The sequence below is a fragment of the Bradyrhizobium sp. cir1 genome (assembly GCF_014198245.1).
In the GTDB taxonomy this organism is placed as follows: domain Bacteria; phylum Pseudomonadota; class Alphaproteobacteria; order Rhizobiales; family Xanthobacteraceae; genus Bradyrhizobium.
On record NZ_JACIHE010000024.1, the window covers coordinates 1 to 57,090 of the forward strand.

A 57,090-nucleotide genomic window follows, 5' to 3' on the forward strand; every position below is an offset into this window, starting at 1 on the left:
GGCTCCGCGCGCCGCCCTCCTACCTCGCGATCTCGCCCCAGACCAACAGAAGGGCCTTGACTCACAAATACCCATATGAGGGTGGGCAAAGGCGCGTCAGCGCCGTGCCCACGTTCTTAGAATTGGTGGGCACGCTTCGCTTTGCCCACGGCAGCGGAGAATGCCGCGCTAGAACGACCCCAGCGCCACCGGGCGGAACGCCTGGAGCAGCTGCTGGTCGAGCTTGCCGCCCATGCCTTCCATCATCGTGAACGCACGCGAATGCGTGAAGGGCATGCGATAGGCGCGCTTCTCCACCAAGGCAGCGTAGATGTCGACGATGGTCGTCAGGCGCACGATGTCGCTGATCTGGTTCGACGACAGGCCGTTGGGATAGCCCGAGCCGTCGAGGAATTCGTGGTGATGCAGCACGACATCGAGCATCTCCGGCGGGAAGCCGCCTTGGGCTGCGAGCGCGTCATAACCGCGGCGTGGATGCTGGCGAACCTCGGCCATCTCCTCGTCGGTGAGCTTGCCGGGCTTGTCGAGCAGCGCGGAGGGCACGAAGGCCTTGCCGACGTCGTGCAGCAGCGCGGCGCGGGTCAGGCGGCGCTGGTCGTCCTCGCGCATGCCGAGATGCTGCGCGAAGGAGACCGCAAAGCCGGTGACGAACAGGCAGTGCCGGTAGCTGCCGACATGATGGCAGCCCACCGTGGTGAGCCATTCGCGCAGCGAGGAGTGCTTGATCGCCTTCAGGATCTTGCTCTCGGCGGCGATGACGTCGTCGAAGGTCAGGGGCACGCCGAGCGGCAGCTTCTCGAACATCTTCTTCAGCACCGCATGCGCCGCCTCGACGCCGCGGTTGAGCGTCTTGCCGCGATCGGTCGCGTCATAGGTGGCGGTGTCGGGGAAGGCGGCGCGGATGCGCTGCAGGATGGCATCGGGCTGCAGCGGCCGCGAGATCGTGTCGGTGGCGCCGAGCGCCCAGGCCTGCATGGTGCCGTGATGCAAGGCATCGGCGAGCACGAACAGCCGCGGCATCGAGCGATAAGCATCACCGCGCAGCTTGTTGCGCACCCGCTGCACGCTCTCGGGCGAGCGCAGGTTGATGTCGACCACGAGTCCGGAGAGATCGCGCGAGGGCTGCTCGGGGATGTCCTGGGTGGTCACCGTCGAGACCTCGCCGACCGCCTTCAGGATGCTGGCGAGCTCGGTGCTCTCGTCGCTCCGGTCGGAGGCGAGCAGAAGCCGGCGTTTGGCGGCGGTTTTGGCTGGCGCGTTCATGGCTTCCCCAAAGGCACGGGTCGGGATTTGGCATCAGCCTAAGCCGGATCAGGTTCTCCGGGCCTTAAGAGGCGTGCTCAATGGAACCCTTCGCTATTGGAAGCAATTTTAGGGAATTCGGGTTCCGGGACCGGAACAACACAAGTGGCGAAAACAACCCCATGCACAGTAGGACGGCCATTGTAAATGCTGGGCTTTTCGCGCGGGGCGGCCCATCGAGGCACATCCTGCTCATGCGCAAGGGCGTCTCTCGCTATCGAAATGATCCCGGCTAGAATGAACGGGAAACAAGAAGGGGCGGAAAGCCATGCGTGGGATCAATCGGGACGGCGTCGGGATCTACTATGAGGTTCACGGCGATGGACCGCCGTTGCTGCTCACCCACGGCTACTCCTCGACCTCGGCGATGTGGCACGGCCAGGTCGATGCGCTCGCGAAGGACCACAGGCTGATCCTGTGGGACATGCGCGGCCACGGCCAGTCCGATTATCCCGATGATCCCAAGGCCTACAGCGAAACACTCACCGTCGGCGACATGGCGGCGATCCTCGATGCCGTCGGCGCGCCGCGCGCCATCATCGGCGGTCTGTCGCTCGGCGGCTACATGTCGCTCGCCTTCTATCGCGCTTATCCGCAACGCGCTCGCGCGCTCTTGATCATCGACACCGGTCCCGGCTTCAAGAAGGATGACGCGCGCGAGGCCTGGAATGCGCGTGCGCTCGCGACCGCCGATAGGCTCGACCGCGAAGGCCTCGACGTGCTGAAGCAGGCGACGCGCGAGCGCGCCACCGCCACCCATCGCAATGCCAGGGGGCTCGCGCTGGCCGCGCGCGGCATGCTGACCCAGCGCGATGCGCGCGTGATTGAGCTGTTGCCCGACATCAAGGTGCCCAGCCTGATCGTGGTCGGCGCCGACGACACGCCGTTCCTCGCCGCGTCCGACTACATGGCCGCGAAAATCCCCGGCGCACAAAAGGTCGTGATCCCCGCCGCCGGACACGCCGTCAACATCGATCAGCCCGAGGCTTTTGTTGACGCGGTCGTGCCTTTCCTGAAGAACTTGCCGGGACAGGCCGAACAGGGACGTAGGCAATGAAGCGAGCAATGTTGGCTGCGGGCGCAGTGTTGCTGTCGATGTCTGCGCAGGCCGAGCCGTTCGGCACCGTGCCGCGCCAGCCTTTCGTCACCACCTTGTCGAATAACACGCCGCTCGCCTTCGGCATGGATGCCGAACAGACCGCGCGCGCTCTCGGACAGCCGCTGCAATATGTGCGCGGGCGTCCCGGCAACGAGATCTATCTCGCGCTTCGCAACATCGGCGGCAGCGGGCTGATCCCCTACCGCCATCGCCTGTTCCTGCAATTCCGCCACGGACGGCTGGCGGGATGGAAAGAGGACTACGGCGAGAACTGGATGTGGGAGTAGGTGCTGACCCTCATCCTGAGGAGCTTGCCACCCGGTCCGCGCGGAAGCGCGGCCGGATGATAAACTCCGCAAGCGTCTCGAAGGATGAAGGCCCCGCTGCTGCATCTCGGCCTTGCATTCTTCGAGACGCGTTGCGGCTCGCGGCTCAGGGTGACGGGGAGAGATCGGCGTTCGCAATGACGGAGCCGTCAATTCCGTCATCCTGAGGTGCGAGACTTGGGACGCAACGCGTCCCATGAAGAGCCTCGAAGGATGAGCGGCCCTGACGCAGCCGGGCCGTCGCCCTTCGAGGCTTGCTCCACGGCGCAATGCGCCGCGGCGCGCGCACCTCAGGGTGACGGAAAGATTGAATTCGCGACAACCAAGAAGGACAATCCGCGTGGGACAAGACATCAAACTGACGGCCTCCGATAATTTCCAGCTGGGCGCCTATCGCGCCGATCCCGCCGGCACGCCGAAAGGCGCCATCGTGGTGATCCAGGAGATCTTTGGCGTCAACCATCACATCCGCTCGGTCTGCGACCGCCTCGCCAAAGAGGGCTATGTCGCGATCGCGCCGTCGATCTTCGACCGGACCACGCCGAATTTCCAGTCCGGCTATACGCCTGACGAGATCGCGGAAGCACGCAAATTCGTCGCCAATCCCGACTGGGCTGCGATGCTGCGTGACACCCAGGCCGCGATCGACGCGGTGAAGACGATCGGCCCGGTCGGCGTCATCGGCTTCTGTCTCGGCGGCAGCGTCGCCTTCGTCGCGGCGACGCGGCTATCGGGGCTGAAGGCCGCGGTCGGCTATTACGGCGGCGCGGTCGTGCGCTTCGCCGACGAGACCCCGAAGGTTCCGACGCAGCTGCATTTCGGCGAGAAGGATGCCGGCATTCCGCTGACCGATGTCGAGACGATCAAGACCAGGCGGCCGGACGTCGAGGTCTTCATCTATCCCGGGGCGCAGCACGGTTTCCATTGCGACGAGCGGCCGAGCTACGACAAGGCCAGCTCCGACATCGCTTGGCCGCGCAGCATGGAATTTTTCGCGAAGCATTTGAAGAAATAGGGCATGTACTCATCCTCCGCCCGCCGCGCCGCCGGAGAATTCCCGTTCTTGATCTTCAGTTATCGCCGCGACCGGCCGCTTTCGTAGCCGAGGTCTGCGCACTTGGCGACGATGCCCTCACAGGCCGGATTGGCAGACAGTTTGAAGGTGGAGCCGGAAAAGAAACGGGGTCGGTCAAGACCAACCCCCGCCTTTTGTTCAAAAAAGATAGTTGAAGAACCTACTTAACCGCGAAAATGTCGTACTTAACGAAGCTGCCTTCTCCTCTTTTTTGCTCGACCATCTTGCCAACCGCCTGGATCGCGTTGAGCCAACCATACTTCTCCGATTTGGTCTGGAATGTCGGCGCAGTAACGAAGTAGCACTCGTCAGCTTTCAGCACTTCTCCCTTGACGAATCTCTCCTGGACCTCTTTCGGGCATTGGCGAGCGCCGTTGTAGGAAATGAATATCATCTCTCCGTCGTCGGTTTGGATTGTGCCCCGCACGTCAACCCTAAACACACCGCCCGGCATTATTCGTCCCCAGTCTGCGGATGGCGGCAATATCTTGCCCTTGATCCGAGGTCCCTCTACCCATCCGGCGGGGACATTGAAGATCAACAAATTTGCGTCAGCGACCTCGGGTGGGTCCAGAGAGGCGTACAGGGTCATGAGAAATTCCGTCTGGAGCGATGCCGTCGGGCCTCCGGCGGTAGCAGATAGCTCGGCCATCAGAAGGAACGTAAAGGCACCAAGGCTCACTCGAAGGCACTCTCTGAATTTCATGCGCATCTGGTCCTCCCTCTCAAAATAAATCGGTTAGATAATGGATATCCTCTCGCGCCGGATGAATTGAATGCTACTGCCCGGTGCAGAGGCTGTGGAGCAGCAAATTTCCGTGCCAACACATGAACCTTTTCTGCTCAGCTAAGACTCAGGCAATCGCATGCCTTCGCGCCCGTTTGCTGAGGTGCTCTAAGATTGCTTTTGAAGCTTTGCACCGGGTCCTACCGAAAACGCGAAACCGCGCGGGGACGCGCGACGGCCCGCCTTGAGAATATCTGGCGGTCTCATTTCCCCGCTTTGATTTCATTTAGACGGCTACCGGTGCGTTTACCGGTCGTAGGCTACCGGGGCGAGCCCCATGCATAAATCGCGGTAAACCGGGTTTGCGGGGCGGGTAAACGGCTAGCCGGTCGAAGAAACCCGCGCCGAAATCGGACGTATGTGAGGTCCGATATGCCCCTGATAGCGTCGCAATAGCGGACCTAACGGGAGGTCCGAGTTGGGCCAAATAGCGGTCATCGCGTCGAACCATCAGGTGTGGGCCGCGTCGCGTAGATCACGTTTTGGAATGCTTACCTCGGTTGACTTCGTAGGCTTCGAGATTGCATCGAGCCGCAGTAAGAAGTGGCGCACTAATGCCCATCTTGGCCGCGCGTTCCGCTAGATCGCCAATCGTATGCTCGCCTTCCGTGGGCCGACCGTCTTCCATATCGATCAGCATCGATGGCCCGTAGGTCGATCCCTGTTGAGAAAACATGCCGCGCATAATACCAGCCGCATCAGGAGCAGGAGGGGGAGCTGGCGGATAACCAGCCGCCGTTACCACTCGCGTGCATTCGTCGATTACATCGGAAACAAACGATGGTCCGGAAGCTGACTGGGCGATTGCCCCCGCTCGTGACCTCGTTAGGCTTGCTATCGTTGCGCTAATAACAAAGCCGAAGAACTTCGCCCACATCATTGCAACGATGGTGTCGCTGATCTGGACGGGAACGCCGCCTGCTTCTAGGTCAGCCTTGATGGCCGCACAGCGGTTGGAAGTGCTACCGTCAAGCTCTCCAATTGCATTGAGATTGATGCGCAACTGGCTCTGCTGGATCGTGCCGTCCGGCATCAGAGCAGCATTGATAGTCGTCAGGCCGCCGAGCACGCGCGCCTGACCGAACCTCCCCGTCAGAACGTCGATATGACGCACGCCATTCAGTACGGGCACGATCACACTCTGCTCAGTCATGGCCGGAGCAAGTGCGTCCATGGCCCCATCAAGATCGTAGGCCTTGCAGGACAGCAGAACAACATCGTAGGTCCCATTTAGCTGACCTTGCTGGACAGTCTTAGTCTTCGTACGGAGTTCACTGCCATCCTGTAGCTTTACGATCAGGCCGTCCCGCTGAAGTTGGGCAGCGCGCTCGGGCCGGACGAGAAACGTCACGTCAGCGCCGCCCTTGATTAGCATTCCGCCAAAATATCCTCCGAGCGCGCCCGCACCTAAAATTAGGTACCGCATTTGCTTCCCCCATGTCTGCCTCTGCCTCTGCCTCTGCCTCTTTGCAGATGCATCAAAGCATGCTGAGCCCCCTTTGGGCTAGAGGCGAAGTCCGTTGTGGGTCAATCGCGACGGTTCGGCTTGGTCGACGCCGCGTCCGGTCTCCCCCTCATTGCCGACAACAAGGCGCCGGTTCGAGTTTGTCGCGATGGGCCAATAAGAGACTCATGCACCGCAGCAAATTACAATTCTATTCGATCACCTCATCGGCGCGGGTGAGCAGGAGCGGCGGTATGGTGAGCCCTAGCGCTTTTGCCGTCTTAAGGTTGATCACGAGTTCGAACTTCGTTGGCTGCTCAATCGGGAGTTCGGCGGCACGTGCTCCTCGAAGGATCTTGTCCACGTAAATAGCGCTACGCCGCCACAGATCGGGCAGGCTCGGACCATAGGAAAGCAAGCCACCAGCCTCTGCTCCTTCCCGGTACAGAAACATGACGGGTAGTCGATTGTTCATGCTGAGTTGCGCGATCTTGTCTCGACTTCCAAATAGCGTCGATCCCCCGAAGACGAGGACAGCGTCGGCGCGTACTGCCCGCAGCTCAGCGAACGCCTTCTCCATTTGGTCTGGCTTACGGACTTCGACCCCATGAAGATCCAAGCCGAGTTGTAGTGCCCCTCGCTGCGCGGCCTCCCAACCGACAGTTGATGGAAACGCGGGATCGATGATGCCGCCGATATGTTGAGGCGCCGAGAGTAACTCACGGAGAATCTCCACGTTCTTCGCAGTGAACTCCGGGTCGGCGTCCCAAGCGAGACCCGTGACATTGCCACCCGGTCGAGCCAGGCTGCTTGCGAAACCTTGACCCACGGGATTTACGCCAACGACCATCACGATTGGTATCGTCGTCGTGGCCCGCCGCGCCGCGATTATCTCTGGCTGGATCAATGCCACGATCACATCGACACCTTGTTGCACGAGGTCCGCGGCTAGCTGATCGAACTGCTCAGCCTTCCCTGGTTCGGCGAAGCGCGGCTCCAGCACGACGTTCCGGCCTTCAACCCAGCCCAAGCCGTTTAGAGCCTGTACGAAAACGGGAAAGGCCGGGTGTCGCCCCATGGCAAGGAACCCAACTTGCGGAGCCTTGTTCACCTGCTGCGCCTCGGCGGCGAGCGGCGGGGAAAGAAGAACAGCCGGCCAGCCAACCGTCGCGCCGCCGAGAACTCCGATGAACTCACGTCGCCTCACTTGCTGCCCCAGACCAAGCAACAATCATCGTACCGCCAAAGGCCTGGCCCTGGAAGGTAAGCCCGGACGCCACCCAAGGTCCGCTTCGGGTCACGAGCGTCGCCCTCTGCGATTGACGGCGGCCTATCTATGTCCGCTATACCCCGTTAGCGACAGAGGTCGTGCGGCGATGCAATATGTCGCGAAGGGCCACAACCGGACTTACGCATCAGGAAGAAAGCTCTATTCGATCACTTCATCGGCGGTGACCAGCAGGGATGGCGGAATCGTCAACCCCAGCGCCTTGGCCACCTTGAGATTGATTACCTGCTTGAGGCGGGTCGGCTGCTCGACCGGCAGGTCGGCGGGCTTTGCCCCGCGCAGTATCTTGTCGGCGTAGCCGGCGGCCCTGCGGAAATAGTCGGGAAAGTCCGATCCGTACGACATCAAGAGACCATACGGGACCGCTTCCGCGTTCACGGTGACGGCCGGCATTCTGTGCGCAAGGGCCGCTGCGCCGACGCGCGCCCGTTCGTTGAACATCATCACTCCGACAACAACGACACCGCCCACGTGATCGCGCTGCGCCTGCGCAAAAGCCTGTTCGATGACGTCAGGCGATGGAACTTCAACCATACGAAAGACAAGTCCGAGCGATTTTGCTGCCTCGGCGTAGGCTGGGATCAAACGCGGCGGCGCCAGGGAGTCACGGAAAAGTGCCACGCTGGACAGGTTCGGAACGGCCTCCTTGAGAAGCGCCAGAAATTTGCCGGACAGGTCGGTCTGCATCATCGAAAGCCCGGTCATGCTGCCGCCGGGATGCGCCAGACTGGCGACCAATCCGAGCCCAATCGGATCTGGCACAACGACAAATACGACCGGAATCGTGCTCGTGATCTGCTTCAACGCAACGGCGCCGTGGATCGTTACCGCGATGGCGACGTCGACATTGCTTTCGACCAGCTCCCTCGCGAGGATGGGAAACCGATCGCGCTGTTCGGCGGGAAACTTGTGCAGGAACTCGACGTTCTTGCCCTCGACGTAACCGAGTTCGCTGAACGCCTTCACGAGCACCGTGAGGTACTCACGTTCCTCTTCCGCGCTGCCGGCATGCCAGAGCACGCCGATCCTGGCGATCTTCCGGCCTGACTGAGCCTTCACCGTGCGCGTCCACGACATCGCCGTGGTGCCGAGAAGCGCAATGAACTCGCGGCGCCTCATGTTCGCCCCCGCGGTCAAGAAAAATAAAAGTACCTGAGGTAGGCTAGCACAGGGATGGCACTTAGTTGGCGACAAATGTCCGCCTAGGGTCACAAGCCGCAGGTCACGCTCAAGGTGGGTGACCTCCGCTTTACGTTGGTGAGCCGACATTTATGAGTACGCGCCCTAGGTTCCGCGCGTCAGCTCAGAGCAGGAATCGGGTGGGCGCATCACGCTGCGTGGCGATAAAGCTGGCCGATCAAGCCAACTCAGGCCGGGAGATCGCCATGCAGCAAGCCATCACGCACCTCGTCATCCGCAATCCGTTCGGAACCATGGACGTGCCGGCGCCCGATGATTCCGAGGTGATGGACTATGCCGCTTCCGCCACGCTTGGCGGCGATGCCGCCGACGCCAACGCGGCGCAATGGGGGTCCATTCCCGCATCCTCCGATCCGCTCGAAGGCATCTGGGCGAGCCGCTGGAACGGCGGTGCCGATCCGACCATTGCGGGTGATACGCCGGACCAATGGAAAGAAGGGCGCGCCGAAGTTCGGATTGCGGGCGGGCGCATCTATCTGCGCTTTGACTGGGACCATGGCCGCCGGCACGGGCTGATCGATGCCGTGCGCGACGACACCGAGCGGCTGGTCGGCAAGTACATCAACCTGACCAATCCCGCGATCATGCGGCCGTGGGTCGGGCGCGTGGTCGATGCCGCCAGGATCGACGGATGTTTTCCGAACGGACGGCTGGATTTCCGAAGGTGAAATTCAGGCGTCATTCCGGGGCGCGCGAAGCGCGAACCCGGAATCCATCCGGCGACAGAGTCGGTGGTGGAATGGATTCCGGGCTCGCGCCTGTCGGCGCGCCCCGGAATGACGAGGAGAGAGAGTCTTAGAACCAGCGCTCGCCGACGAACACGGTGTCGCCCGGCGCCAGGGGGGTGCCGAGCGGCACCACGGCGCGCATGGCGCCGCCGGCTTCGGTGTGCGTCACGGTGACCACGTCGCGCTTGGCGCGCGGCGAGAAGCCGCCGGCAATCGCAACGGCGCTTTCGACGGTCATGTTCGGCACATAGGGATATTGGCCGGGCGCGGAGACTTCGCCGAGGATGAAGAACGGGCGATAGGTGTCGATCTCGACGGCGACCGAGGGTTCGCGGATGTAACCGTTGCGCAGGCGCGCGGCGATCTCGCCGGCCAGCCCTGCCGTGGTGCGGCCGCGCGCAGGCACCGCGCCGATCAGCGGCATGGTGATGGAGCCGCCGGCATCGATGGCGTAGCTGTTGGTGAGACCTTCCTGGCCGTAGACCACGACGCGGAGCTTGTCGCCGGCATCGAGATGGTAGGAGGCGTCGTAGCGGACCGGCGCCGCCATCGGCGCGGCGTAGCCGACCGGCATGGGCGCAGGCGCGGAGGCAAAGGAATTGCGCAGTGCCCCGATGGCGCCGCCACCGTCGGCGACGACGACCGGCTGCGGTGCACTGTAGGGCTGGCCATAGGCCATCGAATCGAGATCGGGGCGGGGCTGCACCATCGCAACAGGGCCGGCGGTCTGCATGCAGCCGCCCAGGGCGAGCGCGGCGGACGCTGCCAAGGACGTTGCCGAGATCGACCATCGAAACGCGCGTGCAACCGGCACCGGACCTGTCCCTCGAAACGAGATGGCTCCAGTGATGCACCGGTTATGGTTAATAAAGCGTTGAGGGGGCAATGACGGTCGCACCCTCCCCCTCCAGGGGAGGGTAAGTGACACCTCGTTCGCGGCTGGCCTACACACTCACGCCAACGCCGATCGGGCAGGACACGCCAGTGCCGCCCAGGCCGCAATAGCCGGCGGGATTCTTCGCCAGGTATTGCTGATGGTAGTCCTCGGCGAAATAGAACGCGCCGGCCGGCGCGATCTCGGTGGTGATGGCACCGAGGCCCTTGGCGGCAAGCGCCTTCTGGTAGAGCGCCTTCGACGCGTCGGCGGCCTTCTTCTGCGCATCGCTATAAGTGTAGATCGCGCTTCGGTACTGCGTACCGACGTCGTTGCCCTGGCGCATGCCCTGCGTCGGGTTGTGGCTCTCCCAGAACGTCTTCAGGAGCCTCTCGTAGGAGATCTTGTTCGGATCGAACACGACCAGCACCACCTCGGTGTGGCCGGTGCGGCCCGAGCAGGTCTCTTCATAGGTCGGGTTCGGCGTGTGGCCACCGGCATAGCCGACGGCGGTGGTGTAAATGCCATCGCCGAGCTCCCAGAATTTGCGCTCGGCGCCCCAGAAGCAGCCGAGGCCGAACACCGCCTGCTCGAGGCCGGCGGGATAAGGCGGCTGCAACTTCGCACCGTTGACGAAATGAGTGGTCGCGGTCGGGATGGCTTGCGCACGGCCCGGCAGCGCCTCAGCTGCGCTCGGCAATGCGGTGGTCTTGCGCATGAACAGCATGATCGGATCTCCGAAACGAGCCGTGCGTCGCCCAAGTCCGTATGTCCTAAGCCAGGCGCTCAGGCGGCGTGCTCGCGATCAGGTGGGAATATAGGTCTTTACGCGCAAAGGGGCAGCCTTGTTACGCTGCGCTCAGCGCGGTGGGTCAATCCCGGCGGGAATTGAAGGATCAATCCCGGGTATAGCCGATCAGCGGCTTGCGCGGCCGGAACAGGACCATCAGCAGGATGCCGAGAATGCCGAGGACGGCGAAGACCGGCTGGTCCAGCACGAGGCGGATCACCGAGGTCCAGAGCCAGGGCGCCTTGGCCTCGACCCAGGTCCGGAATGCCGCCTGGCTGGCCTGGTTGATGTCGTTCCAGAATTGGCCGAACCGGGTGAACCGCAGGGTCTGGTCGGCGACCCAGCGGGCGCCGTCATAGACCATGAAGATGAACCCGCCGGCGAGCAGCAACAGCCCAATCAGTCGGAAAAAGCCGCGGATCATGCCTCACCCTATACGGTTGTCCGATCGGACGAGCCCAAGAAACGCCGATCAAATGCCGCCAGCCAATAGCCGGGGAACGGCAGAAATTCAACCTGTTCAGGGCGTTACGGCCCCCGTCCAGCCCACCAGAGGCCGGTTTTCCAGCCCGGAAAGCGTTGACGGTGCCACAGACCCTCTCTATAAGGGCGCCAACTGGCGGCGGGCGCAATCCTGCCGCCGCTGTTCTTTGAGCAGTTGCAGGCTCTTTAGGCCTCATGTTCCGGGAACGGCCAGCAACCGAACACCCTAAATCCGAGCGTCGATTCCGCGGTCAAGCAAGCCGGCGCTACCCGACCAAGACGCGACCGGTACCCGCAAAGGATATTGAGACCATGGCCAATACCACTTCCGCCAAGAAAGCGACGCGCAAGATCGCCCGTCGCACCGCCGTCAACAAGTCGCGCCGCACCCAGATGCGCGGCGCCGTGCGCACTGTCGAGGAAGCCATCAAGACCGGCGATCGCGCCGCTGCCGTGAAGGCGCTGGCGACTGCCGAGCCCGCCCTGATGCGCGCCGCCCAGCGCAACATCATTCACAAGAACAACGCCAGCCGCAAAGTCTCGCGCCTCACCGCGCAGATTGCCAAGCTCGCGAAGTAAACTTGCAGCTAAGCAAGCAAACTTGCGACATCATCTGATCGGTTGATCCGATCGGCACGACAAAGAGCCCGGCATCGCGCCGGGTTTTTTTGTTGCCTGTCATATTCACGCAACCGGTCATGCGCCTCGCAATCTCCGCGTGGAAGATTTGCATCGACCGCATTATGATGCGTTCCGCAGCTCTACCTGCGGATGTTTGTGCAACAGCGGAAACTTTCACTGCGTTGCAAAAAACCCCTGCGGCGCGCGGCTAAGATGAATTCGCGCGCGGAAAAGTTCTGCACACCGTAGATTCACCGGAACGCTGCCACAGGTGGAGTTACCCTGTGAAACGAGACTCAAAAAACGATGGCTCGCTAATCACTTATCGACATAGCTGCGACAAGCATTTGGAAAATTCGCTCGCGCGTCGCGCGCGTGACGCTTTTGTAAAAAATTTTTGGCGGTGACGGAGAATTGTCACATGAGGCGCGGCATTTTCGATTCTGTGCACGAATCCAAAAACTTGCTTCAGAGCCTGTGCACAAGTCCCGCGCGGCGTTAACCGAGGTCAAGTTTTTTGATGCCTCAAGTCTGAATCAATTTCGTTGCGAGTCTTTCCGCATAGTGTATTCCTTAAGTCGTTCGCGGCGCCCACGATCTTGAGACCAGCGCGGTATCGGAAACGGGGCGAGCGTGCAAATCGGCGGCGGTGTGCACGTGGGCGACGCTTCAACAAGCGATTGTCGGTTCAAAACCCATAGCAATGTGGGAACGGTAGCTCTTTGTCTGAATGTCTCCAAGCGAGATCTCAGGCATCTCGCTCGCGCCAAGCGCAAATGAGAGACACCTTGCAGCTACCCCGACATACGCGATGGCGAAGCCGAGTGGACGACTAGTGCAGACGGGCAGGGCATCCGCGACAGGAGTACGGCGCGGTTGTCTTTTACGCAGGACCTTGTCGTGAGCGATCACGGCAGGACGGGGAGGTATCATGTCCTACGGATTCAACGCGGTATTGACTCAAGTTCCATCGTTCGACGATGCCGTCTCCGATCCGTCCTGCGTCCAGCCTCCAACGTGCACGGGCGCGTCGAGTACGCGCTGACCTCGCGACCCTTCCATCAAAGACATCGCTGATCTGACCCGCGGCGCGGCGCGCCGAACGGTCGAGCTATGCCTGACGATGGACTCGCTCGAGGTCGCGCCATTCCGGGATTCGGCAGGAACCCTGCATGGCGCTCACAAATTCAATCTGAGCTCTCAAGAGAAGTTTTTGACGATGAACACATCGGAACAGGATCGCTGGTCACGCGTGAAGAGCCGGCTGCGCTCGAATGTTGGCGAGGACGTTTACACGAGCTGGTTTGCACGCATGGATCTGGAGGGCGTGCAGGACGAGAGCGTGCGGCTCTCGGTGCCGACCCGCTTTCTGAAGAGCTGGATCCAGGCCCATTATGCCGAGCGCGTGCTGTCGTGCTGGCAGGCCGAGATGCCGGAAGTGCACCGCATCGACCTCACGGTCCGGTCCGCCGTGCGCCCGGTGGCGCCGCCGAAGGAAGCGCCCGCGCCGGTCGAGGCACGCCGCGCCCCCGCGCCGGAGCTGCGCTCGACCGCGACCGCGCCGGTCTCGGCCAATCATGACGCGCTCGGCGGCTCGCCGCTCGATCCGCGCCTGACCTTTGCGAGCTTCGTCGTCGGCCGCTCCAATACGCTGGCCCATGCGGCCGCGCGCCAGGTCGCCGAGGGACGCCGCGGCGATCCCGTGATGTTCAACCCGCTCTACATCCATGCCGGCGTCGGCCTCGGCAAGACGCATCTCTTGCAGGCGGTGACCTGGGCCGGCAATTCCGGCAACGAGCGCAAGGTGCTGTATCTCACCGCCGAAAAATTCATGTACGGCTTCGTCGCCGCGCTGAAGACGCAGACGGCGCTGGCCTTCAAGGAAGCGCTGCGCGGCATCGACGTGCTCGTGATCGACGATCTGCAGTTCCTGCAGGGCAAGTCGACCCAGGCCGAGTTCTGTCACACGCTGAACGCGCTGATCGATGCCGGCCGCCAGGTCGTGATCGCGGCCGACCGTCCGCCGTCCGACCTCGAGAGCCTGGACGATCGCGTCCGCTCGCGCCTTGCCGGCGGCCTCGTGGTCGAGATGGGCTCGCTCGGCGAAGAGCTGCGTCACGGCATTCTCAAGTCGCGCGTCGCCGCCGCCCGCGCCCATCACGCGACCTTCGACGTGCCGGAGGAGGTGCTGCATTATCTCGCGCGCACCATCACCCATAACGGCCGCGACCTCGAAGGCGCGATCAACCGCCTCTTGGCGCACTCCAAGCTCAACAACCAGCCGGTGACGCTGGAGATGGCCGAGCGCGAGGTGCGCGACCTGGTCCGGCCGCAGGAGCCGAAGCGGATCAAGATCGAGGACATCCAGCGCGTGGTGGCACGGCAGTATAATGTCAGCCGCTCCGACCTGCTCTCCTCGCGCCGCACCGCCAACGTGGTCCGCCCGCGCCAGGTGGCGATGTATCTCGCCAAGACGCTGACCCTGCGCTCGCTCCCCGAAATCGGCCGCCGCTTCGGCGGACGCGACCACACCACGGTGCTGCATGCCGTGCGCAAGATCGAGGCACTGGTCTCCAAGGACACCGCGCTGTCGGAGGAAGTGGAGTCGCTGAAGCGCCAGCTTCAGGAATAAAGGCCTATTTCTCCTTTTCACCTCTCCCCGCCTGCGGGGAGAGGTCGAATTCGATCGCAGATCGAATTCGGGTGAGGGGGTACAGGTCCCTCGACATGGTCATACGCGGAGAGAGGCCCCTCACCCCAACCCTCTCCCCGTAAGAACGGGGCGAGGGAGCGCACCTGTGCCTGGGCGGCGGCCTTGGTCTCTGCCTGTAAATCGTGGGGGAACTGCCCCCTATCCCTTGAATCCCGAGACCATCCGAGCCACCTTGCGCGACCCTGACGGCTTTGGTCATATCGGCTGGATGACCCCGGCCTGCCGGGGGTCTTCGGTGCCGTGGCGCGTCCCGCCGCCCGGCCTTCTCAACACTGAGTTTTCCTTGGGGATCGGGCGAGTAGTGCAATGAAGGTTACGGTCGAACGCGCGCAACTCCTGAAGTCACTGGGCCATGTCCACCGCGTGGTCGAGCGCCGCAACACGATCCCGATCCTCGGCAACGTGCTGGTCCGTGCCGAGAACGCCAAATTGTCGCTGAAGGCGACCGACCTCGACCTGGAGGTGACGGAAACGCTGGCGGCGGAAACCGCCACCGCCGGTTCCACCACCGTGCCGGCGCACATGTTCTACGACATCGTGCGCAAGCTGCCTGACGGCTCGCAGATCGTGCTGGAAGCCGACGGCGACCGCGCCGTGCTGGCGATCCGCGCCGGCCGTTCGCGTTTCACGCTGCAGACGCTGCCGGAAAATGATTTCCCGGATCTGGCCGCCGGCGACATGTCGCACTCCTTCTCGCTCGCCGCCAAGGACGTCAAGCGGCTGATCGACCGCACCCAGTTCGCGATCTCGACCGAGGAGACGCGCTATTATCTCAACGGCATCTATCTGCACGCCGCCGGCACGGCGAAGGCCGCCACCCTGCGCGGCGTTGCCACCGACGGCCACCGCCTCGCCCAGCTCGACCTGGTGCAACCCAAGGGCGCCGAGGGCATGCCGGGCGTGATCGTGCCGCGCAAGACGGTCGGCGAGGTGCAGCGCCTGATCGAGGACACCGACGCCGAGATGACGATCGAGCTGTCGCAGGCAAAAATCCGCTTTACGATCGGCAACGTCGTGCTGACCTCGAAACTGATCGACGGCACCTTCCCCGACTATGGCCGCGTCATTCCGCAAGGCAACGACAAGGAGCTCGTCGTCGACAAGAAGGACTTTGAGAACGCGGTCGACCGCGTCTCCACCATCTCCAGCGAGCGCGGCCGCGCGGTCAAGCTGTCGCTGTCGCCGGGCAAGCTGGTGCTGTCGGTGACCAACCCGGATTCCGGCAGCGCGACCGAAGAGCTCGAGGTCGAATACGCCTCCGACGCCCTCGATATCGGCTTCAACTCGCGCTACCTCCTCGACATCGCCGCCCAGATCGAAGGCGACGTCGCAACGCTCAGGCTCGCCGACCCCGGCTCGCCCACCCTGGTCCAGGACCGCGACGACAAGAGCGCGCTGTACGTGCTGATGCCGATGCGGGTGTGAGGGAGGTGCTCCCTCGCCAGCAAGCCCTGCTTCAAGTGCCTAACGCGATGCGCGTGACTGCGCCCTCTCCCCTTGCGGGAGAGGGCAGCTCCGCCATTGACCAAGACCTCACTCGGGTGAGGGGTCCTCTCGCGGCACCTTCTATGTGGAGGCAACCCCTCACCCGCCGTCGCTGCGCGACGGCACCCTCTCCCGCAAGGGGAGAGGGTAGAGGCACCGTACGCCAACGACGTCGCGAATGAACGCCGATGCTGGACGACCCGCACCATCGGCCGACCGCCAGACATCTTCGCCAGTTTGCGAAGAACATGCGGCACGAACCGACGGACGCGGAGGCCGCGATGTGGCGCCTGCTCAGGGATCGACGGCTATCGGCCTACAAGTTTCGCCGACAGGTTCCGATCGAAAGCTACATCCTCGACTTTGTCTGCTTCGAGAAACGCCTCGTGATCGAGATCGACGGCAGTCAGCACGTGAAATCGCGGCGTGACGCAGTTCGGGATGCCGCACTTGCCTCCGAAGGTTTCGCCATCGCCCGCTATTGGAACAACGACGTGTTACAGCAGCCCACCTCTGTGTTGGAGGATATCCTTGCAAAGCTTGCCGGGCGGTAACATACCCCTCACCCGTCGCCTCACTTCGTGAGGCGCCACCCTCTCCCGCAAAGGGGAGAGCGCGCGCCCATGACGAATAGCCCATGACCCCCTCTCGCATTCATCGCCTGACGCTGACGCATTTTCGCAATTACCGGGCGGCGGGGCTCGAGACGGCGGCTGACATGGTGGCGCTGGTCGGGCCGAACGGGGCGGGCAAGACCAATTGCATCGAGGCGATCTCGTTCCTGTCGCCGGGCCGGGGCCTCCGGCGCGCCACGCTGGAAGACGTCGCCGACAACCAGGGCGACGGCTCATGGGCGGTATCGGCGCAGGTCGAGGGCGCGCTGGGGCTGGCGACGCTCGGCACCGGCATCGATGCGCCGCGCGCCGATAGCGCGGTGAGCCGGCGCTGCCGCATCGATCGAGAGCCGGTCAATTCCGCGGCCAGCTTCGGCGACCATATCCGCATGGTCTGGCTGACGCCGGCCATGGACGGACTGTTCATGGGCGCGGCGTCCGAGCGGCGGCGTTTCTTCGACCGCCTGGTGCTCGCCATCGACAACGAGCATTCCAGCCGCATCAACGCGCTCGAACGTTCCCTGCGCTCGCGCAACCGCCTGCTCGAGACGCGCAATTACGACGACCATTGGTGTGACGCGATCGAGCGCGAGACCGCCGAGCTTGCGGTCGCGGTCGCCGCCACGCGCGGCCAGACCGCAGCGCGGCTGACTGGCATGTTGAACGCACGCGCGCAAGCCTCCGCATTTCCGTCCGCTCAAATCGCGCTCGACGGCTGGATGGAGAACGCGCTGCTTCAGGAGACCGCGACGTCGGTCGAGGACCGCTACCGCCAGATCCTGCGCGACAACCGTCCGCGCGATGCCATCGCCGGCCGCACCACCGACGGCCCGCATCTCACCGATCTCCAGGTGATCTATGCGCCCAAGAGCATGCCGGCGCGCGACGCCTCGACCGGCGAGCAGAAGGCTCTGCTGATCGGCCTCGTGCTCGCGCATGCGAGCCTGGTCGCCGAAATGACCGGCATCGTGCCGCTGCTGCTGCTCGACGAGGTCGTCGCCCATCTCGATCCGAACCGCCGCGCCGCTTTGTTCGACGAGCTACGCAAGCTCGGCGCGCAGGTCTGGCTGACCGGTGCGGACCCCGCCGCGTTTGCCGAGATTGGCGCCGGCGGCGAGGTGTTTGACGTCGAGAGCGGACGCGTATCGGCACGGCGCTAGATTCCGAAGTGAACCCGCCCGGTTCCGTCAGCGACTAGCTCTGTGAGGCCGCGCCGACGGTGTCGCAGCCGTTGCAGTCGCGCAATGACATCACGCGCGATATCTCTGGAGAGAACAATGCGAACGGTAAGGACCGGGGCGCGCCCCCCGGCACGATGGCGGGCGTTTGTGTGCGGCCTCGTCTTCCTCGCTAGCTGCCTGCTTGCAGCAACCGCCAGTGCCTGGGCGCCGCATATCTCAGTGCTGTTCTCGGCCGCGCTCACGCCGGATCCCGGGACCAAGCTGCCCGCGCCGACCCGTTACAGCTACAGGGGCATCCACACCACCGTGGTGAGCGGCATCGAAGCCCCGCTCCGCACCAGGCTGGAGGCGACCGTCCCCGCCGATCTCGGCGACGTCCTCGCCTTCTACCGCACCGAGCTCGGCAAGCTCGGCTGGCAAGAGCAGCGCGATGACGCGGTGATCGCCGCCGATCGCGTGCAGCTCGCCTTCGCCTCCCCGCTGGGACCGGCGCTGCTGGATCTCCATCGCAAGGACAGCAGCACCGCCGTTGAGCTCGTGCAGAAGAATTCGGACACGGCCACCAGGGCGAATGTCATGCCCGAACCCGGCCAGGCCAAGGTGGTGTTCTCCAATATCGGCGAGACCGACGCCGTGCTCACGATCGACGCGCGGACCATCACGCGCGCCCGCGGCACCAATGCCGTCGCGCTGGATCTGCCGCCCGGCAAATATCCTTACGAAGTGCACGTGGCGGGCCATCCGGCCCATACCAACACCCTCGTCATCGCGGCCGGCGATACCTGGGAGCTCACGGTCGGGCGTGACGGCGACGCGTGGTCGCCGCTCCATCTGTATTGAGCATGTCTTCTTTCGGTCAGCCCTCCGCACCCGCTACCAGGGTACCCGGTTGAACCTGCCCGGTTCCTGCCGCGACTTCTCATCCGAGGCCGCGCCGACGGTGTCGCAGCCTGCCATTGCGCGAGGGATCGACCCGCGCGGAATCCAGGAGTTTTGGCGATGTCGATGATCAAGCGCGGGACGCAGGTCCCGGCACGCTGGCGGCTGCTGGCATGTGGCCTCTTCCTGATGGCGAGCTGCTCGATCTCGGCCGCCGCTGATGAGGGCACCGTCGACGTCCATGCGCTGCCGCAGCTCGAGGGCGCGGTGGAGGATAATTCGCGGCCCGATCCCTACCGCGTGGAATATCGCATGCCGACGCCGCAGGCGGTGACATCGCCGGCGGTGAAGAAGCTTCTCAGCGCGACCGGCTGGGTGCCCTATGTGCGACCGCTGGAGGAGAAGAGCACCACGCTGAATTTCAGGAAAGGACGGCAGGGCCTGTCCGTTCATTTCACGCAAGGCCTCGGCCGGCCCGACCAGTCCGTGGTCTATTACTCGACTGACCGGATTTATTCGAACGTGCCGTTTCCAGAAGGCGCCAGCGACATCGTGTTCGACGGCACGAGGCCGTATCTCGGCTGCGTCGCACCTGAAACGCTCGATGCGACAGCGGAGTTCTACAAGACCCAGATGGACGCGATCGGCTGGCGCAAGCTGACGCCGGAAACGGCCGCGCGCTGGACGAATAGCCTGGACGAGACCGTTCCGAACGGCGTGCGCGCGTTCTACGAGCATGCCGACAGCGAGATCACCGGCTTCTACAGGCAGAAGCCTGTCGTGCTGACGCTGACGCGCCGCGACGACGGCCGCACCAATGTCGACATCCGCGTCGCGCCGTTCGCCTTGCCCAGCGAGCTCAAGGCCGATGGCGATCTTGCCGGCCTGCCGCGGCCGAATCCGACCAAGACGGCCAAAAGCCTCGGCAGTGCAAGCTCCAACAAGCGCGAGATGTCGGCGGCCGCGATGGCCGAGCTGCCCGCCGTGCTGGCGTTCTATCATCGCGAACTCGCCGCGCGCGGCTGGCAGGAAGACGGCAGCGCACCACTTGCGCCCGGCGACGAGGTCGCGATCAAGATCTCCAACGCCGAGGAAACCGGCGTGCTGCGGCTCGGCCGCAAATACGATTTCACCATGGTCAGCCTGACCGCGCAGGTGAAGGAGTCCGCACTTGCCGCCCGCGCCAAGGCGAAGAAAGAAGCCGACGAGAAATTCTTCAGCAATGCCGCCGCAGCCGCACAGCAGGTGATCGCCGCCGACGAAGCAAGGCGCAAGGCGCAGGCGGCCGCGCTGTCCGATGCGCCGCTCAATGCACTCGCCGACAGCAAGACGCCGGTGCCGCTGCCGGAGAACGCCGAAGGCGTGAAGTTCGAAGGCAATGACGGCCACCTAGAGTTCGCCTCGACCTCTAGCGTCAGGGCTCTCACTGCGTTCTATCGTGCATCGCTCAAGCCTGCCGGCTGGAAGGAGCAGCCCTCCGTCATCAACCAGCCCAATATGGCGGTAATGGAATTCTCCAAGAGCGGCAAGTCGATCTCGATGACCGTGATGCAGATGGGCCCGAAGGTGAATGTCAGCGCCAGCGGATCGGGGCTGGTGATGGCCGCGGCCATGCCGACAGCCGTCCCGGAGGTGCAGGCGAAATCCTCCGAGCCGCTGAAGCTTGACACCGAATCCCAGCTTCCGGTGCCAACGCAGCGGTCGTCGACCTCGCTCGCCACCACGAAACTTCCCGGCAGCGAGACCCCGTTCCGCCGCGAGCTGGAAGCCAGCATCCCTGCTCCGCTCGGCGACGTGCTGGCGTTCTACCGAACCGAGCTTGGAAAGCTCGGTTGGCAGGAAAAGACCGAGGGCGCGACCGTCTCCACGGAGCGCGCGCAGATCGACTTCACCTCGCCGCAAGGCCCGGCGGTGCTCAAGCTCGGCCGCGCCAAGGGCGAGACCATTGTCAATCTGGCGCAGAAGAATCCGGATGCCGCGACCAAGGCGGACATCATGCCCAAGCCGGGCCAGGCCAGGCTGATGCTCGGCAATATCGGGCCGAAGGACGCATCGGTCACGATCAACAAGCAGACCATCAAGATCGCGGCCGGCGCCGGCGGCCCGCAGTCGCCGAAAGGTCCGATGCTCGACCTGGCGCCCGGGACATACCAGTACGCGCTGCGCATGCCGGGGCGTCCCGCCCGCACCGAGACCCTCACGGTCGCCGCAGGCGATGCCTGGGGCCTGATGGTGGGTCCGACCGGCGAGGTACTTCCGCTGCAGATGTATTGATCCCGCCGCCGGTGTCTGTAACGGCCAGGGTGAACCTGTCCGGTTCGTGGGGCGACTAGTCATCGAGAGGCGGCCGCGACCGTGTCGCGGCCGCCGCATCGCGCGAAGATCACGACGCGCGACATCCCTGGAGAGTGGGCATGACGACGGCAAGGCGCGGGACGAAGGTCCCGGCACGATGGCGGCTGCTGGTGTGCGCCCTCACTCTTCTCGCAGGCTGTTCGCAGGAACCGCTGACGGCGGATCCCGACGTCGACATGCCGGCACCGAAGCAAAGCAGCTTCAGCCAATTCCGCACCACGCGGGCGCATGGCGCGAAGGCCCCGCTCCGGCTCGATATCGAAGCGCGCGTGCCCGCGGAGCTCAGCGACGTGCTCGCCTTCTACCGCAGAGAGCTCGGAAAGCGCGGCTGGCAGGAGAAGCCGGATGACGCGGTGATCGCCGCCGATCGCGTGCAACTCGTCTTCGCCTCCCCAAAAGGCCCGGCCACCCTGAAGCTTGGCCGCGCCAAGGGCGAGACCATTGTCAGCCTGGCGCAACGGAATCCGGAGGCTGCGGCCAAGGCCGATTTCCTGCCGACGCCCGGACAAGCGCGGCTGATATTCGGCTATCTAAGGCCAGACGTGGCTTCGCTTGTGATCAACAATCAAACCATTGAGATCGCGGGCGGCGAAAATCATCCACAAGTGCTGGATCTGCCGCCCGGCACGTATTCCTACGAGCTGCGCGTGTCGGGCCTTCTGGTGCGCACCGACACCGTCACCGTGGCCTCAGGCGAGGCCTGGTCCCTCAACGACGATAAGAAGCCGTCCCAAGTCTACTGAACCGAGTAGCCTGTTCCGGGGCGCCGCGGCGCCTTGGAACAGGCCTCTGCGCACCCGCAAAAACCACGCCTTCCAGAGCCCCAAAACGGCGGCTCGAATCGCGCTTTTTGCGGTGCCCGAAATCGACCTTCAAAAGCCTTGAAAACCGGCAGAAAAACCCTATCTGCTCAAAGGGTTGCCGGGAGATACTTTGCGCTAGGCGCAAGCCCTCTTTCGTGGCACAAATAGCTCGCAAATCAGCGCCTTTTGCGCCGCTGATTCGGGCGACATTTCGAAGGCCTCTCATGACAGAACCTGCTCGGCAGCCCGCTGCCGAAAACGAGCCCTCCAATCCGAGCGAATACGGTGCGGAATCGATCCGCGTGCTCAAGGGTCTCGATGCCGTCCGCAAGCGCCCCGGCATGTATATCGGCGACACCGACGACGGCTCGGGCCTGCACCACATGGTCTACGAGGTCGTCGACAACGCGATCGACGAAGCGCTCGCGGGCCATGCCACGCGCGTCGACGTGATCCTCAACGCCGACAATTCGGTCACCGTGCGCGACGACGGCCGCGGCATTCCGGTCGACATCCACAAGGGCGAAGGCATCTCTGCGGCCGAGGTCATCATGACCCAGCTCCACGCCGGCGGTAAGTTCGACCAGAATTCCTACAAGGTCTCCGGCGGCCTGCACGGCGTCGGTGTCTCCGTCGTCAACGCGCTGTCGAGCAAGCTCGGCTTGCGGATCTGGCGCGACAACAAGGAGCACTACATCGAGTTCGCCCATGGCGATGCGGTGGCGCCGCTGGTGGTGGTCGGCGATGCGCCGGGCAAGCGCGGCACCGAGGTGACGTTCCTCGCCTCGACCGAGACCTTCAAGAACATCGAATATGATTTCGCGACGCTCGAGCATCGCCTGCGCGAGCTCGCCTTCCTCAATTCCGGCGTCAACATCGCCCTCTCCGACATGCGTCATGCGGTCGAGAAGCGCGAGGAGATGTACTATTCCGGCGGCGTCGAGGAGTTCGTCAAATATCTCGACCGCAACAAGAAGGCACTGGTGCCGACGCCCATCATGGTGCGCTCGGAAGCCAACGGCATCGGCGTCGAGGCCGCGCTGTGGTGGAACGACAGCTACCACGAGAACGTGCTGTGCTTCACCAACAACATCCCGCAGCGTGACGGCGGCACCCATCTCGCCGGTTTCCGCGGCGCGCTGACGCGCCAGGTCAACGGCTATGCCGAGGCCAACGCCAAGAAGGAAAAGATCGCGCTCACCGGCGACGACTGCCGCGAAGGCTTGACGGCCGTCTTGTCGGTGAAAGTGCCGGATCCAAAATTTTCGTCGCAGACCAAGGACAAGCTGGTGTCCTCGGAAGTGCGTCCCGTGGTCGAGAACGTCCTCAACGAGGCGCTCCAGGCCTGGTTCGAGGAACACCCGTCCGAGGCCAAGATGATCGTCGGCAAGGTGATCCAGGCCGCCGCTGCACGCGAGGCTGCGCGCAAGGCGCGCGAGCTGACGCGCAAGAGTCCGCTCTCGGTCTCCTCGCTGCCCGGCAAGCTCGCCGACTGCCAGGAAAAGGATCCGGCCAAGTCAGAGCTCTTCATCGTCGAGGGTGACTCGGCAGGCGGCAGCGCCAAGCAGGGCCGCAACCGCGAGTTCCAGGCGGTGCTGCCGCTGCGCGGCAAGATCCTCAACGTGGAGCGTGTCCGCCCCGACAAGATGCTGTCATCGGAGCAGATCGGCACGCTGATCACCGCGCTCGGCACCGGCATCAGCGACGATTTCTCGGTCGAGAAGCTGCGCTATCACAAGATCATCGTGATGACGGACGCCGACGTCGACGGCGCACACATCCGCACGCTGCTGCTCACCTTCTTCTACCGGCAGATGCGCGACATCATCGACGGCGGCTATCTCTATATCGCCCAGCCGCCGCTCTATAAGGTCTCGCGCGGCAAGTCCGAGCAGTATCTGAAGGACGAGCGCGCGCTGGAAGACTATCTGATCGACGCCGGGCTCGACGATTGCGTGTACATCCCCGGTACCGGCGGCGACCGTTCGGGCCGCGATCTGCGCGCGCTGGTCGACGACGCCCGCGTGGTCCGCAGCATCCTGCGCAATCTGCACAGCCGCTATAACCGCAGGGTCGTCGAGCAGGCCGCCATCACCGGCGTGCTGAACAAGTCGATCTACGGCAATCCCGAGAATGCCGCGGCCGCCGCGCAATACATCGCGAGCCGGCTGGACAACCAGGCCGAGGAGGTCGAGCGCGGCTGGGTCGGGCAATTCGTCGAGGGCCAGGGTTTCGTGTTCGAGCGCACCGTGCGCGGCGTCAAGGAATCGGCTGTCATCGACGACGCGCTGCTCGGCTCGGCCGAGGCCCGCAAGCTCGACGAGTACACGACCAGGCTCCAGGACGTCTACGCCCGCTCCGGCAAGCTGCGGCGCAAGGACAGCGAGCACGTGGTGCACGGCCCGGTCGATTTGTTCGAGGCGGTGACCGATTCGGGGCGCAAGGGCATCACGCTGCAGCGCTACAAAGGTCTCGGCGAGATGAACCCGGAGCAGCTGTGGGAGACGACGCTGGACACCGAGGTGCGTTCGCTGCTGCAGGTGAAGGTCAAGGAGGTCGATGAGGCCGACGACATCTTCACCAAGCTGATGGGCGACGTGGTCGAGCCGCGACGCGATTTCATCCAGGAACATTCGCTGAGCGCGACGATCGATATCTGAGGCGCGACGCTCTCCTTGGCCTAGTCCCTGGCAACCAGGATGATGTAGATCACCTCTCCCGAAGGGAGAGGTGACCCCTGAACCTCACCACCCGCCGTCGCGACGAAGTGGCATGAGCCCGTTGGCCAATTCCGGCCGGGAAGCGTTACGCCATGGCCGCCTCTGCAACGACCAGTTCCGCCGCGCCGTCCCGCCGGCTTGGCATCATCGGCAGCATTGTCGGCGTGCTGGCGCTGATGGCGGCGGTGCTGCCGCATTGGGTCGTGCCGATCGTGTTTCCGCCGCCGCCGGCGGACAAAGTGATCGTCGACACCGGGCATCGTATCAAGGACCGTATCGTCGCGAAGGTGAAGGGCGTCGAGTATCAGGCGCCCAAGGTCGAAAAATCGGCTGGACGAAGCTGGAGCGAAGCTGCGTCGGCCACCGCGATCTCGCTCGGCCTGCTCGCCATCCTGCTCTCGGTGCTTTCGCTGATCTTCCGGGAAGAGAGGCTTCTTGCGGCCGTGGCCGCCACGCTCGGCACCGGCGCCATCGCGATCGAGATCTCCTTCGTCATGATCGGCGCGCTGATACTGATCGCGATCCTTTATGTCGCGGGGAATATCATCGGGCTGTTCTGAAGCGCCGCCGAGGGCGGCCGACAGGCCCCGAACCGCGGCCGGCGCAATTGCTACCGCGCTCAATTCTCTGTAGTTTCCGCCCGAAACAGGCCCGCCCACCCATCAGGACAGCGAGAATTCATTTGGCGCCCATCCAGTACATCGTCGAGGGCGGTCACCGGCTCTCGGGCTCGATCGAGCCGTCCGGCAACAAGAATTCGGCGCTGCCGATCATTGCCGCCGCCCTGCTCACCGAGCATCCGGTGACGCTGGAGAACGTGCCGCGGATCCGCGACACCGAGACGCTGGTCGAGCTGATCCGCTCGGTCGGCGCCTCGGCCGAGTGGACCGCCCGGAACTCGCTTCACATCCACGCCAAGAGCATCCGCGCCGCCGACCTCGACCCCGAGCTGTGCGTCCGCATCCGGGCCTCGATCCTGCTTGCGGGCCCCCTGCTCGCCCGCTGCGGCGAAGTGATGCTGCCGCCGCCCGGCGGCGACGTCATCGGCCGGCGCCGGCTCGACACCCATGTGCTCGCGCTCGAACAGCTCGGCGCGAAGGTCACCGCGACCGACCGGCTCGAGTTTCGCGCGGCGAAACTCGCCGGGGCGGACGTATTCCTCGACGAGCCGAGCGTGACCGCGACCGAGAACGCGCTGGTGGCGGCGGTGGCGGCCGACGGCGTCACGTACTTGCGCAACGCGGCCTCCGAGCCGCATGTGCAGGACCTCGCCAATTTCCTGGTCGCGCTCGGCGCGAAGATCGAGGGCATCGGCACCAACACCATGGTCATTCATGGTCCGGCGACGCTGGGGGAAGCCACCTACCGGATCCAGCCCGACCATATCGAGGTCGGCTCGCTGATCGGCCTTGCCGCCGTGACGCGCTCGCAGCTTCGCATCGTGCGATCAGGCGTCGAGCACCTGCGCTCGATCCGCATGGGATTCGAGCGGCTCGGCATCGTCTGCCGCGTCGAGGGCGACGATCTGATCGTGCCCTCCAATCAAACATTGAAGATCCAGGACGATTTCGGCGGCCATGTGCCGAAGCTGGAGGACCAGCCCTGGCCGGCCTTCCCGGCCGATCTGATGTCGATCGCGATCGTCACCGCCACGCAATGCGAGGGCGTGATCCTGATGTTCGAGAAGATGTTCGAATCCAGGATGTTCTTCGTCGACAAGCTGATCGCGATGGGCGCGCGCATCGTGCTGTGCGACCCGCACCGCGCCATCATCGCAGGCCCCAGCCGCCTGCGCGGTGCACCGATGACCTCGCCCGACATCCGCGCCGGCATGGCGATGCTGCTGGCCGCCGTCTGCGCCGAGGGCACGTCCACGATCAACAACGCCGACCAGATCGAGCGCGGCTATGAGCGCATCGAGGAACGGTTGAACGCGCTGGGCGCGAAGATCAAGCGCGTGCCGGAGCGGAAGAGCTGATCTTCGCCTCTCCCCGCTTGCGGCAGGGCTATCGCTATGACTCGTTGCGGCGGCCTGCGCGCACGCCTCGTCCTTCGAGACGGCGCTTACGCGCCTCCTCAGGATGAGGCTAATCAGCGTCAGTGCCCGTTGTAACTGAGCCGCGCACTCCGCCCTCATCCTGAGGGCCCGCCATCGGCGGGCGTCTCGAAGGATGCGTTGTGGGCGAACTATCCGCCACTCTTCTTCATATGCGATAGCCCTGCTGCTTACGGGGAGAGGCCGGATTGCATCGATAGATGCAATCCGGGTGAGGGGGACTCTCCGCGAGTCCAACTGCCAGCTTTTCTGCGGAAACAGCCCCTCACCCCAACCCTCTCCCCGTAAGAACGGGGAGAGGAAGAAGAGACACGGGCCATGTTTTCGACGTGTGGCTGTGCTATGCACCGGCCATGCTCGACACCGTCCAACATCATGCGCAGCCGCAAGCCGGTGTGCCGCAAAATCATCTCGCGCAAGAGTTTGGCGAGACGCTGAGGCTGGCCGTGCCGATGATGCTGACGCAGCTCGGGCAGATCGCGATGATCACGACCGATCTCGCGCTGATCGGGCGGCTCGGCGAGGATGCGGTGGCCGCAGCGGCGCTGGCACATACGGTCTATTTCGTCAGCTTCACCTTCGGGCTCGGACTGATGTCCGTGGTGTCGCCACTGGCCGCGCAGGCGTTCGGCGCCGGCGATGTCAGGCGCATCCGCCGCTCCTTGCGCGTCGGCCTGTGGGCCGCACTGCTGATCTCGCTGCCGATGATGGCCTCGCCGCTCTATGGCGAGCAGATCCTGCTCGCGCTTGGCCAGGTGCCGCAATCGGCCGCGCTGGCGCAGCGCTACCTCAACGGCCTTGCCTGGGGCATCGCGCCGGCGCTCGGCTTCATCGCGCTGCGCAGCATGATGAGCGCGGTGAACCGGCCGCAGGCGCCGCTGTGGATCACGGTGGCGGCGATCCCGATCAATGCCGCGCTGGTCTACGCCTTGATCCACGGCCGGTTCGGCCTGCCGGAGCTCGGCCTGTTCGGCGCAGGCCTTGCGACCACGCTGGTCAATCTCGGCACGTTTCTCGCCGCGCTCGCGATTGCAGGGCTGCGCAAGCCGTTCGCGGACTATCATCCGCTCGCCCATCTCTGGCGGATCGACTGGCCGCTGATGCGTCAGCTCGTCGCGGTCGGCGCGCCGATCTCGTTTTCCCTGCTGCTGGAATATGGACTGTTCTCCTCGGCCGCGCTGCTGATGGGGCTGATCTCGACCACGGCGCTCGCCGCGCACCAGATCGCGCTCCAGGTCACCGCCGTGCTGTTCATGGTGCCGCTCGGCATCGGCATGGCGGCAACGGTGCGCGTCGGCCATGCCTTCGGCCGCGACGACATGGTCGGGTTAAGGCGCGCAGGGCTCGTCGCAGCGGCGCTCGGGATCGCGTTCGTCTCCGCCCTGACGGTCGCGATCATTCTCGGCCGCTACGAGCTCGGACGGCTGTTCTTCGGCCGCAGCGAGGCCAGCGCGGCAACGGTGGAGCTGACGGCGACATTGCTACTGGTTGGCGCGAGCTTCTTCATCGCCGACGGCCTCCAGACCATCATGGGCGGTGCGCTCCGCGGCATCAATGACACCAGGATGACGCTGGTGTTCGCGGCGATCGGCTATTGGTGCGTCGCCTTTCCCATCGCCTGGGTGCTTGCCTTCCACACGGGACTGGGCGCGGTCGGCGTCTGGGTCGGATTCTCGATCGGCTCGTTCGTCTATGCCGCCCTGTTGATCTTGCGCTTCCGGATGCTGGCGCGCAAACTCATGGGATGATCGGGACGGTTCGCGAAGTCACCCCCAATGTCGACGCCGGTGCCGTGCTGGCCGGCGCGCAATTCATCGATGCGTTTCGCGTCGAGATCGGCGCGGCGAGGATCGATGCTCGCGAAGCCTGCACACGGATGGTGCTGCACGGGCCGCGCTGGATCGATGCGCTGACGCGCTTGCGCAACATTCTGGTGACGCCATTCGGGCTGAAGACATCGGGCGAAGGCGCGCCGGCGCCGCACGGCCTGATCGGCCTGTTTCCGGTGGTGAGCGAGACGCCGGAGCAGCTGGTCGCGGGCTTCAACGATTCTCATCTCGACTTCCGCCTCGTCGTCGACGTGACGGGCGATGCCGCGAGCCGCCAGGTGACATCGACCACGCTGGTGCGCACGCACAATCTGCTCGGCCGCAGCTATCTCGCGCTGATCATGCCCTTCCACAAGCTCGTGGTCCGCGGCATGATGGGACGCATCGTGGAACCGGCCCGATGACGCTGTCCGTCGACCTCTTCTACTCCTATCGAAGGGGCTGACGAAGCGCTAGGCATGAACCGGTTTCGCCAAAGCAGCGACTGAGACGTGGTGCCCCGATGCCGGCGGCGCCTTTGGAGGTCGCATGTATCTGGCAAAGTTCTTCCACCGCCCGCCTGGCGACGATGATCGCGAATTGATGCTGGTCCCGGGCCGCGACCCCATGGTGGTCGGCGTTCACATGAACTGGAAGGGCGACCCTGACGCGGACCAGTTTCTGCGCAAGGAATTTTCCAACATCGCCGACGCTGCCGCGGCCTTCCGCCGCCATGTCGCCGAGCTCGTCGCCGCCGGCTATGTCGAGACCATCCACACAAACTACACGCTGCGCGACCTCGGACCTGATCCGCAAGCCAAGCCGGACTGGCAGAAGGGCCTGGACGAGCTGATGATCCTGGCGCTGAGCGCGCCGATGGCCGAGCAGGCGAGGCAACTCGACGCGCTCAAGGGCACGCCGGCCGAGCACGAGCCGCTGTATCTCTGGAACGCCGCACGCCGCGACTACGCTGCCCACGACGATACGGCGCAGGCGGTGCGTTCCGCTGAACAGGCGCGCGACACGATCCTCGCGCGGCGCGCGGCCGGGCAGCCGCATTATGCCTGGTCGATCTACGAGGGCGATCTCGAAGGGCGTATCCTGGAATTGCTGAGCGATGCCTATCTCGAAGCCGACAATCCAGAGGCCTCGCTGCAGACGATCGAGCATTTGTGCAAGATCGCCCCGAGTCAGGGCCGTATCATCAAGCGCGCCGAGCTGCTCTGCGGCTATTTTCCCGAGCGGCGGGAGGAAGCCTTCGACGATGCCTATCAATGGTCCCGGTTCGGCGGCTTCGAGGACATCATGGCGCTTCCCGGCTATGCCGAATATGAAGCACGGCGCAAGGCGAGCAAATCTGCAAAGGGCTGGCGCTGGAAGCGCGGCAAGCCGGCGAGCGAAGCTGACATCAACGCGGTGGAGCACGCGCTCGGCATCCGGCTGCCCGACGATTATCGCAAATTCCTGCTGACCCGTGGCGAGACCGAGCTGTTGGTGCGGCTGCCTGAGGCCTCCTCCGAGCTGCGCTTCTATGCGCCGGGCGAGCTCGCCACACAGCAACACAATGTCCTCGATTTCATCGCCCATTCCGAAGACGAGCTCGAGGAGGCGTGCAGCTATTTCCGCAAGGAGTACGGCGTGTCGCTGAAGCACTTGGTGCCCGTTGCCGAGCCGTCGCAGCTCAGCCGCTGCCTGCTGCTCCATGTCGAGCCCGGCGAGCGCTACGGCTGGTGCTTTCAATGGGACCATGACGGCGCATGGGAGCTGGAGCAGAAGCAGCCGGGTTTTGACGTTGCATTGAAGAAATTGACCGACGGGATCAAGCGACGCGAGGCGGAGCAGCTCGCCTTCTTCGACCTGTAATCTATTCCGCCACACGCACGGACTTGTCCGCCGCTGCCTCCGACCACTCGCCGACGACGCGGTCGAGGTCGCAGAGATTCTGGTGCATCTGCTCCAAGGAGAAGCCGAGCGCGAAGAAGCGCTCGGCGGTGTCGCCGGGATGGCCGCGGAGCAAGCCGTCCTGGCGCACTGAGGCGACCGCCTCGGCGTAATGCTGAAGCGCGACGTGGACGGGATGGATCGGCGGCGCGCCCGCGCCTTCGCGCAAGGCGCTAGCTGCCGAGCGCAGGAAGCGCGCGATCGCGGTCGAGACTTCCGTCAGGGGCGCAGCTAACCGCATCTGCACCTCGACCGGCAGCGGCACCACGGTGGCGCGGCCGATCATCACGACGTCATGGCGCAGCCGCAGCACGGTGCGCAGCAGCGGGCCGGTGTCGGGCCCGCTCGACAGGCGCGCGGCCCGCTCGCGCTCGGCTTCCGCACCGATTGCAGTGAGACCGACCATCGCCGTGCCGATGCCGTCCTGGATCAGGTGCAGCGCGTCGCTATCGCGGCCGCGCGTCAGGCCCGCGAGCAGTTCGGTGAAGGCATCCGCGATCAGCTCGAGCAGCTTCGCCGCACTGGCGCGGATCTGCCGCACCGCGCGCGAGGGCAGCACCAGGAATGAGACCAAGAGGCCCGTGATGGCGCCGACGCCGACCTCGCTGACGCGGTCGATCGCCGAGGTCATTGGATCGGAATGATGCATGGTCGGAACCAGCAGCACGATCACGGCGGTGACCGTGGCGGCGCTCAGGCTCGGATTGATCGCGGCGATGAAGGCGAGCGGAGCGACCGAGAGCACGAGCAACCCCAGAAGCCCCGCTTCGCTTGAATAGGGAATCAGGATTGCGATGGCGCCGCCATAGATGGCGCCGCCGATGGTGCCGAGCATGTAGTCGCGTGTCGCCTTCAGCGAGCGGCCGACGCTCATCTGGGTCACGATCAGCGAGGTCAGCACCGCCCAGAGCGGCAACAGGAGATGCAGCGCGGTGGCGATGGCATAGGCCGCGGCCGCCGCCACCGTGACCCGGATCGCGAGCCCTATTTGCGTGCGCCGCGACCGGATCCGTTCGAACACCTTACCCGCGAATGCCATGCCCGAATATCCCGGTCCGATCCTCATACGCCGAAGCAAAAGCATAGCTGATGCCCGCGGCCGCAAGGCCGCTTGAAAGGCCAAATCAGCCCGCCTAACTTGCCCGCCAAAACGAGGAAACACGATGGCCCACGAAACCGCAACGCTCGCCGCCTATGTCTTCAATCTGAAATACCAGGATATTCCGGCGGAAGTGCTGGAGCGCGCCAAGGTGCTGACGCTCGACTTCCTCGGCAGCGCGATTAGGGCACGGCGCGAGGCGGAATCGACCCCGTCGATGCTGAAGATGCTGGAGGCGCTGGCGCTCGACACCAGGGGCGAGTCCACCGTGTTCGGCGATGCCAAGACCTGGACGCCGGCGGTCGCAGCTCTCCTCAACGGCGCGCTCGGCCATTCCCTCGACTTCGACGACACCCACGCCGATTCTTCGCTGCATCCGAGCGCGCCGGTGGTTCCGGCCGCCTTCGCCGTCGGCGAGATGGTCGGCGCCTCCGGGCGCGATGTGCTGACCGCGATCGTGGCGGGCTATGAGGTGTGCTGCCGGCTCGGCAACGCGCTCGACCCGACCTCGCATTATGCGCGCGGCTTCCATCCGACCGCGACCGCCGGCACCTATGGCGCGGCCGCGGCGGCCGGCAAGCTGTTCGGCCTCGGCGAGCAGCAGCTGATCGCCGCGTTCGGCGTCTCCGGCAGCCAGGCCGCGGGCTCGCTGCAGTTCCTGGTGAACGGCGCCTGGAACAAGCGCTACCAGGTCGGCGCCGCCGCGATGAACGGCGTGATCGCCGCGACGCTGGCGCGCAACGATTTCGTCGGCTCGACTGAATCGGTCGAGGGCAAGCACGGCCTGCTCGCCGGCTACACCGACGATGCGCATCCGGACAAGGCGGTGGCCGAACTCGGCAAGACCTATGAGACGATGAAGATCGGCGTGAAGCCCTATCCGAGCTGCCGCTACACCCATGCCGCGATCGACGCGCTGATCGCGATGCGGCGCGAGCACAATCTGACGCCCGACCAGGTCAAGCGCGTCGAGATCGGCCTGCACCGCAACGGCATTACGCTCACCGGCGATGCCGCGACCAAGCGGCATCCGCGTTCGATCGTCGGCGGCCAGTTCTCGATGTTCTTCACCGGCGCACTCGCGCTCGACCAGGGCTCGTTCGGCTGGGACGACTACAACCGCCTGGGCGATGCCGCCATCGACGCGCTCGCCGACAAGTTCGACGTGGTGCAGGACGACCGGCTTGAGATCGGCCGCACCCATCCCTTTGGCGCGCGCGTGAGCATCACCACGGACGATGGCGTGCATGAGCGGCTCTATGCCGATCCCTCGGGCGAGCCGACGTCGTTCCCGGATGCGCAGGCAATGCAGCAGAAATTCCTGACGCTGGCGCGCCCGGTGCTGAACGCGCGCGCGGAGAAGTTTGCCGACGCGATCATGACGCTGGAGCGGTTCGACCGCGTGGCCAAGGCGACGGAATTGGGGCGGTAGTGGATCTCTTCGCCTCTCCCCGCTTGCGGGGAGAGGCCGGAATCCAAGCTACGCTTGGATTCCGGGTGAGGGGGGGAGTCTCCGCGAGTCCAACTCTCACCTCCCTTGCGGAGGCTCCCCCTCACCCCGACCCTCTCCCCGCAAGCGGGGCGAGGGAGAAGAGACGACGCGCGTCGCCGCGACCACATCCCGCACCAGATCGAACACGCCATCCGCCTCCGGCGGCCAGTTCGGCGAACGCCCCAGCCGCACCATCACCAGCTTCTCCGGAGCCGAGCTGCGAGCACATCGCGGAAATCCGACACCAGTGACGCCGCCAGCACCAGCAGCAGCGCCACGGACGCGGCGCGAAAGGCAAGCTCGGTTGCGGCTAGTGTCATCGGGTGAGATCGGTTGCGGTTGAAATCAGCCGAACATCGTTTGTTGCGCCCGTTTTTTCAAGAACCATCCTCACGCCAGGGTTAGCAGCGCTCACTACTGTCATCGCCCGGCTTGCCGTCTTCGCTGAAGCTACGCCGGCCCAATACCGAGAGCCCGGCGAAGCCTTTCGCGGAGCCGGGACCGGGCGATCCAGTACGCCGAGACGGCTGTGATGGAATCGATGGGCCGCGGCGTACTGGATGCCCCGGTCAAGCCGGGGCATGACAGCGGCGTATGCGGGCTATTGCGACGCGATCCCTGGCCCGGCCTTTCTCGCGACGGCGCTGCAAATTCCTGCTACGATCGCGCCCAAGAAAGCCAAGAAGGAGCCTACCCATGAGCTGGATGCCCGACAACGATCCCGTGCTCGGAGATCCCAAATCCTGCGACGCGCTCGATCTCGTCATCGTGCCGCGCACGCGCGACCTCGGCGACGGCTTTGCGGTGCGCCGCGCGCTGCCGCATGGCAAGCGGCAGATGGTCGGGCCCTTCATCTTCTTCGACCATTTCGGCCCGGTGCAATTCGTCTCCGGCAAGGGCATGGACGTGCGGCCGCATCCGCATATCGGGCTCGCCACCGTCACCTATCTGTTCGACGGCGCGATCATGCATCGCGACAGCGAGGGCAACGTCCAGGAGATCGCGCCCGGCGCGATGAACCTGATGACCGCCGGACGCGGCATCGCGCATTCCGAACGCACGCCGGATGCGCAGCGCGCCTCGGGCCAGAAGATGCTGGGACTGCAAAGCTGGATCGCGCTGCCGGCTAGGTCCGAGGAAATCGCGCCGTCGTTCCAGCATTACGCCGCCGGCGACCTGCCGATGATCTCCGAGCGCGATTTCACCGCGCGGGTGATTGCGGGCTCGTCCTTCGGCATCACCTCTCCGGTGTCGATGGTGTCGCCCTGGTTCTACACCGAGGTCACGGCCGCGGAAGGTGCGAGCGTGCCGCTCGACCCCGATCAGGAGGAGCGCGCGATCTACATCGTCGACGGCGAGGTCGAGATTGCGAACGAGCGCTATGAGGGACCGCGGCTGCTGATCTTCCGGCCCGGCGACCGCATCACCGTGAAGGCGCTCAAGGCGACGCGGATGATGTTTCTCGGCGGCGATGCATTGGAGGGCCCGCGCCACATCTGGTGGAATTTCGTCTCCTCCAGCAAGGAGCGGATCGAGCAGGCCAAGCAGGACTGGAAAACCGGCCGCTTCGCTGCGGTTCCGCAGGAACATGAGTTCATTCCGCTGCCGGAATAGGCTAATCCGGTGTCCGGCCGCGCCATTTGGCGCGTCCGGACTCCCTGCCCGAACGCCATGTCTGCAAAGATTTGCCTGCAAAAGATTTGTCTGCGAAAGATCTGCCGATGACCGCCATGCTCTCCAGCGACCTGCCCCTGACCAAGATCGGCCGCGGCAAGGTGCGCGATATCTACGCCGTCGACGATGACCGCCTGCTGCTGCTCACCACCGATCGCATCAGCGCCTTCGACGTCGTGATGGGCGAGACCATTCCGATGAAGGGCGCGGTGCTGACGCAGATCAGCGCGTTCTGGTTTGGCAAGCTCGAGGGCGTGGTGCCGCATCACATGATCAGCGCCGATACCGACGAGATCATCGCGGCCGTGCCGGCCCTGAAGCCGCACCGCGCCGAGATCCTCGGCCGCGCCATGCTGAGCAAGCGCACCACCGTGTTCCCGATCGAATGCGTGATCCGCGGCTATCTCTCGGGCTCGGCCTGGAAGGAATATGCTGGCTCCGGCACGCTCGCCGGCGAGAAGCTGAAGGCAGGCCTCGTCGAAAGCGAGAAGCTGGAGCCGGCGATCTTCAGCCCGGCGACCAAGGCCGAGACCGGGCACGACGAGAACATCACCATCGCGAAGATGCGCGAAGTGGTCGGCGAGGAGGTCGCCTACACGCTCGAGAGCATGACGCGCGCGATCTACACGCTCGGCGAGGAGCTGGCGCGCGAGCAGGGCATCATCATCGCCGACACCAAGTTCGAGTTCGGCCGCGACAAGAACGGCCGCATCATCCTGATCGACGAGGTGATGACGCCGGACTCATCGCGCTTCTGGGCGGTCGATGCCTACAAGCCCGGCCAGCCGCAGGCGAGCTTCGACAAGCAGCCGCTGCGCGACTATCTCGACGTCGAGCGCCGCGCCGGTCGCTGGAACGGCGACGCCCCGCCGCCGCCCCTGCCGGCGAGCGTGGTGGAGGCGACCAGCAAACGATATCTGGAAGCGTATCGGCGGGTAACGGGGACGGAGCTGAAGATTTAGGCCCAGCTGTTTCGCCTCGCTCCGTCATCGCCCGGCTTGACCGGGCGATCCAGTATTCCGGAGAGGGCGATGGGATACGGAGAGGCTGCGGCGTACTGGATTCCCCGCTTTCGCGGGGAATGACAGCAGTGGGCGCCCCACGAAGCTGAACGTGCGGCCCGAGCTTCAGTTTCTCGGCCTGCCCTGGATCGACCATTCACACGCCGTGATGGGAATCCCTTGCCGGACCGCGGCAAAACTGCCGGATATCCATGGCGACAAGACGCCTGTTGCGCTAAGCCTGTCGTCGTCTCAAACAGGACTTTTCAGCGGCGAGCGCCAGGACGTGACCGACCCAGCGATTACTCTCAGTCCGCACCCGCGGTTCAAGCCAGCCCTCAAGCGTGCGCTGAACGACATGTTGGGTGGCAGCGCTGCCAGCGTCCTGACCATCACCTTCGGGCTCTCCTACGCATTGCTGATCTTTGCGGGCCCGCTGTCGCCCTATCTGTCCTACGGCATCGCGGCAACCTTCATCAGCTCCGCGGCGCTTGCAGCCGTCGTCGCACTCGGCAGCTCCCTGCCCTTCGCGGTCGCCGCCCCTGATAGCTCGACCGCCGCCGTGACCGGAATACTGGCGGCCTCGGTGCTCGAACGGATCGAGGCGACGAGCCCGTCGACGCCGCTGCTGTTGCCCATCCTGATCACGCTCGGCCTGTCGACGGTGCTGACCGGCGTGGTGCTGTGCGGATTGGGCCTGACGCGGATGGGCCGCGCCATTCGCTACGTCCCATACCCCGTTGTCGGCGGCTTCCTCGGTGCCACCGGGCTCCTGATCGTCATGGGTGCGATCCGCGTCATCACCGATCATCCCGTCGCGACGCTGCTGCGTTTCGCCAACGGCACGACATTGCTGGAGCTCGGCGCCGCCTGCGCCATGGCGCTGGTGCTGTATCTGACCTGGCATCGCTCGCGCAGCCCGTTCGGACTGCCGATCATCCTGGTCGGCGGCGTGCTCACGGCGCATCTGGCATTCTGGATCACCGGCATCTCGCTCGGCGAGGCCCGCGCTCTGGGCTGGACGTTCGAGCCGCCGCCCAAGGCGGCCTTCATGATGCCCTGGCACGCCGAGGGCCTCATCCACTATCCCTGGTTCGCCGTGCCCGACCTGCTCGCCAATTTCGTCGCCGTCATCTTCGTTACCGCGTCGAGCACGCTGTTCAACACCACCGGGATCGAAGTCGCCGTACATCGTGAAGCCAATCTGGAACGCGAGCTGAACGTCACCGGCGCCGCCAACATGCTGACAGGCGCGCTCGGCGGCTATGCCGGCTGCGTCTCGATCAGCCGCTCCGTTCTCAACTTCAGCAGCGGCGGCCGCGGCCGCCTGTCCGGCCTCACGGTCGCGGCGCTGTCGCTGTTGATGCTCGCGATCGCGCCGCAGCTGCTCGGCTTCATCCCGAAATTCGTGCTGGGCGGTCTGCTGCTCTATCTCGGCGCCGACCAGCTGCACAAATGGATCATCGAATCGCGCAGGCGGCTGTCGAAGCTCGAATATCTCTCGCTGGTCGCCATCATCGCGATCATCGTGACCTGGGGTTTCGTGCCGGGCATCCTGATCGGCGTAATCATCGGCTGCACCACGTTTGCATTCAGCGCCGCAAGGGTGGAGTCGATCAAATACAGCTTCGACGGCTCGGAATACCGTTCCTCGCTCGACCGCTCGCGCGACGACCAGGATGTGCTGCTGGCCCATGGCGGCAAGATCCAGGGCCTGAACCTGCAGAGCTATCTGTTCTTCGGCTCCGCCAACCGGCTCTACCAGCACGTCAAGCAGCTGCTGCAGGAGCGCCCCGAATGCCGCTATCTGCTGTTCGACTTCAAGCTCGTCACCGGCGTGGATTCGTCGGCCGCCTACAGCTTCGCCCAGATCAAACGCAGCGCGGCGGATCTCGGCGTCGAGCTGATCCTGGTGCATCTGTCGGCCTCGGCCGAGAAGGTGCTGCGCGCCAGCGACTTCATCGGCGAGGGCGTCACCATCATCGGCGAGCTCGATCGCGCGCTGGAATGGTGCGAGAACGAAATCATCTCGCAGCATCAGGACCTGGCGCGGGAAGAAGCCAGCTTGCGCGACTGGTTCGCGCGCATCCTCGGCAGCGAGGAGGATGCGGACGAACTGATCCGCCGCTGCCAGCGCATCGAGGTCGAGGCCGGCGAGGTCATCGTGAAGGCGGGCGATCCGGCCGATTCCATGCATTTCATTCTCGACGGCCGCGTCGGCATCATGATCCCCGCCGATGACGGCCGCACCACGCGCGTGCGCAGTCTCGGCCGCTACACCACGATCGGCGAGATGGGCCTGGTGTCACGCACGCCGCGGAGCGCGACAATCCAGGCCGAGGTCGACAGCGTGCTCTACGTACTCAACATCCACCAGTTCGACGCGATCAAGTCCGAAGCCCCCGGGCTCAGCAACAAGCTGCTGACCTATTTCGTGTCGGTCATGGCCGAGCGGCTGACCTTTGCGAACCGGATGATTGCGGTGTTGAGACGGTGAGAGGCGCGTAGTCCGGATGAGCGTAGCGATATGCGGGACCAGTCGTCCCGGATGTCGCTACGCTCATCCGGGCTACGAAGCTAGCCTCGTCATTGCGAGGAGCCCGCGACAAAATTGCGAAGCAACTTTGCGCTGGTGCGACGAAGCAATCCAGACTGTCTCAGTGGAAAGATTCTGGATTGCTTCGCTTCGCTCGCAATAACGTGGAGGGGGCCGGTGTGCCTCACACCCCCGCCATCATCACGTATTTGATCTCGACATATTCTTCCATGCCGTGACGCGAGCCTTCGCGTCCCAGACCGCTTTCCTTGACGCCGCCGAAGGGCGCGACTTCGGTGGTGATCAGGCCGGTGTTGACGCCGACCATGCCCGACTCCAGCGCTTCGGCGACGCGCCAGACGCGGCCGAGATCGCGGGAGTAGAAGTAGGAGGCAAGCCCGAACGGCGAGGCGTTGCACATCGCGATGACGTCGGCCTCGTCCTTGAAGCGGATCACCGGGGCGAGCGGGCCGAAGGTTTCTTCCTGCGACACCAGCGAGTCCGGCTTGACGTCAGCGAGCACCGTCGGCTCGAAGAAGGAGCGGCCGAGCTCGCTGCGCTTGCCGCCGGTGACAACCTTGGCACCACGCTTCACCGCGTCGGCGATATGGCGCTCGACCTTGTCGACGGCCTTCATGTTGATCAGGGGCCCTTGCGTGACGCCGCTCTCGGTGCCGTCGCCGATCTTCATCGCTGCGACCTTCGCCGACAGCTTCTTCACGAACTCGTCGTAGATCTTGTCCTGGGCGTAGAGGCGGTTGGCGCAGACGCAGGTCTGGCCCATGTTGCGATATTTCGAGACGATCGCGCCTTCGACAGCCGCATCGATGTCGGCGTCGTCGAACACGATGAACGGCGCGTTGCCGCCGAGCTCGAGGCCAAGCCGCTTCACGCCGACGGAGGCCTGCTGGTAGAGGATCTTGCCGACCGCAGTCGAGCCGGTGAAGCCGACGAAGCGCACCGCGGGATGCTCGCACAGCACCTTGCCGATCGGCGGCGCGTCACCGGTGATGATGTTGAGCACGCCCTTGGGGATGCCGGCCTTCTCGGCGAGCACGGCGAGCGCCAGCGCCGACAGCGGCGTCTCGTTGGCGGGCTTGAGCACCACGGTGCAGCCGGCAGCGAGCGCCGGCGAGACTTTTCGGGTGATCATCGAGTTCGGGAAATTCCACGGCGTGATCGCACCGCAGACACCGATCGGCTGCTTGATCGCGAGCAGCCGCGCATCGGGCCGCTGGCTCGGGATAGTCTCGCCATAGACGCGGCGAGCCTCTTCGGCGAAGAACTCGATATAGGCAGCGCCGATATCGACCTCGCCAAGTGCCTCGGACAGCGGCTTGCCCTGCTCGGAGGTGAGGATCAGCGCAAGGTCCTCGCGATTGGCGGTGATCAGCTCGAACCATCTGCGCAAAATGTTGGAGCGCTGCTTGGCGGTGTGCTTGGCCCAGGCCGGGAAGGCACGCTCGGCGGCTTCGACCGCTTTGGTGGTCTCGTCCGCGCCAAGCTGCGGGACCTTTGCCAGCTCGACGCCGGTCGCGGGATTGTTCACCGCGAAGACCGGCGTGCCGACCCAGGCACCATCGATGTAGCAGGCCTCCTTCAGCAGCGAGGGGTCCTTCAACCGGTCGCGCAGGGTGGCGGTGGCTTGCGTGGCGCGGGCGGCAGCGGTCATGGCGTTCTCCCTGAGGGCGATCGGATCGGCCCGGGATATAGGGACGGGCGGCGCGCAATGCACCGCCCCGCAACGCACATCTGATGAGAGTTAAATTCGGGGCGGCGAGTCCTTCACCTCTCCCCGGCGGCGCTATGGGAGAGGTTTGGCATCGCGCTCCAGGAAGCCGTCACGCCGCGCCGCTCATATAGGTCTCGCGCCGGCCGATCATGCGCTCGGCGGCCGCCTTGGCATCGGACTTCGAGGAGGTCGCGCAGGTCCGATATTCGAGATCGGGAACGTCGGAGGTATCGCGGCGACCGAACCAGCTCTTCGAGCCGACCGGCAGCAGCGCCAGCGATTGCGCCAGATTGTCGACCGCGCCGAAGGAATAGAGTGCGCCAGTGCCGGCGACACGGACCTCATAAATGCCGGGCGAGATCGGCGCCTCGAGGTTATCGCCCCGTCCGGGACGGGGATAGCGCTTCCATTCGCTCCAGGTCGAAATCATCTGAGGTCCCCCACGGCCGGTGCGGCCGCCAAATTTGCATCAAGTCTTAAGGTCGGCCGTCGATTGGGCCGGGTGCTGAACATCGCAACGCACAAAATATTTCAAGTGCTTCCAAACACACGAAACATATTGCCAAGGCCCATCCATGGTCACGGCTCGTTGCGGTCATCCACCGCAGATTGTGACGAAGTTTGGCAGTTCAACTGTCTTGTCGTCCTGCGTAGGGCGCGGGCCGTCAAGTCACGACATCGCGACCCGCGCGAAGGCGGAGGCGCTTGCCGCGCGCGAGCCGCGGGAGGACAATCGATCACTTCCAACAATAATCAAACCGGAGGAAACGCGCATGCAAAGCCAGGCCCAGATCGACGAGATTCTGCGCAAGACCAGCGATGCCAAGGAGATTCCCGGCGTCGTCGCGATCGCCGCGAGCGGTAACGACGTGCTGTATCAGGGCGCGTTCGGCAAGCGCGACCTCTCCAAGCCCGATGCGATGACGCTGGACAGCGTGTTCTGGATCGCCTCGATGACGAAGGCGGTGACATCGGCAGGCGCGATGCAACTGGTCGAACAGGGCAAACTGTCGCTGGATGCACCGATCGGCGAGGTGCTGCCCGATCTCGCCAAGCCGCAGGTGCTCGAGGGCTTTGATGCCAAGGGCGAGCCGATGCTGCGGCCGGCCAAGGGCGCGATCACGCTGCGTCACCTCATGACCCACACCGCCGGCTTCTGCTACAATATGTGGAACGGCGATAACGCGACCTATCTGGAGAAGACCGGGACGCCGCCGATCACGACCTGCCAGAACGCGGCGCTGAAGACGCCGATCGCGTCCGATCCCGGCACGCGCTGGGAGTATGGTACCAATATTGATTTCGTCGGCAAGGCAGTGGAGGCCGTCAGCGGCAAGCGGCTCGACGCCTACCTGCGCGACAATATGTTCGCCCCGCTCGGCATGAGCGACACGGCGTTCAAGATTACTGACAGCATGCGCAAGCGCCTGGTCGGTATGCATGCGCGCGGCGAGAACGGCCAGCTCGCGGCAATCCCGTTCGAGCTCGAACAGGAGCCGGAATTCCACATGGGCGGCGGCGGGCTCTATTCGACCGCGGGCGACTACATCAAGTTCACCCAGATGATCTTGAACAAGGGCCGCGGCAACGGCAATCAGGTGCTGAAGGCCGAGACCGTCGCGACGATGGGGCAGAACCACATCGGCGATCTCAACGTCACCAAGATGACCTCGGTGGCGCCGATGTACACCAATGACGTCGACCTCTATCCGGACCAGGTGAAGAAGTGGGGCCTCAGCTTCCTCATCAACACCGCCAAGACGCCTGAGGGCCGCAGCGCGAACAGCCTCGCCTGGGCGGGTCTCGCCAACACCTATTACTGGATCGACCCCTCGCGCGACGTCACCGGCGTGATCCTGATGCAGGTGTTGCCGTTTGCCGACGCGAAATGCCTGGAGGCATTCGCGGGCTTCGAGCGCGGAATCTATGCCGGGCTCGATGCGGGGAGCGGGCAGAAGGCGGCGTGAGAGGCTGAGCGCTTCGCCACACAACGACTGTCATTCCCCGCGAAAGCGGGGAATCCAGTACGCCGCAGCCCCTCGGTAAATCACTGACGTCTCGGAGTACTGGATCGCCCGCCTTCGCGGGCGATGACAGCGGAGGGTAAGGGGCAAGCTTGCGCTAAACCGTCAACCCGCGCTGGCCGGCGAGCTCCTTCAGCGACACCAGCGGACGGGCGCCGATGTGCTGGATCACTTCGGCGGCGGCGAGCGCGCCGAGCTCGCCGCACTGCTTGTAGGCAAGATTGCGCGCGAGACCGTAGAGGAAGCCGGCGGCGAAGAGGTCGCCGGCGCCGGTGGTGTCGACGACCTTGTCGACCGGGAAGGCGGGCGCTGCGACGGCGTCTTCCGACGACACCACCATGCAGCCCTTCTCGCTGCGGGTGACGACGCCGAGATTGACGTCGTTGCGCAGCTGCTTCAGCGCGGTGTCGAAGTCCGAGGTCATGTAGAGCGAATGCAGCTCGGACTCATTGGCGAAGACGATGTCGACGGTGCCATTGCGCATCAGCGAGAGAAACTCGTCGCGATACCGATCGACGCAGAAGGAATCCGACAGCGTCAGCGCCACCTTGCGCCTGGCGTCATGCGCGATCTTGGCGGCCTTGACGAAGGCCTCCTTGGCGTTCTTGGGGTCCCAGAGATAGCCTTCGAGATAGACGATTGCAGCGCTCGCGATCTCGGCCGGGTCGATGTCGGCGGGCGACAAATCCTGCGCCGCGCCGAGATAGGTGTTCATGGTGCGCTCGCCGTCATCGGTGACGAGGATGTAGGAGCAGCCGGTGGCGGGTCCGTCCGTCGCGGCGGGCGTGTTGAAGGCGACGCCGGCGGCGCGGATGTCGTGGACGTAGAGCTTGCCGATCTGGTCGTCCTTGACCTTGCCGACATAGGCGGCACGTGCCCCCAAGCTGCCGATGCCGACGATGGTGTTGGCGGCAGATCCCCCCGAGACTTCCGTTGCCGGCCCCATGTCATTGTAGATGGCCGCAGCCCGCGCCTCGTCGATCAGGGACATGCTGCCCTTGGTCATGCCGTGCTTGGCCAAAAAGGCTTCGTCGGTCCTGACCAGCACGTCGAACAGAGCGTTGCCGATCCCGAGAACGTCATATTTCGTGTCAGCCATTCACCTTGATCCTGTTTGGCGGATTGCGATCCCTGCGGAAATCCGCTTCCTGTCGGCCTGAAATCTGGCTCGCGGCCTATCACGACCGGCCCATCGCGGGCAAGCAACGGTATTATGTCGACCCGATGATCCGCTCTTTCCTGACAGTTTCGACGGGAACACTGGCCTCGCGGCTGCTGGGCTTTGCGCGCGATTCCATGATTGCCGCATTGCTCGGCACCGGCGCGGTGGCGGATGCGTTTCTGGCGGCGTTCCAGCTCGTCAACGTGGTGCGACGGCTGCTCAGCGAGGGGGCACTGAATGCGGCGCTGATCCCGGCCTGGCTTCGCGTCAGGGACCGCGACGGCGAAGCGGCTGCATCCGCCTTCGCGGGTCGCGTGCTCGGCACGGTGAGCGCGGCCCTGATCGCGATCTCGATCGTGATTGCGCTGGTGATGCCGCTGATCATCACGATCATCGCGCCGGGCTTTCTCGGCAGCGCGACGCTCGATCTTGCGGTCCAGAGCGCGCGGCTGATGCTGCCTTATCTCGCCTTTGCCGGGCCCGTCACGGTGCTGATGGGACTGCTCAACGCGCAGAGGCGCTTTGCGCTGACCGCGTTCTCGCCGCTGCTGTTCAACATCGCTCTGATCGCAGCGATCGCGGCGCTGCTCGTCGGACATGCCGACGCGACCCTCGCGGCGTGGCTGCTGGCGGCCGCCGTCGGCATCGCCGGCCTGCTGCAATTGTTGATGCTGCTGTCACAGCGGAGCGGACGCCTGGCGGCGCCGTTGCGCGTGAGTTTTGACAAGGAAATGCGCGGCTTCTTCGCCAAGGCCGTTCCCGGCATGATCGCGAGCTCGGGGCCGCAATGGCTGATGGTCGCGGGCGCGATCATCGCCTCCGCCACGCCCTCCGCCGTGTCCTGGCTATATTTCGCCAACCGCCTGATCGAGCTGCCGCTCGGCATTGTCGGCGTCGCCATGGGCACGGTGCTGGTGCCGGAGCTGACGCGGGCCGTCACCAGCGGCGATCGCGAGGCGGTGGCGCATGCGGAATCGCGCGCGCTGGAGCTTGCAGCCGGGCTGGCGCTGCCGGCAACGCTCGGCCTGATCGTGCTGGCCGAGCCGATCGTGCGGCTATTATTCGAGCATGGCGCCTTCGGCGCGGACGACAGCATGGCAACCGCGCATGCATTGATGTGGCTGGCGCTGGGCCTGCCGGCCCACGTGCTGATCAAGGCGCTGTCGCCGGCGTTCTATGCCCGCAGCGACACGATGACGCCGCTCATGGCCACGGCCAAAGGCTTTGTGGTTGCGGTCGCACTCGCCGTTCTGCTTGGGCATGTCTTCGGTGCAAGCGGGATCGCGGCGAGCATCGCAGCCGGGGCCTGGAGCAGCGCGATCTCGCTGCTTCGGAAAGGCACCAGCGAATTTGGCTTCTCGGCGGACGATGCCGCGCGAAAACGGCTGCCGCGGATCGTGCTCGCCGCGGTCGCGATGGGAGCCCTGCTCTGGCTGACCGCGGATCTGATGCCGGCGGAGGCGCATGGCCTGATCCGCTTCATCGTGCTGGGCGTGCAGATCGCGGCCGGGATCGCGGTCTACGGCCTGCTCCTTCAAATCCTCGGCGCCGCCTCCTGGCGCGAGGCGGCTGCCGCCTTGAAGCGGCCTGCACATTAGAGGGTCCGCCCTGCCGATCTCCACCTCTCCCATCGGGAGAGGTGGAATTACCCTTGACGGAGCAGCGCCGCTGTTGGAAACGACGGCCAAATACCTATGGGAAGGCTGACCATGCCATTCGTTGAACGGGTCTTTTCGGGCGTCCAGCCGACGGGCAATCTGCACCTCGGCAATTACCTCGGCGCCATCGTCAATTTCGTGAAGATGCAGGAAACCCACAACTGCATCTATTGCGTCGTCGACATGCACGCGATCACGCAAGGCGTGGACGTCTGGGGCGGACCGGCCGAGCTCGCGCGCAACACCCGCGAGGTGACGGCGGCGTTCATCGCGAGCGGCATCGATCCGAAGAAACACATCGTGTTCAACCAGAGCCAGGTCTCCGGCCACGCCGAGCTCGCCTGGATCTTCAACTGCGTCGCCCGCATGGGCTGGCTCGGCCGCATGACCCAGTTCAAGGAGAAGGCCGGCAAGGACCGCGAGAACGCCTCCGTCGGGCTGTTCGACTATCCCGTGCTGATGGCCGCCGACATCCTGCTCTACCGCGCCACCCACGTTCCCGTGGGCGAGGACCAGAAGCAGCATCTCGAGCTCTCGCGCGACATCGCGCAGAAGTTCAACAACGACTTCGGCGACTCCATCCGCGCGCAGGGCACCAATGACGGCCTGTTCTTCCCGCTGCCGGAACCCTTGATCACGGGCCCGGCGACGCGCGTGATGAGCCTGCGCGACGGCACCAAGAAGATGTCTAAGTCCGAGGCCTCGGACAATTCGCGCATCAACCTGACCGACGATGCCGACACCATCGCGCAGAAGATCCGCAAGGCGAAGACCGATCCGGAGCCGCTGCCGACGGAAGAGAAAGGCCTGGAGGCTCGCCCCGAGGCCGACAATCTCGTCGGCATCTTCGCCGCGCTTTCCGGCCGCTCCAAGGCCGACGTGCTGCGCGATTTCGGCGGCGGCCAGTTCTCCGGCTTCAAGAACGCGCTGGCGGAGCTGTGCGTCATCAAGCTCGCGCCGATCGCCGGCGAGATGAAGCGCCTCGTCGCCGACCCCGGCCATATCGACGCGATCCTGAACGACGGTTCCGATCGGGCCCGCGCCATCGCCGACGAGACCATGAAGCTCTCGAAGGACATCGTCGGCTTCATCCGCCGGCGCTAAGGCGCGACCGTAAGACCGACCGGCTGGCGCCACGGCGCCGGCCGCTTCGCCTCTCCCAAACATTGCGGGAGTGTGGCAGCATGCCGGCCGTGCACATGCCGGGACATGCATGACCAGCAAGCGACTTTGCTTCGAGCCGGGTCACAAGCCCAAATGCCTCGTCGTCGTCGACGACAGCGCCGAATGGGATCGCGCGGTCTATTACGCCAGCCGCTGGGCGATCCGTGCCGGCGGCGGCGTCGTGATGCTGCGCATCATCGAGCCCGAGGAGCAGACGCAGGAATGGCTCGGCGTCGCCGACATCATGCGCGCCGAGGCGCAGGAGGCGGCGGAGGCCGCGCTCGACCGCGCCGCCGGTCGAGCCAACGGCATCGCCGCGATCACGCCGGAACGGGTGATTCGCGAAGGCGCAGCGATGGAACAGCTGCTGGCTGTCATCGACGAGGACCCTGATATCGCCATGCTGGTGCTCGCCGCCAATCCCGGCGCGGAGGGTCCGGGACCTCTGGTCTCGCTGCTCGCGCATGAGCTGGGCACCTTCCCGGTGCCTGTGACGATCATCTCGGGCGCGCTGAGCGACCAAAGCGTGGATTCGCTGTCGTAGCTCGTACTTCACCTCGCCCCGCTTGCGGGGGGGGGAGGGGGAAGGAACCACCTAACCCGCTGAAATAACAGCGAAACGCCCTTCAGGCCCCTTGACCGTGCGTTCCCCGTCGCCATCTGCTAGGTGATAGAGCACGCGCCGGCCTTGAACCGGCGACGTCTGGAGAGAACCATGTTCATTCAAACCGAAGCCACCCCCAATCCCGCCACGCTGAAGTTCATTCCCGGCCGCGTCGTAGTCGACGGCGGCCCGATGGAATTTGCGAGCCGCGAATCGGCTGCGCGTTCGCCGCTGGCCGAAAAGCTGTTCGAGGTGCCCGGCGTCACCGGCGTGTTCTACGGATCTGATTTCATCACCGTGACCAAGGCGAGCGGTGAATGGCAGCAGCTCAAGCCCGCGATTCTCGGCGCCATCATGGAGCACTACATGTCCGGCGCCCCGCTGCTCGCCGGCGGCGAAGCACAAAGCGATGTCGATCTCGACGACGGGGACGAGTTCTTCGACGAGGCCGATGCCGAGACCGTCGACATGATCAAGGACCTGATCGAGACCCGCGTGCGGCCGGCCGTCGCCAATGACGGCGGCGACATCACCTTCCGCGGCTTCAAGGACGGCATCGTCTATCTCAACATGAAGGGCGCCTGCTCCGGCTGCCCGTCATCGACCGCAACGCTCCAGCACGGTATCCAGAACCTGCTCAGGCACTTCGTGCCCGACGTGGTCGAAGTCCGGCCGATGTGACGACGAAGTCGTCGTTCCGGGATGGTGCGTTAGCACCAGACCCGGAATCTCGAGATTCCGGGTTCGGTCCTACGGACCTCTCCGGAATGACGGTTGTCGTAGGGTGGCATATCGGGGGGCCTGCAAATCGTGCGTGATGAATGGCGGATAGGCGCTCGGTTCGCTAGACTGTTCTCCATTCGTCACTCGCCATTCGCTATTCCATGCTGATCCTTGCCATCGATACTGCGCTCGAGGCGTGCGCGGCGGCCGTGCTCGACACCGACGCCGGCGAGCTCCTCGCACGGGAATCGCTGCTCATGAAGCGCGGCCACGCCGAGGCGTTGATGCCGATGATCGCACGCGTGATGCAGTCAGCCAATCTCGGCTTCACATCGCTCGATCGCATCGCCGTCACCGTCGGCCCCGGCAGTTTCACCGGCCTGCGCGTCGGCATCTCGGCGGCGCGCGGCCTTGCGCTTGCGGCGAAACGGCCGGCGGTCGGGTTGACGACGCTGTCGGCCTATGCCGCCACCATCGTCGGCCAGAGCAAACCGGCGCCGGTGATCTCCGCAATCGATGCGCGGCACGATCACGTCTATTTCCAGATCGTCGCCGGCGACGGCAGCCTCCTGGTGCGGCCGGGCATCGCGCCCATCGACGAGGCGATCGCGGTCTCGCAATTCGGCGCGCCGCATCTGGTCGGCAATGCCGCGAACATCCTCGCCGATCGCTGGCCGAAGGACATGCCGCAGCCGGTCGCGGTCGACGCGCAGCCCGCGCCCGACATCGGCTGGGTCGCATGGCTCGGCGCGGCCGCCGATCCCGAGACCAATCCGGCGCGGCCGTTCTATCTGAAAGCACCCGACGCAAAGCCGGCCGCAACTCCGCCGCTCGCACAAGCCGCAAGCTCATGATGAGATGGCTGTCGGAATGGTGGCGCGGCGGCACGGCCGCCGTCGAGCCGGTTTCCGTGCGCGACGCCGCACGGCTGGCGCAGCTTCACGGCGCCTCCTTCGCGCACGGCTGGGGCGAAAGCGAGTTCGAGAGCATGATCAGCGAGCGCAACACGCTCGTGCATCGGCTGCGCCTCGGCCGCAAGATCATCGGCTTTGCCGTCTCGCGGATCGGCGCGGACGAGGCGGAGATCCTCTCGGTCGCGGTCGACCAGGCCCATCGCGGCCGCGGCCTGTCCCGCACGCTGCTGATGACCCATCTCGGCCATCTCGCGGGGCGCGGCGTGCGCACGATATTTCTCGAAGTTGAGGAAAATAACCAGCCGGCGCGGCGGCTCTACGACCGGGCCGGATTCATGGTGGTCGGACGCCGCGAACGCTACTATAAGCAGCCGAACGGGGAACAATTGAACGCCCTTCTGATGCGACGTGACTTGTCGTAACATCGATGGCAGAAAGCGCCCCGCCAGGCAGACAAATCATGACCGCACTGAAACCCTCTTCCGCATCCAAGGCGTCCGGCATCGAAGCGCGCTGTGCCGCCACCGGCATGCGCATGACCGAGCAGCGCCGTGTCATCGCCCGCGTGCTCGCGGAGGCGGTCGATCATCCCGATGTCGAGGAATTGTACCGGCGCTGCGTTGCCGTCGACGACAAGATCTCGATCTCGACCGTGTATCGCACCGTCAAGCTGTTCGAGGATGCGGGCATCATCGAACGCCATGATTTTCGCGAGGGCCGCGCGCGCTACGAGACGATGCGCGACAGCCACCATGATCACCTCATCAATCTGCGCGACGGCAAGGTGATCGAATTCACCTCCGAAGAGATCGAGAAGCTGCAGGCGGAGATCGCCCGCAAGCTCGGCTACAAGCTGGTCGATCACCGGCTCGAGCTCTATTGCGTCCCGCTCGACGACGACAAGCCGACGAATTGATTTAGTGCCCATCGATCTCATCATCTTCGACTGCGACGGCGTTCTCGTGGACAGCGAGGTGATCTCCTGTCGCGCGCATGCTGACGTGCTGACGCGGCACGGCTATCCGATCACATCGGCGCAGGTGTTCGCGCGCTTCCTTGGCCGCTCGACAAAACAGGCCAATCTCGAGATCGAAACCGAACTCGGCCGCAAGCTGCCCGAGGCCTATCACGGTGATCTCCAGGACGAGCTGTTCCGCTCGTTCGAAGCCGATCTCGAAGCGATCCGCGGCATCCACGACGTGCTCGACGTCGTGACGCAACGCGTCTGCGTCGCTTCGAGCGGTTCGCATCGGCGCATGCAGGTGAGCCTTGGAAGCACGGGGCTCTATGAACGCCTGGCGCCGAACATCTTCTCGTCCTCGCAAGTGACGAACGGCAAGCCCGCGCCAGACCTGTTCCTGTTCGCCGCCAGGGAAATGGGCGTGCCGCCCGAGCGCTGCGTCGTCATCGAGGACAGCCTGGCCGGCATCGCCGGCGCACGCGCGGCCGGTATGAAAGTGTTCGGCTTTTACGGTGGCAGCCATTGCGGGGGCGACCATGCCGAGACCCTGCGCCAGGCCGGCGCCGACCTGACCTTTGCCGACATGCATCAGCTCCCGGAGCTGGTCCGGCGGGTCGAGGCGAAGGCCCTGGCGGGCTGATTCCATCCCCTCGCAGTCATTCCGGGGCACGCGCAGCGCGCGTGAACCCGGAATCTAGAGGAATTAGCTCGAGATTCCGGGTTCGCGCTGGCGCGCGCCCCGGAATGACGGCCGGAAATGGCTCCATTCGCTGGATTTTCGGCCCTCCAGCCTCTATGTGAAGGCCGTCCTCCATCGCCATTTCGGGTTCCATGACGCCGCCGCGCAAGCTGCACATCAAATCATATGGCTGCCAGATGAACGTCTACGATGCCCAGCGCATGGTGGACACGCTGGCTCCGGAAGGATTCGTGGAGACGGCGAGCGCCGAGGAGGCCGACCTCGTCATCCTCAACACTTGCCACATCCGCGAGAAGGCCTCCGAGAAGGTCTATTCCGAGCTCGGGCGGCTGCGCGTCGCCAAGGACGAGGCCGCGCGCGGCGGCCGCGCGATGCAGATCGCGGTCGCGGGCTGCGTGGCCCAGGCCGAGGGCGAGGAGATCGTGCGCCGGGCGCCTGTCGTCGACGTCGTGGTCGGACCGCAGAGCTATCATCATCTGCCGGAGCTCCTGAAGCGCGCCGGCAACGAAGGTCGTGCGATCGAGACCGAATTTCCGGCCGAGGACAAGTTCGGCTTCCTGGCCCAGCCAAAACCCGCCGCGATCCGCGCGCGCGGCATTTCCGCCTTCGTCACCGTGCAGGAAGGCTGCGACAAGTTCTGCACCTTCTGCGTCGTGCCGTACACGCGAGGCTCGGAAGTCTCGCGGCCGGTGGCAAAAATCGTCGACGACGTGAAGCGGCTTGCCGACAACGGCGTGCGCGAGCTCACCCTGATCGGGCAGAACGTCAACGCCTATCACGGCGAAGGGCCAGACGGAAAAACCTGGCCGCTCGGCCGGTTGCTCGAGCATCTGGCGGCGATCCCAGGGATCGCGCGGCTACGCTATTCGACCAGCCACCCCCGCGACGTCGATGACAGTTTGATTGCGGCCCATCGCGATCTCGGTGCCCTGATGCCGTTCGTGCACCTGCCGGTGCAGTCGGGCTCGGACCGGGTTCTCGCCGCCATGAACCGGAAACATACCGCCGATGATTATCGGCGCGTCATCGACCGTTTCCGGTCAGCACGCCAAGACATTGCTTTTTCATCAGATTTTATCGTCGGCTTCCCCGGCGAAAGCGAGCAAGATTTTCTTGCGACCCTCGCGCTTGTCACGCAAATCGGTTACGCTGCAGCCTATTCGTTCAAATACTCCGCCCGGCCGGGAACGCCGGCCGCGGACATGCAGGAGACGGTGTCCCCCGCCGAGATGGACCAGCGATTGGAGCGGCTCCAGGAACTGATCGACAGCCAGCAATCGGCCTTCAACAGGGCTGCGATTGGCTCAACGGTCGATGTGCTGTTCGAGCGTCCGGCGCGCAAGGACGGCCAGATCGTCGGCCGCACCGCTTTTCTCCAGCCCGCCCATGTGATGGCCTCGCCCGACATCATCGGACAAATCCTGCCGGTGCGGATCGACAGCCTCGAGCGCTACAGCTTTCTCGGCGAGCTCGCCACCGCGCGCGAGCCCGCTTTATCGCAAGCCACTGGAGCCTGAACCCTTGCCAAAAAGTGCATCGGATTCGTCTTCTATCGCTCCCAGCCGCAAATTTGACCGCGACATGCAAGTTCCGCCCGAGACCCAGGTCGTCATCGATTTCGACGACAACCGCGCCGCTTCCGCCCTGGTCGGCCCTTACGGCCAGCACCTCGCGCAGATCGAACGGCGGCTCGGTGTCATCGTCGATTCCAAGGGCAACCACATCACCATCGGCGGCACGCGCGACGGCTGCGACGCCGCGCGCCGTGTGCTGGAGATGCTCTACGCGCAAGCCTTGAAGGGGCAGGACCTCGACCAGGGTGAGGTCGAAGGCTCGATCCGCGCCGTGATCGCGCAGGGCTCGCTGTTCGAGTTCGATGCCAAGTCGGCGAAATCGACCTTCGACAGTATCAACTTACGCAAGCGCCCGGTGCGCGCGCGCACTGCCGCGCAGGATTCCTACATCCGCGCGCTGAAGCGCCACGAGCTGGTGTTCGGCATCGGTCCCGCCGGCACCGGCAAGACCTGGCTCGCGGTCGCGCATGCCGCGCAGCTGTTCGAGCGCAAGGAGGTCGACAAGATCATCCTGTCGCGCCCGGCGGTTGAAGCCGGCGAGCGCCTCGGCTTCCTGCCCGGCGATCTCCGCGAGAAGGTCGATCCTTATCTCCGCCCGATCTACGACGCGCTCTACGACCTCATGGACGCGCGCATCGTCGAGCGCGCGCTGCAGACCGGCGAGATCGAGATCGCGCCGCTCGCCTTCATGCGCGGCCGCACGCTCACCAACGCCGCCATCATCCTGGACGAGGCGCAGAACACCACGTCGATGCAGATGAAGATGTTCCTGACGCGTCTGGGCGAGAACAGCCGCATGATCGTGACGGGCGACCCCTCGCAGATCGACCTGCCGAACGGCCAGACCTCGGGTCTTGCCGAGGCAACGCGCCTCCTAAGCGGCGTCGAAGGCATTGCCCAAGTTCATTTCAAAGCCGAGGACGTGATCCGCCATGAGCTCGTGGCGCGGATCGTCGCCGCCTATGAAGGTTCGCCGCAGCGGCCGGCCGCCGATAAATCCTGACGGGACAACAGCCGGACCAAGAGGGGCGCGGACACGGCGCTCTTCGTTCCGAACAAAGACAATGTCACATCCGAACCTTCCCATGACCGAGGTCCTCGTCGTCGCCGATTGCTGGCAGCGCGAGCCCGATTCCGAAGCCGTGATCCAGCGCGCGGTCGCCGCCGCCGCCGGGAGCGTCGACGAAGATGTTGCCGACGCGGAAGTGGCCGTGATGCTGACCGATGATGCCGGCATCCGCACCCTCAACAGCAACTGGCGCGGCATCGACAAGCCGACCAACGTGCTGTCGTTTCCCGCGCTGCAGCCGGAAGGCGAATGGAAGGAAGGCGATGCGCCGCGCATGCTCGGCGACATCGCGATCGCCTACGAGACGATGCGGCGCGAGGCGGACGAGGAGCACAAGCCGTTCGATCACCATTTGAGCCACCTCGCCGTGCACGGCTTCCTGCACCTGATCGGCTACGACCACGAGAACGACGACGACGCCGAGGAGATGGAAGCGCTCGAAATCGAGATCCTCGCCCATCTCGGCATCCCCGATCCCTATGCCGACCGCCCGGGGACGCACTGAGATGCCGGATTCCGATCCAATCCACGACAATCCGCGCAACACGCCCAATCTGCCGGCGGTGGTGACGCCCGGCGAGGTCATGCGCCCGACCGCCGAAAGCTGGCTGCTGCGCGCCATCCGCTCGCTGTTCGGCTGGAAGGCGGGATCGGTGCGCGACGATCTCCAGGTCGTGCTCGACGCCACGACGCCCGACGACACCGGCTTCTCCGCCGTCGAGCGCACCATGCTGCGCAACATCCTCGGCCTGCACGAGCGCCGCATCGCCGACGTCATGGTGCATCGCGCCGACATCATCGCGGTGAAGCGCGACATCCCGCTCGGCGAGTTGATGGACCGCTTCGAGAGCGCCGGCCATTCCCGCCTCGTCGTCTACAACGAGACGCTCGACGATCCCGTCGGCATCGTCCACATCCGCGATTTGCTCGCCTTCATGACCGCGCGGGCGCGGGTGTCGGAAGCTACCAAGACCAAGCGCAAGAAGCCGCTGCCGGCCGGCCTCGATCTGCGCGCAGTCGATCTTGCGATGCCTCTCGAGGACGCGCGCATCATCCGCAAGCTGCTCTACGTGCCGCCCTCGATGCGGGCGATCGACCTGCTCGCGCAGATGCAAGCCACGCGCATTCACCTGGCGCTGGTCGTCGACGAATATGGCGGCAGCGACGGGCTGGTCTCGATCGAGGACATCGTCGAGCAGATCGTCGGCGAGATCGACGACGAGCACGACAGCGACGAGCCGCCCTCGATCGTGCGCCTGCCGGACAACGCCTTCATCGCCGACGCCCGCGCCAGCCTCGACGACGTCCGCACCGTGATCGGCGCGGATTTCGTCACCGGCGAGGCCGGTGAGGAGGTCGAGACACTGGGCGGCTATCTCGTCAGCTTCGTCGGACGCCTTCCGGTGCGCGGCGAGGTGATCTCGGGTCCCGGCAATTACGAGGTCGAAGTGCTCGATGCCGATCCGCGCCGCGTCAAGCGGCTGCGCATCTCGACGCGGAAGGAACGTCCGGCGCCGCGCACCCAGCGCGAGAGCCGGCGCCGCGAGGCCGCGCCCGAGAGTCCGCCGCCGGCCAGTGACACGCCGCCCACGCCGCCGAGCGACGGGACCGGCCCGCAGTGAGTGCGTTGCAGCGGCTTCGGCAGATCGCGCTTGCCATCATCCTCGCCTGGGGATGGAAGCGCGCCGTCATCGCCATGGCAGCCGGCGCGTTGTCGGTGCTGGCGCAGGCGCCGTTCAACCTCTTCCCGGTGCTGTTCATCACCTTTCCGGTGCTGGTCTGGCTGATCGACGGCACCGGCGCCGGACGATATGGTGGCATCCCCGCCGCGGCGCTGACCGGCTACTGGTTCGGCCTCGGCTATTTCGTCCCCGGCCTCTACTGGATCGGCTACGCCTTCTTCGTCGACGCCGACATCTTCGCCTGGCTGACGCCGCTCGCGGTGCTGGGCCTGCCGGCCTATCTCTCGATCTTCACGGCGATCGGCTTTGCGCTGGCGCGCCTGCTCTGGACCAAGAACGCCACGCGCGTGCTTGCGCTCGCGGCAAGCCTCACCATCGCCGAATGGCTGCGCGGTCACGCGCTGACCGGCTTTCCCTGGAACGCGTTCGGCTATGCGCTGTCCGAGCCGCTGCCGCTGGCGCAGACCGCCTCGCTGATCGGCCTGTGGGGCATGACCTTCCTGACGGTTGCGATCTTTGCCAGCCCCGCGACGCTGATCGACCGCACGCCTGATCGCAGCATAACGTGGCGCGCACCGGCCGCGGCAATCGCGCTTCTGATTGTCATGAGCATCTTCGGCGCGATCCGCCTGTCGCTGCTTCCGACCACGATGGTATCAGGCGCCAAGCTGCGCCTGATGCAACCGAACCTGCAGCAGGACGCCAAGTTCAACTACGCCGCCAAGGCGGAGGTGATGAAGAAATACCTCGCGCTGTCGGACCGCGCCTCCGGGCCGCAATCGACCGGCGTGCGCGATGCCACCATCCTGATCTGGCCGGAATCCGCCTTCCCGTTCTTTCTGACTCGCGAAGCCGACGCGATGGCGCAAATCGCCGAGCTCTTGCCGAAGGGCACGGTGCTGATCACGGGGTCGGTGCGCGCGCCCGACCTGCCGCGGGGAACGCCGATCACGCGCGCCTACAATTCGATCTACGTGATCGATCACGACGGCAGCGTGCTCGCGGTCTACGACAAGTTGCACCTCGTGCCGTTCGGCGAGTTTCTTCCCTACCAGGAGTTGATGGAGAAGCTCGGTTTCGAGCAGCTGACGCGTGTGCGCGGCGGCTTCATCACCGGCAGCGTGCGGCATGCGCTGCCGGTCCCCACCGCACCATCGGCGCTGCCTCTGATCTGCTACGAAGCCATCTTTCCCGGTGAGGTGGCAGGACGCAACGAACGTCCGGGCTGGATCGTGAACCTCACCAATGACGGCTGGTTCGGCATCTCGACCGGTCCCTATCAGCATCTGGAGCAGGCGCGAATGCGCGCGATCGAGCTCGGATTGCCGCTGGTCCGCTCCGCCAATACCGGCATCTCCGCGGTGATCGATCCGGTCGGACGAACCGTCGCAAGCCTCGGTCTCGGCATCGAAGGCATTTTGGACGCAAACCTGCCCGCAGCCCTCCCGCCGACTGTCTATGCGCGCGTGGGTGACGTACCCGCTGCCATGCTCATTGCGGTGGCCGTGATACTCGCGGTCCGCCGGCGTGTTGCCAAACGGCACCCCTGATCACGCCGTCGCCATCGAGGCGGCCGGAATCCTTTGACAACCGTAGTCCCACGGTTGACAGATTGCAGGCGGGTTCCTCATTCTGCACCCGCTGCGAAAGACAGTGGGCGTTGCTAAATTTCTCCGCAATGTTTCCCAATAACAGGGTTTGATTTTACGCTGCTGGCACCTGAGGCATTCCGGTTGATTGCGCTGAGGGTGGTGTTTGGAGGCTGAGGAAATGTCGAAAGCGCCCAACCCTGTTGACAAATATGTCGGCAGCCGCGTGCGTATGCGTCGCATCATGTTGGGCATGAGCCAGGAAAAGCTCGGTGAAGCTTTGGGCCTGACGTTCCAGCAGATCCAGAAATACGAGAAGGGCACGAACCGGGTCGGCGCGAGCCGTATCCAGCAAATTGCCGAGATTCTTCAGGTCCCGGTGTCGTTCCTGTTCGAGGGCGGCCCGAGCGGCGTGCCGGGTCCGAACGGCTTCAGCGAAGGCGCCTCGCCTTCTTATGTTTCCGACTTCCTCGCGACCTCCGAGGGTCTCGCCTTGACCAAGGCGTTCACCCGAATCACCGATTCGAAGATGCGCCGCTCGATCGTCGATCTCGTCGAGCAGATCGCGGCCCGCGAAGGCCCCGACAAGCGCTGACGCGCACCAGCTCAATCCGATTTGAGGCTGCGCCAAATCTGGCCTATGTCGTCATTTGCGGCCGCGTATTGACGCGCGCCCTCCCGGATGATGCGATTCAAAGGCATAGATGCGCCCATGACGAACTCCAACTGGTTCGATACCCAAACTATTCTCGACGGCATCCGGCGCTGGGTGGAGATCGAGACGCCGACGGAAGCCCCTGAACAGGTCAACCGGCTGGTGTCGCTGGTCGCGGATCAATACCGCGATCTGCCCGTCACGCTCGAGCGCGTCGCCGGCGTCGACGGCTGCGGCGATCATCTTCTGGCCCGCTCGACCTGGGGGCAGGAGCAGCCGGGCATCCTGGTGTTGAGTCATCTCGATACCGTTCATCCGCTGGGCTTCATCGAGCGCCTGCCGTTCAAGGTCGAGGGCGACAGCGCGTTCGGCCCCGGCATCTACGACATGAAGGGCGGCGCCTACATCGCCCATCACGCATTTGCCGCACTCTGCGCCGACGGCAAGCGTTCGCCGCTCGGCGTCACCCACATGTTCACCTCCGACGAGGAAATCGGCAGCCCCA

Annotated in this window: 51 protein-coding genes and 1 pseudogene (1 of these 52 only partly in view); 38 read left to right on the forward strand and 14 right to left on the reverse strand. The window is 64.8% G+C overall.

The features are described 5' to 3' along the window. Positions 1-168: 168 nt before the first annotated feature. On the reverse strand, positions 169-1,263 hold the full coding sequence (locus GGD63_RS32700; RefSeq protein WP_130363852.1) for an HD-GYP domain-containing protein: 1,095 nt from the start codon (positions 1,261-1,263) through the stop codon (positions 169-171). Between the two features lie 307 nt (positions 1,264-1,570). On the opposite strand from GGD63_RS32700, the gene GGD63_RS32705 reads away from it, so the two are divergent. From GGD63_RS32705 to GGD63_RS32715, 3 genes are all read left to right on the forward strand, one after another. Continuing rightward, a complete protein-coding gene (locus GGD63_RS32705) occupies positions 1,571-2,359 on the forward strand; it encodes an alpha/beta fold hydrolase (protein ID WP_183248249.1) in 789 nt (262 codons plus the stop codon). Continuing rightward, positions 2,356-2,688: a hypothetical protein gene (locus GGD63_RS32710; protein ID WP_183248251.1), complete on the forward strand. Its 333-nt coding sequence runs from the start codon at positions 2,356-2,358 to the stop codon at positions 2,686-2,688. The genes GGD63_RS32705 and GGD63_RS32710 overlap by 4 nt, the downstream gene beginning before the upstream one ends. Before the next feature lie 379 nt (positions 2,689-3,067). Beyond that, positions 3,068-3,742 (forward strand): dienelactone hydrolase family protein, encoded by a 675-nt coding sequence (locus tag GGD63_RS32715; protein ID WP_183248253.1) that lies wholly within the window; start codon positions 3,068-3,070, stop codon positions 3,740-3,742. A gap of 220 nt (positions 3,743-3,962) precedes the next feature. On the opposite strand, the gene GGD63_RS32720 is transcribed toward GGD63_RS32715, so the two are convergent. From GGD63_RS32720 to GGD63_RS32735, 4 genes are all read right to left on the reverse strand, one after another. Continuing rightward, positions 3,963-4,514: a DUF3237 domain-containing protein gene (locus tag GGD63_RS32720; protein WP_183248255.1), complete on the reverse strand. Its 552-nt coding sequence runs from the start codon at positions 4,512-4,514 to the stop codon at positions 3,963-3,965. 550 nt (positions 4,515-5,064) lie between these two features. Beyond that, on the reverse strand, positions 5,065-6,015 hold the full coding sequence (locus GGD63_RS32725) for a ketopantoate reductase family protein (protein WP_183248257.1): 951 nt from the start codon (positions 6,013-6,015) through the stop codon (positions 5,065-5,067). A gap of 229 nt (positions 6,016-6,244) precedes the next feature. Then, positions 6,245-7,264: an ABC transporter substrate-binding protein gene (locus tag GGD63_RS32730; RefSeq protein WP_183248259.1), complete on the reverse strand. Its 1,020-nt coding sequence runs from the start codon at positions 7,262-7,264 to the stop codon at positions 6,245-6,247. A gap of 198 nt (positions 7,265-7,462) precedes the next feature. Continuing rightward, positions 7,463-8,440 carry an ABC transporter substrate-binding protein gene (locus tag GGD63_RS32735; RefSeq protein ID WP_183248261.1) on the reverse strand — a complete coding sequence of 326 codons (978 nt, stop codon included), beginning with the start codon at positions 8,438-8,440 and terminating at the stop codon, positions 7,463-7,465. Between the two features lie 266 nt (positions 8,441-8,706). On the opposite strand from GGD63_RS32735, the gene GGD63_RS32740 reads away from it, so the two are divergent. Continuing rightward, complete coding sequence (locus GGD63_RS32740) at positions 8,707-9,189, forward strand: hypothetical protein (protein WP_183248263.1); 483 nt, start codon at positions 8,707-8,709, stop codon at positions 9,187-9,189. A 127-nt stretch (positions 9,190-9,316) separates the two neighbouring features. Here GGD63_RS32740 and GGD63_RS32745 read toward each other — a convergent pair whose 3' ends face one another. From GGD63_RS32745 to GGD63_RS32755, 3 genes are all read right to left on the reverse strand, one after another. After that, positions 9,317-10,063 carry a polysaccharide biosynthesis/export family protein gene (locus GGD63_RS32745; RefSeq protein WP_183248265.1) on the reverse strand — a complete coding sequence of 249 codons (747 nt, stop codon included), beginning with the start codon at positions 10,061-10,063 and terminating at the stop codon, positions 9,317-9,319. 130 nt (positions 10,064-10,193) lie between these two features. Beyond that, on the reverse strand, positions 10,194-10,850 hold the full coding sequence (gene msrA / locus GGD63_RS32750) for a peptide-methionine (S)-S-oxide reductase MsrA (protein ID WP_183248267.1): 657 nt from the start codon (positions 10,848-10,850) through the stop codon (positions 10,194-10,196). A 169-nt stretch (positions 10,851-11,019) separates the two neighbouring features. Continuing rightward, on the reverse strand, positions 11,020-11,337 hold the full coding sequence (locus GGD63_RS32755) for a hypothetical protein (RefSeq protein ID WP_183248269.1): 318 nt from the start codon (positions 11,335-11,337) through the stop codon (positions 11,020-11,022). Positions 11,338-11,708: 371 nt separating this feature from the next. Here GGD63_RS32755 and rpsT point away from each other — a divergent pair, with 371 nt between their 5' ends. The 14 genes from rpsT (at position 11,709) to GGD63_RS32825 (ending at position 30,494) form a co-directional block, all read left to right on the forward strand. Then, a complete protein-coding gene (gene rpsT, locus GGD63_RS32760) occupies positions 11,709-11,975 on the forward strand; it encodes a 30S ribosomal protein S20 (RefSeq protein WP_035704405.1) in 267 nt (88 codons plus the stop codon). Positions 11,976-13,236: 1,261 nt separating this feature from the next. Then, a complete protein-coding gene (gene dnaA, locus GGD63_RS32765) occupies positions 13,237-14,649 on the forward strand; it encodes a chromosomal replication initiator protein DnaA (protein ID WP_183248271.1) in 1,413 nt (470 codons plus the stop codon). Between the two features lie 387 nt (positions 14,650-15,036). Then, on the forward strand, positions 15,037-16,155 hold the full coding sequence (dnaN, locus tag GGD63_RS32770) for a DNA polymerase III subunit beta (protein WP_183248273.1): 1,119 nt from the start codon (positions 15,037-15,039) through the stop codon (positions 16,153-16,155). Positions 16,156-16,403: 248 nt separating this feature from the next. Next, on the forward strand, positions 16,404-16,769 hold the full coding sequence (locus GGD63_RS32775; protein ID WP_183248275.1) for an endonuclease domain-containing protein: 366 nt from the start codon (positions 16,404-16,406) through the stop codon (positions 16,767-16,769). Positions 16,770-16,852: 83 nt separating this feature from the next. Next, complete coding sequence (gene recF, locus GGD63_RS32780) at positions 16,853-17,989, forward strand: DNA replication/repair protein RecF (protein ID WP_183248277.1); 1,137 nt, start codon at positions 16,853-16,855, stop codon at positions 17,987-17,989. Positions 17,990-18,106: 117 nt separating this feature from the next. Continuing rightward, entirely contained in the window at positions 18,107-18,850 is a 744-nt protein-coding gene (locus GGD63_RS32785) for a hypothetical protein (RefSeq protein ID WP_183248279.1), read from the forward strand. Between the two features lie 159 nt (positions 18,851-19,009). Next, a complete protein-coding gene (locus tag GGD63_RS32790) occupies positions 19,010-21,163 on the forward strand; it encodes a hypothetical protein (protein ID WP_183248281.1) in 2,154 nt (717 codons plus the stop codon). 140 nt (positions 21,164-21,303) lie between these two features. Continuing rightward, positions 21,304-21,987, forward strand: coding sequence for a hypothetical protein (locus GGD63_RS32795; RefSeq protein WP_183248283.1), 684 nt, complete (start codon positions 21,304-21,306; stop codon positions 21,985-21,987). A gap of 284 nt (positions 21,988-22,271) precedes the next feature. Further along, entirely contained in the window at positions 22,272-24,707 is a 2,436-nt protein-coding gene (gyrB, locus tag GGD63_RS32800; RefSeq protein ID WP_183248285.1) for a DNA topoisomerase (ATP-hydrolyzing) subunit B, read from the forward strand. A 152-nt stretch (positions 24,708-24,859) separates the two neighbouring features. After that, positions 24,860-25,327, forward strand: coding sequence for a hypothetical protein (locus GGD63_RS32805; RefSeq protein WP_183248287.1), 468 nt, complete (start codon positions 24,860-24,862; stop codon positions 25,325-25,327). Positions 25,328-25,449: 122 nt separating this feature from the next. After that, positions 25,450-26,745, forward strand: coding sequence for a UDP-N-acetylglucosamine 1-carboxyvinyltransferase (gene murA / locus GGD63_RS32810; protein ID WP_183248289.1), 1,296 nt, complete (start codon positions 25,450-25,452; stop codon positions 26,743-26,745). A 431-nt stretch (positions 26,746-27,176) separates the two neighbouring features. Further along, complete coding sequence (locus GGD63_RS32815; RefSeq protein WP_183248291.1) at positions 27,177-28,571, forward strand: MATE family efflux transporter; 1,395 nt, start codon at positions 27,177-27,179, stop codon at positions 28,569-28,571. Next, on the forward strand, positions 28,568-29,056 hold the full coding sequence (locus tag GGD63_RS32820; protein WP_183248293.1) for a DUF2867 domain-containing protein: 489 nt from the start codon (positions 28,568-28,570) through the stop codon (positions 29,054-29,056). The genes GGD63_RS32815 and GGD63_RS32820 overlap by 4 nt, the downstream gene beginning before the upstream one ends. A gap of 124 nt (positions 29,057-29,180) precedes the next feature. Continuing rightward, the gene (locus tag GGD63_RS32825) at positions 29,181-30,494 is read left to right on the forward strand and encodes an SMI1/KNR4 family protein (RefSeq protein WP_183248295.1); all 1,314 of its coding nucleotides are present in this window, start codon (positions 29,181-29,183) and stop codon (positions 30,492-30,494) included. Between the two features lies 1 nt (position 30,495). Here the strand turns inward: GGD63_RS32825 and GGD63_RS32830 are convergent, their stop codons facing one another. Further along, positions 30,496-31,611 (reverse strand): aromatic acid exporter family protein, encoded by a 1,116-nt coding sequence (locus GGD63_RS32830; protein WP_183248297.1) that lies wholly within the window; start codon positions 31,609-31,611, stop codon positions 30,496-30,498. Positions 31,612-31,735: 124 nt separating this feature from the next. On the opposite strand from GGD63_RS32830, the gene GGD63_RS32835 reads away from it, so the two are divergent. Next, the gene (locus GGD63_RS32835; protein ID WP_183248298.1) at positions 31,736-33,103 is read left to right on the forward strand and encodes an MmgE/PrpD family protein; all 1,368 of its coding nucleotides are present in this window, start codon (positions 31,736-31,738) and stop codon (positions 33,101-33,103) included. A 96-nt stretch (positions 33,104-33,199) separates the two neighbouring features. Here the strand turns inward: GGD63_RS32835 and GGD63_RS40385 are convergent. Both GGD63_RS40385 and GGD63_RS40660 read right to left on the reverse strand, forming a co-directional pair. Beyond that, positions 33,200-33,370 (reverse strand): annotated as a pseudogene (locus GGD63_RS40385) (serine hydrolase); the annotation flags it as partial. Further along, complete coding sequence (locus GGD63_RS40660; RefSeq protein WP_283812011.1) at positions 33,358-33,483, reverse strand: hypothetical protein; 126 nt, start codon at positions 33,481-33,483, stop codon at positions 33,358-33,360. The pseudogene GGD63_RS40385 and the gene GGD63_RS40660, both read right to left, overlap by 13 nt. Positions 33,484-33,859: 376 nt before the next feature. On the opposite strand from GGD63_RS40660, the gene GGD63_RS32845 reads away from it, so the two are divergent. The 3 genes from GGD63_RS32845 to GGD63_RS32855 all read left to right on the forward strand — a co-directional run bounded on the left by GGD63_RS32845 (position 33,860) and on the right by GGD63_RS32855 (position 38,335). After that, positions 33,860-34,777 (forward strand): pirin family protein, encoded by a 918-nt coding sequence (locus GGD63_RS32845; protein WP_183248300.1) that lies wholly within the window; start codon positions 33,860-33,862, stop codon positions 34,775-34,777. 107 nt (positions 34,778-34,884) lie between these two features. Beyond that, entirely contained in the window at positions 34,885-35,799 is a 915-nt protein-coding gene (locus GGD63_RS32850; protein WP_183248302.1) for a phosphoribosylaminoimidazolesuccinocarboxamide synthase, read from the forward strand. A gap of 325 nt (positions 35,800-36,124) precedes the next feature. Further along, positions 36,125-38,335 carry an SLC26A/SulP transporter family protein gene (locus GGD63_RS32855; protein WP_409334110.1) on the forward strand — a complete coding sequence of 737 codons (2,211 nt, stop codon included), beginning with the start codon at positions 36,125-36,127 and terminating at the stop codon, positions 38,333-38,335. Between the two features lie 223 nt (positions 38,336-38,558). Here the strand turns inward: GGD63_RS32855 and GGD63_RS32860 are convergent, their stop codons facing one another. Together GGD63_RS32860 and GGD63_RS32865 are read right to left on the reverse strand one after the other, a co-directional pair. Then, complete coding sequence (locus GGD63_RS32860) at positions 38,559-40,046, reverse strand: NAD-dependent succinate-semialdehyde dehydrogenase (protein ID WP_183248304.1); 1,488 nt, start codon at positions 40,044-40,046, stop codon at positions 38,559-38,561. A 169-nt stretch (positions 40,047-40,215) separates the two neighbouring features. Then, entirely contained in the window at positions 40,216-40,536 is a 321-nt protein-coding gene (locus GGD63_RS32865) for a hypothetical protein (RefSeq protein WP_183248307.1), read from the reverse strand. A 343-nt stretch (positions 40,537-40,879) separates the two neighbouring features. On the opposite strand from GGD63_RS32865, the gene GGD63_RS32870 reads away from it, so the two are divergent. After that, positions 40,880-42,073 (forward strand): serine hydrolase, encoded by a 1,194-nt coding sequence (locus tag GGD63_RS32870; protein WP_183248309.1) that lies wholly within the window; start codon positions 40,880-40,882, stop codon positions 42,071-42,073. A 154-nt stretch (positions 42,074-42,227) separates the two neighbouring features. On the opposite strand, the gene GGD63_RS32875 is transcribed toward GGD63_RS32870, so the two are convergent. Continuing rightward, a complete protein-coding gene (locus tag GGD63_RS32875) occupies positions 42,228-43,229 on the reverse strand; it encodes an adenosine kinase (protein ID WP_183248311.1) in 1,002 nt (333 codons plus the stop codon). Between the two features lie 125 nt (positions 43,230-43,354). On the opposite strand from GGD63_RS32875, the gene murJ reads away from it, so the two are divergent. From murJ to GGD63_RS32950, 15 genes are all read left to right on the forward strand, one after another. Then, positions 43,355-44,890 carry a murein biosynthesis integral membrane protein MurJ gene (gene murJ / locus GGD63_RS32880; RefSeq protein WP_183248313.1) on the forward strand — a complete coding sequence of 512 codons (1,536 nt, stop codon included), beginning with the start codon at positions 43,355-43,357 and terminating at the stop codon, positions 44,888-44,890. A gap of 111 nt (positions 44,891-45,001) precedes the next feature. Continuing rightward, positions 45,002-46,054 carry a tryptophan--tRNA ligase gene (gene trpS, locus GGD63_RS32885; protein WP_183248315.1) on the forward strand — a complete coding sequence of 351 codons (1,053 nt, stop codon included), beginning with the start codon at positions 45,002-45,004 and terminating at the stop codon, positions 46,052-46,054. A gap of 109 nt (positions 46,055-46,163) precedes the next feature. After that, the gene (locus tag GGD63_RS32890) at positions 46,164-46,658 is read left to right on the forward strand and encodes a universal stress protein (RefSeq protein WP_183248316.1); all 495 of its coding nucleotides are present in this window, start codon (positions 46,164-46,166) and stop codon (positions 46,656-46,658) included. Between the two features lie 171 nt (positions 46,659-46,829). Next, entirely contained in the window at positions 46,830-47,399 is a 570-nt protein-coding gene (locus GGD63_RS32895) for a NifU family protein (RefSeq protein WP_183248318.1), read from the forward strand. A 203-nt stretch (positions 47,400-47,602) separates the two neighbouring features. Next, positions 47,603-48,295 carry a tRNA (adenosine(37)-N6)-threonylcarbamoyltransferase complex dimerization subunit type 1 TsaB gene (gene tsaB, locus GGD63_RS32900; protein WP_183248321.1) on the forward strand — a complete coding sequence of 231 codons (693 nt, stop codon included), beginning with the start codon at positions 47,603-47,605 and terminating at the stop codon, positions 48,293-48,295. After that, positions 48,292-48,777: a ribosomal protein S18-alanine N-acetyltransferase gene (rimI, locus tag GGD63_RS32905; protein ID WP_183248323.1), complete on the forward strand. Its 486-nt coding sequence runs from the start codon at positions 48,292-48,294 to the stop codon at positions 48,775-48,777. Before tsaB ends, rimI begins: the two co-directional genes overlap by 4 nt. Positions 48,778-48,815: 38 nt before the next feature. Next, a complete protein-coding gene (locus tag GGD63_RS32910) occupies positions 48,816-49,271 on the forward strand; it encodes a Fur family transcriptional regulator (protein ID WP_060909534.1) in 456 nt (151 codons plus the stop codon). A gap of 4 nt (positions 49,272-49,275) precedes the next feature. Continuing rightward, on the forward strand, positions 49,276-49,956 hold the full coding sequence (locus GGD63_RS32915; RefSeq protein WP_183248325.1) for an HAD family hydrolase: 681 nt from the start codon (positions 49,276-49,278) through the stop codon (positions 49,954-49,956). A 191-nt stretch (positions 49,957-50,147) separates the two neighbouring features. Further along, a complete protein-coding gene (miaB, locus tag GGD63_RS32920) occupies positions 50,148-51,533 on the forward strand; it encodes a tRNA (N6-isopentenyl adenosine(37)-C2)-methylthiotransferase MiaB (protein ID WP_183248327.1) in 1,386 nt (461 codons plus the stop codon). A gap of 64 nt (positions 51,534-51,597) precedes the next feature. Further along, a complete protein-coding gene (locus tag GGD63_RS32925; protein ID WP_183248328.1) occupies positions 51,598-52,593 on the forward strand; it encodes a PhoH family protein in 996 nt (331 codons plus the stop codon). An 82-nt stretch (positions 52,594-52,675) separates the two neighbouring features. Further along, positions 52,676-53,164: an rRNA maturation RNase YbeY gene (ybeY, locus tag GGD63_RS32930; RefSeq protein ID WP_409334109.1), complete on the forward strand. Its 489-nt coding sequence runs from the start codon at positions 52,676-52,678 to the stop codon at positions 53,162-53,164. A 1-nt stretch (position 53,165) separates the two neighbouring features. Then, the gene (locus tag GGD63_RS32935; protein WP_246785759.1) at positions 53,166-54,281 is read left to right on the forward strand and encodes a hemolysin family protein; all 1,116 of its coding nucleotides are present in this window, start codon (positions 53,166-53,168) and stop codon (positions 54,279-54,281) included. Beyond that, positions 54,278-55,891, forward strand: coding sequence for an apolipoprotein N-acyltransferase (gene lnt, locus GGD63_RS32940; protein ID WP_183248334.1), 1,614 nt, complete (start codon positions 54,278-54,280; stop codon positions 55,889-55,891). The genes GGD63_RS32935 and lnt overlap by 4 nt, the downstream gene beginning before the upstream one ends. 220 nt (positions 55,892-56,111) lie before the next feature. Further along, on the forward strand, positions 56,112-56,525 hold the full coding sequence (locus GGD63_RS32945; protein ID WP_183248336.1) for a helix-turn-helix domain-containing protein: 414 nt from the start codon (positions 56,112-56,114) through the stop codon (positions 56,523-56,525). An 87-nt stretch (positions 56,526-56,612) separates the two neighbouring features. Next, positions 56,613-57,090 carry the 5' end (the start) of a M20 family metallopeptidase gene (locus GGD63_RS32950; RefSeq protein WP_183248338.1) on the forward strand. The gene runs 680 nt beyond the window's last position, so the window shows 478 of its 1,158 coding nt (coding positions 1-478); it begins with the start codon at positions 56,613-56,615; its stop codon lies off the right edge, out of view.

What these genes read in the sequence shown, in the direction of transcription:
- GGD63_RS32700 (WP_130363852.1), bottom strand. Translation starts at nt 1,263, where the DNA reads ATGAACGCGCCAGCCAAAACCGCCGCCAAACGCCGGCTTCTGCTCGCC.
- GGD63_RS32705 (WP_183248249.1), top strand. Translation starts at nt 1,571, where the DNA reads ATGCGTGGGATCAATCGGGACGGCGTCGGGATCTACTATGAGGTTCAC.
- GGD63_RS32710 (WP_183248251.1), top strand. Translation starts at nt 2,356, where the DNA reads ATGAAGCGAGCAATGTTGGCTGCGGGCGCAGTGTTGCTGTCGATGTCT.
- GGD63_RS32720 (WP_183248255.1), bottom strand. Translation starts at nt 4,514, where the DNA reads ATGCGCATGAAATTCAGAGAGTGCCTTCGAGTGAGCCTTGGTGCCTTT.
- GGD63_RS32725 (WP_183248257.1), bottom strand. Translation starts at nt 6,015, where the DNA reads ATGCGGTACCTAATTTTAGGTGCGGGCGCGCTCGGAGGATATTTTGGC.
- GGD63_RS32735 (WP_183248261.1), bottom strand. Translation starts at nt 8,440, where the DNA reads ATGAGGCGCCGCGAGTTCATTGCGCTTCTCGGCACCACGGCGATGTCG.
- GGD63_RS32740 (WP_183248263.1), top strand. Translation starts at nt 8,707, where the DNA reads ATGCAGCAAGCCATCACGCACCTCGTCATCCGCAATCCGTTCGGAACC.
- msrA (WP_183248267.1), bottom strand. Translation starts at nt 10,850, where the DNA reads ATGCTGTTCATGCGCAAGACCACCGCATTGCCGAGCGCAGCTGAGGCG.
- GGD63_RS32755 (WP_183248269.1), bottom strand. Translation starts at nt 11,337, where the DNA reads ATGATCCGCGGCTTTTTCCGACTGATTGGGCTGTTGCTGCTCGCCGGC.
- rpsT (WP_035704405.1), top strand. Translation starts at nt 11,709, where the DNA reads ATGGCCAATACCACTTCCGCCAAGAAAGCGACGCGCAAGATCGCCCGT.
- dnaA (WP_183248271.1), top strand. Translation starts at nt 13,237, where the DNA reads ATGAACACATCGGAACAGGATCGCTGGTCACGCGTGAAGAGCCGGCTG.
- dnaN (WP_183248273.1), top strand. Translation starts at nt 15,037, where the DNA reads ATGAAGGTTACGGTCGAACGCGCGCAACTCCTGAAGTCACTGGGCCAT.
- GGD63_RS32775 (WP_183248275.1), top strand. Translation starts at nt 16,404, where the DNA reads ATGCTGGACGACCCGCACCATCGGCCGACCGCCAGACATCTTCGCCAG.
- recF (WP_183248277.1), top strand. Translation starts at nt 16,853, where the DNA reads ATGACCCCCTCTCGCATTCATCGCCTGACGCTGACGCATTTTCGCAAT.
- GGD63_RS32785 (WP_183248279.1), top strand. Translation starts at nt 18,107, where the DNA reads ATGCGAACGGTAAGGACCGGGGCGCGCCCCCCGGCACGATGGCGGGCG.
- GGD63_RS32790 (WP_183248281.1), top strand. Translation starts at nt 19,010, where the DNA reads ATGTCGATGATCAAGCGCGGGACGCAGGTCCCGGCACGCTGGCGGCTG.
- GGD63_RS32795 (WP_183248283.1), top strand. Translation starts at nt 21,304, where the DNA reads ATGACGACGGCAAGGCGCGGGACGAAGGTCCCGGCACGATGGCGGCTG.
- gyrB (WP_183248285.1), top strand. Translation starts at nt 22,272, where the DNA reads ATGACAGAACCTGCTCGGCAGCCCGCTGCCGAAAACGAGCCCTCCAAT.
- GGD63_RS32805 (WP_183248287.1), top strand. Translation starts at nt 24,860, where the DNA reads ATGGCCGCCTCTGCAACGACCAGTTCCGCCGCGCCGTCCCGCCGGCTT.
- GGD63_RS32815 (WP_183248291.1), top strand. Translation starts at nt 27,177, where the DNA reads ATGCTCGACACCGTCCAACATCATGCGCAGCCGCAAGCCGGTGTGCCG.
- GGD63_RS32820 (WP_183248293.1), top strand. Translation starts at nt 28,568, where the DNA reads ATGATCGGGACGGTTCGCGAAGTCACCCCCAATGTCGACGCCGGTGCC.
- GGD63_RS32825 (WP_183248295.1), top strand. Translation starts at nt 29,181, where the DNA reads ATGTATCTGGCAAAGTTCTTCCACCGCCCGCCTGGCGACGATGATCGC.
- GGD63_RS32830 (WP_183248297.1), bottom strand. Translation starts at nt 31,611, where the DNA reads ATGGCATTCGCGGGTAAGGTGTTCGAACGGATCCGGTCGCGGCGCACG.
- GGD63_RS32835 (WP_183248298.1), top strand. Translation starts at nt 31,736, where the DNA reads ATGGCCCACGAAACCGCAACGCTCGCCGCCTATGTCTTCAATCTGAAA.
- GGD63_RS40660 (WP_283812011.1), bottom strand. Translation starts at nt 33,483, where the DNA reads ATGACACTAGCCGCAACCGAGCTTGCCTTTCGCGCCGCGTCCGTGGCG.
- GGD63_RS32845 (WP_183248300.1), top strand. Translation starts at nt 33,860, where the DNA reads ATGAGCTGGATGCCCGACAACGATCCCGTGCTCGGAGATCCCAAATCC.
- GGD63_RS32850 (WP_183248302.1), top strand. Translation starts at nt 34,885, where the DNA reads ATGACCGCCATGCTCTCCAGCGACCTGCCCCTGACCAAGATCGGCCGC.
- GGD63_RS32860 (WP_183248304.1), bottom strand. Translation starts at nt 40,046, where the DNA reads ATGACCGCTGCCGCCCGCGCCACGCAAGCCACCGCCACCCTGCGCGAC.
- GGD63_RS32865 (WP_183248307.1), bottom strand. Translation starts at nt 40,536, where the DNA reads ATGATTTCGACCTGGAGCGAATGGAAGCGCTATCCCCGTCCCGGACGG.
- GGD63_RS32870 (WP_183248309.1), top strand. Translation starts at nt 40,880, where the DNA reads ATGCAAAGCCAGGCCCAGATCGACGAGATTCTGCGCAAGACCAGCGAT.
- GGD63_RS32875 (WP_183248311.1), bottom strand. Translation starts at nt 43,229, where the DNA reads ATGGCTGACACGAAATATGACGTTCTCGGGATCGGCAACGCTCTGTTC.
- murJ (WP_183248313.1), top strand. Translation starts at nt 43,355, where the DNA reads ATGATCCGCTCTTTCCTGACAGTTTCGACGGGAACACTGGCCTCGCGG.
- trpS (WP_183248315.1), top strand. Translation starts at nt 45,002, where the DNA reads ATGCCATTCGTTGAACGGGTCTTTTCGGGCGTCCAGCCGACGGGCAAT.
- GGD63_RS32890 (WP_183248316.1), top strand. Translation starts at nt 46,164, where the DNA reads ATGACCAGCAAGCGACTTTGCTTCGAGCCGGGTCACAAGCCCAAATGC.
- GGD63_RS32895 (WP_183248318.1), top strand. Translation starts at nt 46,830, where the DNA reads ATGTTCATTCAAACCGAAGCCACCCCCAATCCCGCCACGCTGAAGTTC.
- tsaB (WP_183248321.1), top strand. Translation starts at nt 47,603, where the DNA reads ATGCTGATCCTTGCCATCGATACTGCGCTCGAGGCGTGCGCGGCGGCC.
- rimI (WP_183248323.1), top strand. Translation starts at nt 48,292, where the DNA reads ATGATGAGATGGCTGTCGGAATGGTGGCGCGGCGGCACGGCCGCCGTC.
- GGD63_RS32910 (WP_060909534.1), top strand. Translation starts at nt 48,816, where the DNA reads ATGACCGCACTGAAACCCTCTTCCGCATCCAAGGCGTCCGGCATCGAA.
- miaB (WP_183248327.1), top strand. Translation starts at nt 50,148, where the DNA reads ATGACGCCGCCGCGCAAGCTGCACATCAAATCATATGGCTGCCAGATG.
- GGD63_RS32925 (WP_183248328.1), top strand. Translation starts at nt 51,598, where the DNA reads ATGCAAGTTCCGCCCGAGACCCAGGTCGTCATCGATTTCGACGACAAC.
- ybeY (WP_409334109.1), top strand. Translation starts at nt 52,676, where the DNA reads ATGACCGAGGTCCTCGTCGTCGCCGATTGCTGGCAGCGCGAGCCCGAT.
- GGD63_RS32935 (WP_246785759.1), top strand. Translation starts at nt 53,166, where the DNA reads ATGCCGGATTCCGATCCAATCCACGACAATCCGCGCAACACGCCCAAT.
- GGD63_RS32945 (WP_183248336.1), top strand. Translation starts at nt 56,112, where the DNA reads ATGTCGAAAGCGCCCAACCCTGTTGACAAATATGTCGGCAGCCGCGTG.